Source organism: Candidatus Polarisedimenticolia bacterium, from assembly GCA_035764505.1.
In the GTDB taxonomy this organism is placed as follows: domain Bacteria; phylum Acidobacteriota; class Polarisedimenticolia; order Gp22-AA2; family AA152; genus AA152.
Genome location: DASTZC010000005.1, coordinates 1 through 45314 on the forward strand (window position 1 = coordinate 1; position 45314 = coordinate 45314).

Annotated in this window: 36 protein-coding genes; 23 read left to right on the forward strand and 13 right to left on the reverse strand. The window is 67.3% G+C overall.

What is annotated here, in order from left to right; all coding sequences use genetic code 11:
• On the reverse strand, positions 1–336 hold a 336-nt coding region (locus VFW45_00165), incomplete at its 3' end, for a hypothetical protein (protein HEU5179176.1).
• 310 nt (positions 337–646) lie between these two features.
• Between VFW45_00165 and VFW45_00170 the strand changes: the two genes are divergently transcribed.
• Together VFW45_00170 and VFW45_00175 are read left to right on the forward strand one after the other, a co-directional pair.
• The gene (locus tag VFW45_00170) at positions 647–1360 is read left to right on the forward strand and encodes a DUF1326 domain-containing protein (protein ID HEU5179177.1); all 714 of its coding nucleotides are present in this window, start codon (positions 647–649) and stop codon (positions 1358–1360) included.
• 13 nt (positions 1361–1373) lie between these two features.
• Entirely contained in the window at positions 1374–2165 is a 792-nt protein-coding gene (locus VFW45_00175) for a glycosyltransferase (GenBank protein HEU5179178.1), read from the forward strand.
• Between the two features lie 11 nt (positions 2166–2176).
• Here the strand turns inward: VFW45_00175 and VFW45_00180 are convergent, their stop codons facing one another.
• Both VFW45_00180 and VFW45_00185 read right to left on the reverse strand, forming a co-directional pair.
• A complete protein-coding gene (locus VFW45_00180; GenBank protein ID HEU5179179.1) occupies positions 2177–4465 on the reverse strand; it encodes an MMPL family transporter in 2289 nt (762 codons plus the stop codon).
• Between the two features lie 55 nt (positions 4466–4520).
• Positions 4521–5060 (reverse strand): hypothetical protein, encoded by a 540-nt coding sequence (locus VFW45_00185; GenBank protein HEU5179180.1) that lies wholly within the window; start codon positions 5058–5060, stop codon positions 4521–4523.
• Between the two features lie 128 nt (positions 5061–5188).
• Between VFW45_00185 and VFW45_00190 the strand changes: the two genes are divergently transcribed.
• From VFW45_00190 to VFW45_00205, 4 genes are all read left to right on the forward strand, one after another.
• Positions 5189–5683 carry a hypothetical protein gene (locus tag VFW45_00190; GenBank protein ID HEU5179181.1) on the forward strand — a complete coding sequence of 165 codons (495 nt, stop codon included), beginning with the start codon at positions 5189–5191 and terminating at the stop codon, positions 5681–5683.
• 31 nt (positions 5684–5714) lie between these two features.
• Positions 5715–6275 (forward strand): MBL fold metallo-hydrolase, encoded by a 561-nt coding sequence (locus VFW45_00195; protein HEU5179182.1) that lies wholly within the window; start codon positions 5715–5717, stop codon positions 6273–6275.
• Between the two features lie 132 nt (positions 6276–6407).
• Positions 6408–7109 (forward strand): rhodanese-like domain-containing protein, encoded by a 702-nt coding sequence (locus tag VFW45_00200; GenBank protein ID HEU5179183.1) that lies wholly within the window; start codon positions 6408–6410, stop codon positions 7107–7109.
• 73 nt (positions 7110–7182) lie between these two features.
• A complete protein-coding gene (locus tag VFW45_00205; protein HEU5179184.1) occupies positions 7183–7977 on the forward strand; it encodes a PP2C family protein-serine/threonine phosphatase in 795 nt (264 codons plus the stop codon).
• 90 nt (positions 7978–8067) lie between these two features.
• On the opposite strand, the gene VFW45_00210 is transcribed toward VFW45_00205, so the two are convergent.
• From VFW45_00210 to VFW45_00220, 3 genes are all read right to left on the reverse strand, one after another.
• Positions 8068–8478, reverse strand: a complete 411-nt coding sequence (locus VFW45_00210) for an FHA domain-containing protein (protein HEU5179185.1) — start codon at positions 8476–8478, stop codon at positions 8068–8070.
• A 40-nt stretch (positions 8479–8518) separates the two neighbouring features.
• Complete coding sequence (locus VFW45_00215; GenBank protein HEU5179186.1) at positions 8519–9865, reverse strand: serine/threonine-protein kinase; 1347 nt, start codon at positions 9863–9865, stop codon at positions 8519–8521.
• Positions 9866–10201: 336 nt separating this feature from the next.
• On the reverse strand, positions 10202–10681 hold the full coding sequence (locus VFW45_00220) for a PDZ domain-containing protein (GenBank protein ID HEU5179187.1): 480 nt from the start codon (positions 10679–10681) through the stop codon (positions 10202–10204).
• A 237-nt stretch (positions 10682–10918) separates the two neighbouring features.
• On the opposite strand from VFW45_00220, the gene VFW45_00225 reads away from it, so the two are divergent.
• The 3 genes from VFW45_00225 (at position 10919) to VFW45_00235 (ending at position 15082) form a co-directional block, all read left to right on the forward strand.
• Entirely contained in the window at positions 10919–12595 is a 1677-nt protein-coding gene (locus VFW45_00225) for a HAMP domain-containing sensor histidine kinase (protein HEU5179188.1), read from the forward strand.
• A gap of 16 nt (positions 12596–12611) precedes the next feature.
• Positions 12612–13295: a response regulator transcription factor gene (locus VFW45_00230; GenBank protein HEU5179189.1), complete on the forward strand. Its 684-nt coding sequence runs from the start codon at positions 12612–12614 to the stop codon at positions 13293–13295.
• 107 nt (positions 13296–13402) lie between these two features.
• Positions 13403–15082: a hypothetical protein gene (locus VFW45_00235; protein ID HEU5179190.1), complete on the forward strand. Its 1680-nt coding sequence runs from the start codon at positions 13403–13405 to the stop codon at positions 15080–15082.
• 21 nt (positions 15083–15103) lie between these two features.
• Here the strand turns inward: VFW45_00235 and VFW45_00240 are convergent, their stop codons facing one another.
• On the reverse strand, positions 15104–15985 hold the full coding sequence (locus VFW45_00240) for a LamG domain-containing protein (protein ID HEU5179191.1): 882 nt from the start codon (positions 15983–15985) through the stop codon (positions 15104–15106).
• A 96-nt stretch (positions 15986–16081) separates the two neighbouring features.
• Here VFW45_00240 and VFW45_00245 point away from each other — a divergent pair, with 96 nt between their 5' ends.
• From VFW45_00245 to VFW45_00265, 5 genes are all read left to right on the forward strand, one after another.
• Positions 16082–16756: a hypothetical protein gene (locus VFW45_00245; protein ID HEU5179192.1), complete on the forward strand. Its 675-nt coding sequence runs from the start codon at positions 16082–16084 to the stop codon at positions 16754–16756.
• A gap of 91 nt (positions 16757–16847) precedes the next feature.
• The gene (locus VFW45_00250; protein ID HEU5179193.1) at positions 16848–18863 is read left to right on the forward strand and encodes a histidine kinase; all 2016 of its coding nucleotides are present in this window, start codon (positions 16848–16850) and stop codon (positions 18861–18863) included.
• Positions 18860–19972, forward strand: a complete 1113-nt coding sequence (locus VFW45_00255; protein HEU5179194.1) for a SpoIIE family protein phosphatase — start codon at positions 18860–18862, stop codon at positions 19970–19972. Before VFW45_00250 ends, VFW45_00255 begins: the two co-directional genes overlap by 4 nt.
• Complete coding sequence (locus VFW45_00260) at positions 19969–20715, forward strand: LytTR family DNA-binding domain-containing protein (protein ID HEU5179195.1); 747 nt, start codon at positions 19969–19971, stop codon at positions 20713–20715. Before VFW45_00255 ends, VFW45_00260 begins: the two co-directional genes overlap by 4 nt.
• A 127-nt stretch (positions 20716–20842) precedes the next feature.
• Complete coding sequence (locus VFW45_00265; GenBank protein ID HEU5179196.1) at positions 20843–23284, forward strand: protein kinase; 2442 nt, start codon at positions 20843–20845, stop codon at positions 23282–23284.
• On the opposite strand, the gene VFW45_00270 is transcribed toward VFW45_00265, so the two are convergent.
• Positions 23277–25979: an AMP-binding protein gene (locus VFW45_00270; GenBank protein HEU5179197.1), complete on the reverse strand. Its 2703-nt coding sequence runs from the start codon at positions 25977–25979 to the stop codon at positions 23277–23279. The genes VFW45_00265 and VFW45_00270 overlap by 8 nt on opposite strands.
• Before the next feature lie 197 nt (positions 25980–26176).
• Between VFW45_00270 and malQ the strand changes: the two genes are divergently transcribed.
• Positions 26177–27697, forward strand: a complete 1521-nt coding sequence (gene malQ, locus VFW45_00275) for a 4-alpha-glucanotransferase (protein ID HEU5179198.1) — start codon at positions 26177–26179, stop codon at positions 27695–27697.
• On the opposite strand, the gene VFW45_00280 is transcribed toward malQ, so the two are convergent.
• From VFW45_00280 to VFW45_00290, 3 genes are all read right to left on the reverse strand, one after another.
• Complete coding sequence (locus tag VFW45_00280) at positions 27692–29089, reverse strand: MBL fold metallo-hydrolase (protein HEU5179199.1); 1398 nt, start codon at positions 29087–29089, stop codon at positions 27692–27694. The two genes, malQ and VFW45_00280, sit on opposite strands and share 6 nt — an antisense overlap.
• A 75-nt stretch (positions 29090–29164) precedes the next feature.
• Positions 29165–31630: a glycogen/starch/alpha-glucan phosphorylase gene (locus VFW45_00285; protein ID HEU5179200.1), complete on the reverse strand. Its 2466-nt coding sequence runs from the start codon at positions 31628–31630 to the stop codon at positions 29165–29167.
• 437 nt (positions 31631–32067) lie between these two features.
• Positions 32068–35130, reverse strand: coding sequence for a DUF748 domain-containing protein (locus VFW45_00290; GenBank protein ID HEU5179201.1), 3063 nt, complete (start codon positions 35128–35130; stop codon positions 32068–32070).
• Positions 35131–35270: 140 nt separating this feature from the next.
• On the opposite strand from VFW45_00290, the gene VFW45_00295 reads away from it, so the two are divergent.
• From VFW45_00295 to hemE, 5 genes are read left to right on the forward strand one after another with little or no spacing between them, the layout of a single operon-like run.
• A complete protein-coding gene (locus tag VFW45_00295; protein HEU5179202.1) occupies positions 35271–35960 on the forward strand; it encodes a metal-dependent hydrolase in 690 nt (229 codons plus the stop codon).
• Positions 35957–36535 carry a DNA-3-methyladenine glycosylase I gene (locus VFW45_00300; GenBank protein ID HEU5179203.1) on the forward strand — a complete coding sequence of 193 codons (579 nt, stop codon included), beginning with the start codon at positions 35957–35959 and terminating at the stop codon, positions 36533–36535. The genes VFW45_00295 and VFW45_00300 overlap by 4 nt, the downstream gene beginning before the upstream one ends.
• On the forward strand, positions 36532–37197 hold the full coding sequence (locus VFW45_00305; protein HEU5179204.1) for an RraA family protein: 666 nt from the start codon (positions 36532–36534) through the stop codon (positions 37195–37197). Before VFW45_00300 ends, VFW45_00305 begins: the two co-directional genes overlap by 4 nt.
• A complete protein-coding gene (locus VFW45_00310) occupies positions 37194–37781 on the forward strand; it encodes a LysE family transporter (GenBank protein ID HEU5179205.1) in 588 nt (195 codons plus the stop codon). Before VFW45_00305 ends, VFW45_00310 begins: the two co-directional genes overlap by 4 nt.
• Before the next feature lie 53 nt (positions 37782–37834).
• Positions 37835–38893, forward strand: coding sequence for a uroporphyrinogen decarboxylase (gene hemE / locus VFW45_00315; GenBank protein HEU5179206.1), 1059 nt, complete (start codon positions 37835–37837; stop codon positions 38891–38893).
• Between the two features lie 21 nt (positions 38894–38914).
• Here the strand turns inward: hemE and VFW45_00320 are convergent, their stop codons facing one another.
• Together VFW45_00320 and accD are read right to left on the reverse strand one after the other, a co-directional pair.
• On the reverse strand, positions 38915–40240 hold the full coding sequence (locus VFW45_00320) for a folylpolyglutamate synthase/dihydrofolate synthase family protein (protein HEU5179207.1): 1326 nt from the start codon (positions 40238–40240) through the stop codon (positions 38915–38917).
• A gap of 16 nt (positions 40241–40256) precedes the next feature.
• Positions 40257–41150 (reverse strand): acetyl-CoA carboxylase, carboxyltransferase subunit beta, encoded by an 894-nt coding sequence (accD, locus tag VFW45_00325; protein HEU5179208.1) that lies wholly within the window; start codon positions 41148–41150, stop codon positions 40257–40259.
• A 170-nt stretch (positions 41151–41320) separates the two neighbouring features.
• Here accD and ubiE point away from each other — a divergent pair, with 170 nt between their 5' ends.
• From ubiE to VFW45_00340, 3 genes are all read left to right on the forward strand, one after another.
• Positions 41321–42118 (forward strand): bifunctional demethylmenaquinone methyltransferase/2-methoxy-6-polyprenyl-1,4-benzoquinol methylase UbiE, encoded by a 798-nt coding sequence (gene ubiE / locus VFW45_00330; protein ID HEU5179209.1) that lies wholly within the window; start codon positions 41321–41323, stop codon positions 42116–42118.
• The gene (locus tag VFW45_00335; protein HEU5179210.1) at positions 42115–43650 is read left to right on the forward strand and encodes an aldo/keto reductase; all 1536 of its coding nucleotides are present in this window, start codon (positions 42115–42117) and stop codon (positions 43648–43650) included. The genes ubiE and VFW45_00335 overlap by 4 nt, the downstream gene beginning before the upstream one ends.
• Positions 43651–43776: 126 nt before the next feature.
• Positions 43777–45314 (forward strand): SPFH domain-containing protein (locus VFW45_00340; GenBank protein HEU5179211.1); only part of this gene is annotated, 1538 nt, incomplete at its 3' end.

Genomic DNA, 45314 nt, shown 5'->3' on the forward strand with positions numbered 1-45314 from the left:
GAAGTTGCTCACCAGTCTCTGCACGAGGGCGGGGCGGGCGAGGCACTCTTCGATCAGGAACGGGTCGTTGTCCAGGGCGGCGAACAGCTCTCGCAGGCGATCCGGCATGCGGCTCTGGTGAATCATCCGATCCGTCTCGGCGCGCAGCATCTCGCTGGTGACCGGTGTCTTCCAGATCTCCTCGAGCGCGGCGCCCTGCTGGAGATAGGTGCGGACCTTTTTCTCGAGGACCAATTGGGGGACCGCCTCCTCGAAGGAGCGCGTCGCCCCGATCTGATGCGCGTAATACACGCGCTCGATCGCCTCCTGCGCGCGCAGGCGATCCTGCAGCGTCAAGTCGCGGGCGTGGAGAGGTGACGAGAAATGGAATCCGCCGACGCTGAGAAGCGCTGCGATGACAGCAAGGAGTCGGCGACGGCCGGATGACTTCACAAGAAATATACCCAAGGAGATGGGAGCTGAGGAGAACTTACTCCCACGTCCATGATTGGTCAAGGATGCGTTCTGCTTGTCCCCCGGTTCTGCAGGGAAGCCAGGGAATCTTGACGACTTCCGCCCTAAACCGCTAAAATCCCGCGCGTTTAGGCTCTCTTTCGGTCTGATCTCATCCCCGCCACCCCATGGAACCGAGCGTCTTGGAGGAAAAATGAGGAAGCCGATTCTCGCGCTCCTGATCCTGATCGCCGCCGCCGCGGTCGCCTTGGCCGTGCCGCCCGCTCCAAGCAACACCTACGACGTGACCGCGGACACCATCGAGGGCTGCTCCTGCCCGCTGTTCTGCACCTGCTACTTCGGCCCCTCCGCCGACGAGCACATGTGCCAGTTCAACAACGTCTACAAGTTCCGCAAGGGGAGCCACTACGGCGCGACGGATATCTCCGACCAGATTGTCTGGGTGACCGGAGATCTGGGAGGCGAGTGGCACACCAACCCCGGACCCGGAATGCCCACCAACTGGGCGGTCATGACCTTCGATTCCAAGTCGTCTCCCGCCCAGAAGGAAGCGATCCAGAAGGTGTTCGGCATCGTCTTCAACGTGACCTGGAAGAAGTTCAGCACCCGGGACGACTCGATCAGCTGGGAAGACACTCCCAAGATGTCGCACGCCAAGATGGCCAGCGGCCTGGCCGAGATCACCTTGGACAAGGATTCGACGCTGCGTCCCAACAAGGGCCAGCCGGTAGTGATCAAGAACCTGCAGTACTGGTTCTCCAACTCGAACGAAGGGTTCGTCCTTGCCTACTCCAAGCACCACTTCGACGGCGAGACGAAGTTCACCCAGGACCACAAGAACGGCTTCACGATTGCCTGGAACGCCAAGGGGCCGATTCCGGCCGCGGGCAAGGCCGGGCAGCCCTGAAGCGGCGGCATTGATGGAAAACGGCAACGGCGGGCCGGTGACGATTCCCGGCCCGCCCGCGTTCCAGGCTCCCGAGCCCCGCCTCTCCGTCGTCATCCCCGCCCACAACGAAGAGAAGTACCTGCCTCGCCTGCTCGCCGGCATTGCTGCGGCGCGCGCCCGCTACCGTCGGGGCGCGGGGGCGGTCGAGGTGGTGGTCGCCGACAACGAATCGACCGACGGCACCGCCGAAGTGTCGCAGACGCGCGGATGCCGGGTGGTGCCGGTCTCCAAGCGCGTCATCGCCGCCGCCCGCAACGGCGGCGCGCGCGCCTCGAAGGGTGAGATTCTCGCTTTCGTCGACGCCGACACCATGGTCCATCCCGACACCTTCAACGCCATCGAGGCGGCACTGGAGGGAGAGAAGGTGGTGGGCGGCGCGACGGGGATGACGATGGAGCGCTGGTCCACGGGAATCGCGCTCACTTATGTCGCGCTCGTCCCGCTGGTCCGGATTCTCGGCGTCGACGGAGGGGTCGTCTTCTGCCGCCGCGACGATTTCATCGAGCTGGGGGGCTACGACGAGAGCCGGCTCTACGCCGAGGACGTCGATTTCCTGCTGAAGCTCAAGCGCTTCGGCCGCCGGCGTGGGCAGCGCTTCGAGCGCCTGCAGGGAGTGAAGGCGATCGCCTCGGCCCGCAAGTTCGATCGCCACGGAGACTGGCACTATTTCTCCGGGATGCTGCGCTTTGCCTGGGGCGGGCTGTTCGACCGCGCCTCATTGCAGCGGCTCATCCGCACCTACTGGTACGAGGACCCGCGCTGAGCCGTTTCCGGCTAGCGTCCCGCCTTCCCCGCCGGCGACTCGCGCGAAAAGATCCACAAAGCCGCCGGCAGCGCGGTAAAGCTGGCCAGCATCGACAGGACGAAGGCGCTGGAAGTGACGATCCCGAACTGGCGCATCGGCGGCAGCCGCGACAGCGCCAGCGCCAGGAAGCCTCCGGCGTTGATGAAGGTCGCGAAGACGATCGCCCGGCCGGCGATGCGCAGCGCATGCGCCAGCGCCTGCTCGGTGGTCCCCGAGCTGCGCCTCTCCTGGAAGTGATAGAAGAAGTGGATCTGGTCGTTCTCCGAGGCCCCCAGCACCGTGGAGGCGATCAGGATGGTGGCGACGTTCAGCGGGATCCCGGTCAGCCGCATCACCAGGAACATCACCAGGATGGCGAACAGCGACGGGATCATCGCCATGATCCGCGCGGCGCCGCTGCGGAAGACCAGCAAGAAGGCCAGGAAGATGATGACCGCGGTCAGGAAGAAGCTCTCCGTCAGGGTGGGGACCATGTGCTGCGCGATCTTCGCCTGCAGCATCCCTTCTCCCACCAGCCGCATCCGGCAGCCGGACAGCGCCGGGTCCGTGGCCGCGACGGAGTCCCACATCGTCCGGACGAGGCGCTTGAGCGGCTCGACGCCCTGGAACTCCTCCGCCCGGTAGATCAGCGTCAGGCGCGCATCCGACAGGCCCGCCACGTCGACGAAGGAGCGCAGCTCCGGCTCCTGCAGCATCAGCCCCTCCATCGTCGCCGCATGCCCTTCCCACGCTGCGTCATCTCCGTCCAGCCGATCCGCCCCTCCGGCGAGATAGCGCATCCAGCGCAGCATCGTCGTGGGTCCGGTCACCGATCCGATCCGTGCATCGGACTCCAGCTTCACCGAGAGCTCCTCGAGACCGCGCAGCACGCCGGCATCCAGGATCCGGCCGGCCGGGGAGGAGACCCAGATCTGCACCACCGACAGTCCGCCGATCGCCTTCTCGAACCGGCGCGTGTCCCGGCTGAGCGGCAAATCGGGGTCGATGTAATCGAGGGCGTCGGTCTGCAGGCGCATCGGGGCGATGGTGCGGCCCGCGCCGGTGAGCGCCACGGCGCCGGCCCCCATCAGGATCAGCGAGCCGGCCAGGAGCGCCCAGCGCCAGCGGTACGAGAAGCGCGGCAGAGCTTCGAGGAGACGCAGGAGCAGCTTGCCCGCCGCGGTCCGGCGGGGGAGGATCGGGGTCCGGAGGATGCGTTGCAGGGCGGGGAAGAGAGTGAAGACGGCAACCCAGGTCAGGAGAAGCCCCGCAGCAACCCACAGCCCCATTTCCCGGATGGGCCGGATCTTCGAGACGGCGAGTGCCGCGAAGCCGATCGCGGCGGCGAAGATCGAAGCGCTGGTGGCCAGGAACTTGTTGGCCAGCGTGAAAATCTGGTGAGTCTCCGGATCGTTTCCCTCGGGGTTCTCCGCATAGCGGGACTGGATGTAGACGAGGGCCGCGGTGCAGGTGATCAGGACCGTCAAGGGGACGAGGGACGAGACGATGGTCGAGGCATATCCCGCCAGACGTGCGAAGGCCATCGTAAAAGCAACGCTGGCGGCGAGCGTGATCAGGAAGGCCGCCAGGGTCCGCACGGAGCGGTACAGCGCCAGATTGATGCCGACGATGAACAAGCCGAACAAAGGAAAGTAGCGCGTCGAGGAGCTGCGGGTCTCCGCTTCCAGGTAGGCATCCACGTAAGGGCCGCCGATCTTCCGCAAGGCGCGCAGCGGGGCCGGCGCCGACTCGATCGGCGCCAGGGCCCGGTCGATGGCGGCCAGGTTCTTGCTCCTTTCGCCGGCGCTGCCGCCCCCGATCTCGACCGCGATCCCCAGGAAATCGTCGCCCACGAGTCCCTGCTTGCGCAGCAGCTCGGTGCCGGTCGCGAAGCGCCGGAAATCCTGACGCGCGCCGGCCACTGCGTCGGCGCGGCGGAACAGGGCAGGCGCCGAGAAGGTGCGGACCCCCGGCAGCCCTGCAAGGCGCGCTTCAATCTCCTCCACCTTTTGGACCACCCCCGGGGCGAAAGGATCGGCCGCCTCGGCCAGCAGCACGACATGCTCGCCTTCCGGGAAGAGCTTGCGAAAGGCTTCCTGGGCGAGATAGTCGGGATCGTCCCGGACGATCAGGCGATCGATCGAATTGTCGGTGGGAACCCGCATCGCCAGCACGACGGCAACGGGGAAGAGAAGCGCGTAGAGGGAGAGGATCCACCAGCGATGGCGGATGATGCGGCGAAAGGTTTCCTGCAGGAAGGGGGCGTCGCGCCGGTTCATGGGGCCGCCGGGGTGTGCCGCCGCGGGCCGCCGGCGAGCTTCGCGGCCGGGCGGTTCAGGGAATGACGCGCGTGTAGACGACCGAGTCGGTCTCCTTCCACGCTCCCTTGATCTTCTTCTCGCGGATCACCTTGTACGAGTTCCCGTCCAGCCGGATCCAGGTGGATCGCGTCGGAGGCTGCCTGGCGTCGAGCCTGGGAGGATCCGGGAAGCGGATCATCTCTCCATCCACCAGTCCGTCGGAGACGCCGAAGGTTCCGGCGCTCGACCAGTAATAGAACGAGATCTTCTTTTTCTTCGGGTCCCAGGCCCAGACCGAATCGCCTTCATACGGAGATCTTCCCGGGTCATCGTCCGGATTGCCGAGCTGGATCGTCCCCCGAAGGAATCTTCCATACTGCGTGCCGTAGCATTGCGTGTCCTTCACTTTCCCTTCTCGGGTGCTGCCCGTCCAGCACGATCCGGCCAGATCGGCGAGCCAGGCCAATCCGGGCAGCTCCACGCGCTCCTCGGGCTCCTCTTTCTCCTGGGCCTGCGTGACGGGCAGGAGGCACATCCCGATCCACGCGACGGTAAAGATAAGCCTCCGCTGCATCGCTCCCTCCGGCCGGGCCGACTCTACGCCGCCCCCTTTGCCGGTGCAACCGGCGCCGATGCTATACTCCGGCAGTCTCGATGCAGGCGCCCGCGCTGGAGAAAATAGCGCGCTCACGGAGGCATTTCATGTTACGCAGAAAGCTTTTCGGATCCGCAGTCCTGATCCTGTCGCTCGTCGCGTTTCCTGCCCTCGCTGAATCGGACGACGCCAAAAAAGGTGACGAGGCGAAGCCGGCGTCGGCGAAGTCGGAGACAGGACTGATCGAATGCGACATGGAATTCAATCTTTCCGGGTGGTCGGCTTTCTATGCCACTTCCAAGGGCGAGGGGACCATCAAGTGCGACAATGGCGCGACCGCCAAGGTCGCGGTCAAATCGAAGGGAGGCGGCATCACCTTCGGAAAGTCGGAAGTGCTCAACGGCACCGGCCACTTCAGCGGGGCCAAGAACATCCAGGAGCTGTACGGCTCCTACGCCCAGTCCGAGGCCGGCGCGGGGGCGGGAAAATCCGCCAATGCACAGGCGATGACCAAGGGCGAAGTCTCCCTGGCTCTGAAGGGAACAGGCCGCGGAGTCAACGTGGGCTTCTCCTTCGGGAAATTCACCATCACCCCGATGTGACGGGCGGGCGGAATCCCGGAGGCTTTACTGCATGTGGTTCCAGCAGGTGGTCCGCGAGGCGACGGGGTGCGCCGCTTACCTGGTGGGGTCCACGCGCACGGGAGAGTGCCTGGTCTTCGATCCCCTGTGGGATGTCTCTCCCTATCTTGAAGCCGCGGCGCGCAAATCCTCCCGGATTACGCGAGTCGTGGATTCCCACAGCCATGCCGACCATGTCTCGGGAGCAAGGCGTCTGGCGGAATCCACCGGCGCCTCGCTCCTGCTGCCGCGCGCCGCGCGGGTTTCCTATCCCGCCGATTGGCTGGATCCCGGCCAGAAGATCCGCTTCGGAGAAGTCGAGGCCGAGGTGATTTCCATGCCCGGGCACCGCCCCGAGCAGATCAATCTCCTGCTGCGCGATCTCGACCGAGGTCCTCATCCCTGGTGCCTGCTCACCGCCGACTTCCTGATGGTGGGGGATCTCGCGCGTCCCGATCTGGCGCAGGACGGCCGTGAGGGAGCGGCGATCCTGTTCCGGGAAGCCCTTCCGAAGCTGCTCGCCCTTCCCGATTTCGTCGAGGTCTATCCGGGCCATCTGGCCGGTTCCACCTGAGGGCGGGCCACCAGTGGCAAGTTTGCCACCACCGTCGGCTACGAGAAGCTGAGCAATCCCTCGCTTCAGTGCCGGGATCTCGAATCGTTCACGGCCCACATGCTCGCCGATCAGCCGGCGCGCCCGGCAAACATGCTCAACATCGTTGCCATCAACCAGGGGGCGAAGCCCCTGACAATGCAGGCGCCGCGGCCCGTCCCGCTGGATGCTCGCGCCGCCGGCGCAGCGCTCGATCGAGGCGCCGTGGCGCTGGACATCCGCGCTCCGGCGGATTTCGGAGCGTCACATCTGCCGGAGGCCCTGCATGTCCCCGCTTCGAGCTCCGAGTTCGAGCAGCGGGCCGGATGGATGCTCCCGCCGGAAGGGGAGATCTTCCTGGTTGCGGAGGATGAGAGGGCCGCGCAGGAAGCGGCCTTCAAGCTGGCGTTTGTCGGACTGGATGGCCGCGTGTCGGGCTTCGTGACGATGCACGACTGGCGGGCAGGAGGCTTGGCGGTATCGACCCTCCCGCAGCTGAGCGTGGAGGAGCTGTGGGAGAGAAGGAAATCCGAAGGGATAGGGGTCCTCGATGTCCGGGAGCCTTCGGAATGGCGCGAGGGCCATCTCGAGGAGGCGAGCCTGATGAGCTACAGGCAGCTTCCCGCGCGCCTCGCGGAGCTGGGATGGTCGCCGGACGAGCCCGTGGCGGTGATCTGCGCGACCGGGATGCGCTCCAGCACCGCCTCCAGCGTTCTCCTGCGCGCCGGCTTCCGCAAGGTCTTCAATGTGACGGGCGGCATGCGCGCCTGGAAGCAGGCGGGATTCCCCCTGACGTCCACCCCCGGCGGCCGGTGACAACTTTTTACGGAAGCGTCGTCGAAATTTACATCCGGGCGGCCTAGACTGCCGGCGATCCTGGAGAGATCGCATGGCTTCCAACCTCTGGACCGATCTGGAAGCGTTGCAGCGTCTGGCCCGCACCGAGCGGGCGGCGCGCGTCCCCGGCGGCCGGCTTCCTCGGCCCGATTCCCCGATTCGCGATCCGTTTCCTGCCTTCCCCAGCCGTCCCGGCATGGAGCTGCACGCCCTGGACCTGACGGAGAGGCTCGCCTCGGGTGATTACGGTGATTTCTTCTTCCTCTCCGATACCACGCTGGCCCTGGTCCTGGCCGATGTCTCGGGCAAGGGCGTTCCCGCGGCGGTCCTCCGGGGTGTCACCCGATCGGTCATCCGCTTCCTTGCTCCTTCGACCCACTCTCCGGGAGAGACGCTGGCGCGAGCCAACCGCATCCTTTGCGGCGCGCGGCTCGGCTCGATGTTCGTGACGCTCTACCTGGGCTGGTACGAGGTGTCGAGCGGGAAGCTGTCCTATGCGAACGCGGGGCATCCGGTGCCGTACCGGCTGAGTCCGGATGGGAAGGTTGCGACGATGGGGGAGGTGACCGGTCCGATTCTCGGCATCCTGGAGGAGCGCGAGTACGCGACCCGTGAGTGCCGGCTGGAAATCGGCGATCGTCTCGTGCTTCTGACCGACGGCATCACCGAAGCCCGCAACCCGCAAGGCGATTTCTTCGGCGGCCCGCACCTCGCCGGCGCTCTCGCGTCCCATGGCGCGCTCGGCCTGGCCGATTTCTGCGCCGCCCTGGCCACCCGGGTCCGGGCGTTCCAGGGAGGCCGGCCGCAGGACGACGCCACGATCCTGGCGCTGCGCCGGACCGCCTAGTGTCGCGTACCCAAATTGCGTGAACCCTGAACGCCTGGTATTCCTTTGCGATGTATCCCCGTGCAGTCCGCTGCGGTGACTTCTATTCAGCTAGGAAGCAACCCGCACCGACTTTTCCACCACCGAGAAGCGCAGCACCGTGTCGCCCACGCGAATCTCGTCCCAATGGTTGAGCTTCACCTTGTCGGAGATCCGCTTGCCGTTCAGGCGGGTGCCGTTGGTGCTGGCCAGATCGCGCAGGACGAAGGCGCCGGGGCCGTACAGTCCCAGCTCGGCGTGCTTGCGGGAGACCTTCTCGTCCTCCAGCGCCACGTCGGCCCCTTCCCGTCCGATCAGGTAGACGCCTCCCGGAGAAAAGGTCCAGCTCCGTCCCGCTCCCGGACCACTCTCGACGCGCAGGAAGATTCCGGTGTCGGGAGAGACAAGGCCTTCCTTCAGCCGGCGGCGTCCCATCCCCGGGTCGAACTGCGTGGTTTCCGCGTGATCTTTCTTCTCCTTCATGAGTCCTCCTGTTTCCCGGCGGATGGACGGCTGCCGGGCTTCAATCCAGCTTCAATGAAACGGGCGATCCGAACGAACGCCCCGCGACCATCCGCAGGGTGCGGACTTCTCCCGCCTTCAGGTCCACCACGATCGAATCGCGGAAATCGGGGCCGGCATCCTCCGAGAAGACGCGCGCCGCCACCTCGTGCTTGCCGGGCGGAATCCGGATCCAGTCCTCGAACGATTCCTGGTTGCGCCCCAGCAGCTTGCCGACCACGGCATTGCCGCTGCGCGGCGCCGACAGCTGGCGCGAATAGACCTCCTCGCCGTCCAGCGTCAGGCTCATGCGCCCTGCCTGCACCGTGCTCTTCGCCTCCAGCTTCAAGTGCGCCGGCCTGAGGAACCAGAAGATCGCCCCGCCGGCCAGGCTCACCGCGAGCAGCGCCGCGGCGGCCACCCTGAGCCCGAGCAGCCTTTTCGGCGACCGCCCGCCCTTCTTGCGTCCGCGGCGACGTGCCGGGATCTGGAGCGCAGCCCGCTCCGCCGGAGGATCGGGCGCGACCGGTACGACGGCCCGGACGGGCTCGGAGGCTGGAGGCGTGCTGCGCGCCACTTCGATCAGCGCCTCCCGGAAGGCTCCGCCGTCCGCGAAGCGACGGGACGGGTCCTTGGCCAGGGCGTGGCGGAAGAACTCGTCCAGCGCCGGTGGGAGATCGTTGACGCGCTGGCTGATCGGCACCGGCTCGTCATGGGCGATGGCATAGGCGAGCGCCGCCAGATCCTCCCCGGCGAAAGGGCGCCGCCCGCAAAACGCCTCGTAGAGCACCACGGCGAGAGAGAAAAGATCGCTGCGGCCGTCCAGCTCGACGCCGCGGATCTGCTCCGGGGACATGTAGGCGGGCGAGCCCAGCGCCGTGCTGGATCGCGTCAGGTCCGAAGTCGACAGCCGGGCCACTCCGAAATCGGCGATCTTGGGAGCCCCGTCGGGGGCCTTCAGGAGGATGTTGGCGGGCTTGATGTCGCGGTGGATGATTCCCGCCTGGTGCGCCAGCCGCAGAGCGTCCGACAGGACCACGCCCATGCGGAAGGCCCAGCGGGGGGCGATGCGCCCTCCCTTCTCCAGGAGCTGCCGGAGGGAGCGGCCCGGGACATATTCCATGGCGATGAAAGGCAGCCCCAGGCGCTTGTCCTCGTCGGCGTCGTACACGACGACGATGCCGGGGTGGGACAGCGACGCCGCCGCCTGCGCCTCGCGCAGGAAGCGCGTCTGGAACTCCTTCAGCCGCTCGCGGTCGAGACCTTCGGGAAGAGAATAGGTCTTCACGGCGACCTGGCGCTGCAGCCTGGGATCGCCGGCCAGGTAGACGATGCCCATCGCTCCCCGGCCGATCTCGGCCTCGATCACATAGCGTCCAATCTTCGCCATAACGGGGTAAATATAGGTTTGGTCCTTCCGCGGGCAACAGACGCCCTGATCGGCCTGTCGTACTCATGGGAAGCGGGTCGGACGGCAAGCGGGCCGATTGCCTGATCCCGGGCCGGTCGGTTCCAGCAGGACCGGAAACGAACCTGTCAGCGAGCCTGACATGCGGCCGGGGTGGAATGACCAGTTCGAGGACATCGGCGACCGGCGGGAATCAGAGGGGGGCTGGGAAAGGAACGCCGGCGGGCATCCGGGGCATCGTGGGGGGGTAAGGAGGGGTTCCTTGTTGGATGCCCGCCGGCGGTGAAAGGGGTTCGACTACTTCTTGTCGGCCACCTGGGTGTTCGCGTGCATGAGCATGTGCTTGCCGATCCAAACCGCCATGACGTCGGCTGGCATCGGCGCCAGGGTCAGATCGACCTTCTTGTCGTAGCCGTTGTGGCTGATCGTGTAGGTGACCGACTGGCCCGGCTTCCATTCCTTCTTGGCGGCGTTCAGGGCTTCTTCGTTGTCCTTGATCATCTTGACGCCGTTCAGCGCCACGAAGACGTCGCCGGGCTGGATTCCGGCCGCCTCCGCCGGGCTCCCCGGCACCACTTTGGTCACGGTGGGGATACCGGTCGCCTCGTTGTAGTCGAGCTCGACACCCACCCAGCCCGAGCTCTTCAGCTTCTCGGCCATGTGGTCGAGGCATTCCTGCGTCGGATAATTGCATTTCTCGCCGTTGTGGCCGGCCCACGCCGGCAGCGCCAGGGCAAGCGCCAGCGCCGCGATTCCGATCCGGTTGACGTTCTTCATGGGACCGCTTCCTCCGGTTTGGGGGGAGCCCCCGGGCGACCTTGGGCCTGTGGCAGCGGGGGACATCCGGTTTCGAGTCGACGCCGGGCAGTGTAGCGCCGCGGCCTGTAAATGTCGCACCCGGCGAAGTAAAAACATGTGTCAGTTGTCAACAAACTGTAAAAGCAGCACGGGCTCGCGATTCGGGACGGGGGAAACGCCGTATACTCGAAGCCGCTCTCCAGAAAGGAACGGACCATGCTCCGAGAGTATTTCCGGCGACACACCCTCTGGATCTGCTTCGCCGCGGTGCTCGTCCCGCTGCTGTTCATGCTGGGGATGCAGTTCGTCTGGCTGGGGCACCTCAAGGAGGCTTCCGCCCTGGCGCACAAGGCCGCCTTGCACACCCTCCTGGAGACAGTGGGAACGGAAGTCCAATACTTCTACCGTGCCGCCGCCGAGCGGGCGCTGAACCTGTCGCCATCCATCTTCGACTCGACCGGGCAGCGATTGGAAGAGGCGGCCTGGTACTGGAAGAAGAAGCCGGTGCCGGCGGCGCGCCGCCTCTTCCTGGCCGATTTCACCCGCTCCGAGTTCGGCAACTTCCTGTTCTACGATCCGGACGACCATTCCCTCAAGCGGCCTCTCGCCTCCGACGAGTCGATGGCGATCGTCATGGCGGCCAGCCCGTGGCAGATGGTGCGGCTGGGCTCGGTGGGCAAGGGATTCTCGCTCATCGTCGACGAGCGCAGCCCCGATTACCGCATCATCCTGAACCCGATTGTGGATGAGCATCGCGGCATCGTGGGGGTCGCCGGGATGGTGCTGGACGAGAAATACTTCCGCAAAGAATTGTTGACCCCCATCATCCGCAAGACGATGACGACCTTCTTCCCGACCTCGGGAGCGGACGACAAGACGATCCTGGTGCGCGATCGCGGTGGTCAAATCGTGGTCGCCTACGGCGCGGGGGACGGTAAGGGAGAGACAGTCACCGCGCGCTTCCCCTTCGTCTTCGCCGATTGGACCATGGACTTCACCTCGGCGCGCAACATGCCGGAGGAGCTGGCCAGCGCCAGCTTCGCCTTCAATCTTTCGTTGTCAATCCTCCTGGCCCTGACGTTGCTGGGCGCCCTGGCGTTCGCCTTCCGCTCCGCCGGCAAGGCGATGAAGCTGTCGGAGATGAAATCCGATTTCGTATCGAATGTGTCGCACGAGCTGCGCACGCCGCTGGCCTCGATCCGGGTGTTCGCCGAGCTGCTGCGCCTGGGCCGGGTCAAGAGTCCCGAGAAGGTGCAGGTCTACGGCGAGTACATCGAGGCGGAGAGCCGCCGGCTGACGGGGCTGATCAACAACATCCTCGATTTCGCCCGCATCGAATCGGGACGCAAGACCTATAGCTTCTGTCGGGTCGACGTCGGCGAGGTAGTGGCTTCGGTGCTGCGCAGCTTCGAGATCCGCCTCGCCCCCGAGGGATACCGGATCCGCTTCGAGGGGCCCGAGAAGCCCATCACGCCGGTCGACCTGGATCCCGACGCCATCAGCCAGGCGGTGCACAACCTCCTGGACAACGCGGTGAAATACTCGGGCGACGCGAAGGAAATTGCGGTCCGGCTCGACCAGGACGGGGAATGGCTCCTCATCTCGGTCCAGGATCATGGGATCGGTATCGCGCGCGAGGAGCAGAAGAAGATCTTCGAGCGCTTCCACCGGGTGAGCACCGGGCTGGTGCACGACGTAAAAGGGAGCGGCCTGGGACTGTCGATCGTGCATCACATCGTGCAGGCGCACGGCGGCGACGTCTGCGTGGAGAGCGAGCCGGGGCGCGGCAGCCGCTTCACCCTCATCCTGCCGATGACGCAGCCGGGGCGCGGCGGCGCGGCGGCGCGAGCCCCGGAGGGAGCGGCGATTCCGGGGCTGCAGCGGGAAGCGTGAGCCGCGTGGAGGAAGCATGATGCCGAAAGTCCTGATCGTCGAAGACGACGAGGCCATGTCGACGGCCTTGCGCGACGGCTTTTCCTACGAAGGGTACGAGGTGGTCCTGGCGCGCGACGGCGCCGCCGGGCTGCAGCTCTCGGGGGAAGCTTCGCCCGACGTCATCATCCTGGACGTGATGCTGCCGAAAATGAGCGGACTGGACGTCTGCAAGCAGATCCGCAAGGAAGGCAATCAGGTCCCCATCCTGATGCTGACCGCCCGCGGCCAGGAGATCGACAAGGTCCTGGGCCTCAAGCTCGGGGCGGACGACTATGTCACCAAACCCTTCGGCTTTCTGGAGCTGATGGCCCGGGTCGAGGCGATTCTGCGGCGCGGCCCGGGCCAGCGGACCGGATTGGAGGCGTATCGCTTCGGCGACGTCGACGTCGACTTCAAGAAGGGGGAGGCGCGCAAGAAAGGAAAGCTCCTGGACCTGTCGCCGCGCGAGCTGCGGCTGCTGGAGTATTTCATCCAGCACCGGGGCGAGGTGGTCGACCGCGATGCGCTGCTGGATGCCGTCTGGGGCTACGACACCGCGCCGCTGACACGCACCGTCGACATGCACGTGGCGAAGCTCCGGAAGAAGATCGAGGACCCGCGTGGCGAGCCGAAGTACCTGATCACGGTCCACCGGATGGGATACAAATTCACCGGCTGAGCCGCGCCCGCACCTTCTAGACCCGCCTTTCACAGACATTGACTCGGCCGCGGGGCGCAAGTAGCATCCCGGCGCGCCGCCTTCCTTCCCCCGGCGCGGGGAGCTCTTTGGTCCGTCGAGCCTCCAGCCAGCTCAGGCGCCTCTCGCGCGTCGCGGCGCGTTACACACCCGCCGATTCCGCCGCCAAGCTCGACCTTCTTGGATCGCTGTCGGCGGCCGCGCTCGCCACTCCTGCGGAGGTGGCGAAGCTGCACGAGATCCTCTGCCGTCTGCGCGCCTATCCCGACAATCCCGCGATCCTCAGGCAGGTGGTCCGCATGCTTGCCGGCTTCGCCCGCCGGAAAGATCTGCGCCGGCACCGGGCCGAGCTTGCCGACAGCGGCATTGCTGGGACCGACACCCGATTTCGCTTCTTCGCCGCCACCGCCGAGTGGCTGGAGAGCCGCTGGCCGGAGGCGCTACACCTCGACTGGGGCCGTCTCAAGAACCGGGAGCGGATCGAATCGTTCCTGCCCCTGCTGGTGCACTTCGCCGAGACGCCGGGTCTGGATGAGTGGGACCTGGGACTGGAGGAATGGCTGCGCCGCCTCAAGGGAAGAGCGCCTACGCGCGCCGCCTTTCTCGTCCGGCGCCTCGCCGCGCTGCGCGCCGATGCTTTCGTGCGCGAGAAGGTCTACGACGATATCGATCTGCCGCTGCGCCTCGCCGCATCGCCCGGCACGCCGTCGCGCTCGCACGCTTATCTGCCGGGCAGCCCCGTGGTCTTCGTGCGGCGGGAGATTCCGCGCGCCCGTCCGAGGCTTCCCGAGGACCTGCTCACAGCACCGCGCGCCGTGCGCAGCGTGGGGCCCGCGCGCGCCAATCGCATCATCGAGCTGGCGCGGGCGGCGATGGTGGCGCGCCAGCGGGACCTCGATCTTTTCTGTTACGCCAGTCCGCGGGATGTCCGGATGGTGGTGTGGGACGAGGGGCTGCGGTTCGCCTGCCTCGGGGCGATGCCCTCGCGCCGCCTGCTGCTGGAAGCGGTCTACGCCTTCCTGACGCTGAAGAACGGCGTCCCAGTCGGCTACGTCCTGGTGAGCGCCCTGTTCGGATCGTCGGAGATTGCCTACAACGTCTTCGAGACCTATCGCGGCATGGAAGCGGGACCGATCTACGGGAAGGTGCTCGCCACGGCCCGGCATCTCTTCGGTTCCGACGCCTTCACCATCTTCCCGTACCAGCTGGGACACGAGAACGAGGAAGCGATCCGCTCGGGGGCCTGGTGGTTCTACCAGAAAATCGGCTTCCGGCCGCGCCGCGGGGAGGCGGTGCGGCTCATGCGGCGGGAGCTGGCGCGCATGCGCCGCCGTCCGGCCCATCGCTCCTCGCCCGCCACGCTGCGCGCTCTGGCGGAGCACAACCTCTATTACTTCCTGGGCGAGCCGCGGCGGGAGGTGATCGGCGCCGATTTCCTTCCCAACCTGGGGCTGAAGGTCTCGGACTACCTGGCCGCGCGCTTCGGGTCCGATCGCGAAGAGGCGGAGACGATCTGCACGAGGGAGGCGATGCGGCTCGCGGGACTGAGCGACCTGCGCGGGTGGGCCGCGGGCGAGCGGCTGGCCTGGACGCGCTGGGCTCCTCTCGTTTGCCTGCTCCCGCAGGTCGCACGCTGGGGGTCCGCCGACCGGCGCGCGCTGGTGGAGGTGATCCGGGCAAAGGGGGGCCGGCGAGAAAGCGATTTCGTCCGGCGCTTCGACGCCCACGCCCGCCTGCGCGCCGCACTGATCCGGCTCGCTCGCGGCTGAGAAGTCAGACCGCAAGCGAAATCAGGGAATCGTCTCGCAGTCGACCCGGGGCGCATTCCCCGACGCCGCGTCGGGCATGAGGCGGCCGCCAATTGTCGAGACCAGATCGGTGATCTCAATGGCTCCGGCCGGATCCGGTCCGGCTTCCATCCTCCACCAGGCGACCAGATCCCCGGAGGCCTGATAGGCCGAACCGTCCCGCCGCAGGTCGGCCCTGCCGCGCGCGGCCGCCAGCACGCCGATCGCGGCGGGCGGAAGGTCGGTCTTCCAAACCGAGATCTCGTCGAGCCATCCGCGAAAGCTCCGGCCCGATTGATGGTTCCAGTTCCCGATCCGGGCGCTGGTGGGCCGAGGTGAAGGAAGGGCAAAACCGCCGTCCTCGTAGCTGGCGGAGCGATCCCTTTTTCCGTCCAGGTAGATCTCAAGCCTGGTTGCCCGGGCCACCGCCGTCACGTAATGCCAGGCGCCCGGCCGGAACGCTCCGGCCCGGCTGATGAAATCACCGCCGCGCCGTCCGTCGTGCACGTAGAAGTGGACGCGGCGCTCTCCCGGATCGGCGGCGAGGGCCCAGCCGTTGTGCCCCAGCACATCGTCGCTCTTGTCGATAATCCTCTCGTAGGGCTCGCCGCCCGGCTCCTGGCGGAACCAGGCTGCGACCGTGAAGGGGGATCCGGCCAGAAGCAGAGGATGTTTCTCTCCGATACGCCCCACATCCACGAAATCGTCGCGACCGTCCAGGTGCAGCGAGCAGCGGTTCTCGACCGCGGCGACCCGGTAATCTTCCGCAGCGCACCCGGCCAGCAGCGGAAGGGCAGCGAAAAGCGCGGCAGCCAGCGAGGCCCGCGCGGTCGGAAACGCCAGGGTCGGCCGCCGCAGGTGGGTAGAGCGAGAAGAGCGCTTCATGAGACTCCCTGGCCGAAAAAAGCGGCGGCATGATGGCACAATGGGAGGCTGCGGGGAATGGGCGCGACGTAATGACGCCCCGTTGAGGGACCTCGGATGCAGGGAAAGAGCCTGAAGTGGGTGGTGCTGTTCGCCCTGGCCATGGCTTATGTTGAGGCGGCGGCGGTGGTCTACCTCCGCCGGGTCTTCGGCGTGGAGGATCTCCTGCGCGACATGGCGCCATTCGATTCTTTTATCGGAACCGTGGAGCTTGGACGGGAGCTGGCGACGCTGGTCATGCTGCTGGCGCTGGGCTGGGCGGTCGGGCGCTCCACCCAGGCCCGCCTCGGCTTCGCCGCCTTCGCCTTTGGAGCATGGGACATCTTCTACTACTTCTGGCTGAAGGTGATGCTGGGCTGGCCGGCCTCGCTGCTCGAGCCTGACATTCTGTTCCTGATTCCGCTGCCCTGGTGGGGGCCGGTCCTGACCCCCGTCCTGATCGCGCTGCTCGCCTGCGTGGGCGGCGCCTGGGCCGTCATGTTGGACGATCGCGGCGCCGTGATGCGCCCCCGCTTCGTGGATTGGGCCTTGTTCAGCGGCGGTGCTTTGGCCGCTCTGGTCGCCTTCATGGCCGATGCGCTGCGCGCGCTGCCCGCCACCGCCGAAGAACTGGGACGGCTCAAGCCGACCGCCTTTCTCTGGTGGATCTACCTGCCGGGGCTCGCGGCGATGGCCTATGCCGTCCTTGCACCGCTGGCGCGCGCCGCCTCCTGGGGCACGACCCGCCGCTGACGCGGCTCTTCCGCCCGCTCGGGGCGCCTTGAGCGCCGCCGGATGGATCCCGCTTGGAGGCTCGGGCCGGGATCGCCTATTCTCCTTTCCAATGAACCTCATCCGCCTCACCGAGCTTCTGATCTACACCTACGGCGCCTTCTGCTACGGCGCCATCCTCCTCCTCTGGGGCCGGGAGATGGGGCAGGTGAACTACGCGGGACGTGCGGCCCGCCCCGCGGCCCCGCGCGACGGCTCCAGCCTCGTCGTGGGATCGATCACCCTCGTCAGCCTCCTCTGGTTCGTGACCAATCTCCTGATGGTCCTGGCCGAGCTGCAGCCCGGGATAAGGCTCTATCCGCTGCGCAGTATCCTGCTGACCCTGGCCTTCCTGTTCCCGCCGCTCATCGCCCACACCACCTTCGTGGAGATTTGCGCCGACGCTCCGGGGCGGGTCGGTCCGCCCTGGAGGCACCTGCTTCGGGTTTTCTACTTCGTCAGCCTGATGTGCATCGTCGTGTCGATGCTGGGATTCTGGGGGGTGGTCGAGCTGCCGCGCGACACGCTGGGGTGGGCTTCGGGGGTGGCGCTGGGAGTTCTGTTCAGCCTGGCCGGCCTGTACAGTGTCACCGCCATCTCGCGCCACTCGCCCCGGCCGCGCAGCTCCTCCGAGCGGAACATCCGGCGCGTCTGGCTGGTGCTCTTCTCCCTGCTCTTCCTGATGGGGCTTCCCATCATCTTCACCAATGCTGGCTGGATTCCGATGACCGTGCTGCTGCGCCTGGTCATCCAGTCGGCGCCGCTGCTGTTCCTGTTCGCCGGGACCTACTTCGATAACCGCTTCGAGTTCTTCGACCTGTTCGTCAAGCGCGGCATGGCCTTCCTGGTCACCCTGGTCTTCCTGACCGCCTATTTCGCGGTCGTGCCGCCGCGCCTGGCGCGGCTGTCGCTGGCGTGGGCTTCTCCCTGGGTCCACGCGCTGACGCTCCTGCCGGTGGTCCTGACGCTGCCCGCGATCTACCACGGCATCAGCCGCTGGCTGGACAACGTCTGGCTGGGTCGGCAGTTCTCGGGCGCGGAAGCTGTCAAGCATTTCCTGGCCGGCATCCAGAGCGCCACGGAGGAAGAGAGCCTGGTTCGCGAAGCGGAGTCCCGCCTGCAGGAGATCTTCCACGCTCCGGCGCGCGTGCTCCTGGGTGATGCGACGGCGCAGCGATCCGATGAAGCCGGAGCCTGCGCCAAGGAGGCGGATCTGGAGATCTCGATCGGGCGGGGCGCCGACCGCGCGGGAGTCATCCGGCTGGGCCGGCGCGCCACGCAGATCCCTTTCTTCAGCCAGGACGTCGAGCTGCTCGAATCGCTCGCCGAGGTCTTCGTGTCGATGCTGGAGAACGTGCGGCTGCAGCACCGGCGCCTGGAGCAGGAGCAGCGCGAGCAGGCATTGTCCCTGCACGCCAGCCGCTCCGAGCTGAAGGCGCTGCGTGCCCAGATCAACCCGCACTTCCTTTTCAACGCGCTCAACGCCATCGCGGGCCTCATCCCCAAGGACCCGCGCCGCGCCGATCGCGCCGTCGAGCAGCTGGCGGAAGTTTTCCGCTACACCCTGCGGCGCTCGGAGAGCGACTGGTCCCGTCTGGAGGAGGAGATCGACGCGGTGCGCGCCTATCTCGATCTGGAGCAGGCGCGCTTCGGGGCCCGGCTGCAGTGCCGCATCCAGGTCGATCCCGCGGTGCGCGACGCCCGCATCCCGACCCTGGTGGTGCAGACCCTGGTGGAGAATGCCGTCAAGCACGGCGTGGCGGCAATCCGGGGGGCCGGGATCATCGAGGTCGAGGCGCTGCGGAAATCCGACGCGCTCGAGATTCGCGTTCTGGACAACGGTCCAGGCTTTACAGAGGAAAGCGCCGGCGCGGGCGGCGAGCCGAAAGGCTCCTCCTCCGGGTTCGGACTGCGCAACGTACGCGAGCGGCTGACGGGATACTTCGGGGAGAAGGCCTCGCTGCACATCGGCCGGGACGCCGCGCGGGGCCTGACGGTCGTATCGCTGCTCCTTCCTTGGGGGAGCGGGCCAACCGCGCCGGCCGATCCGGTGCACGCCGCGGCGCTGGTGAAGGAGCCGGCGCCATGATCGACGCTTTCCTGGTGGACGACGAGGAGCCCGCGCGCGAGCGCCTGCGCCGGCTATTGTCGGAGCTGGACGGGATCCGCGTGGTGGGCGAGGCGGCGGACGGCGAGGAGGCGCTGCGGGAGATCCCGCGCCACCGGCCCGATCTCGTCTTCCTCGACATCCAGATGCCGGGACGCAGCGGCATGGAAGTGGCTTCCGCCCTCCCGCCGCCGCGCCCGCGGGTGATCTTCTGCACCGCCTTCGACCAGTACGCCATCCAGGCCTTCGAGCACCATGCCGTCGACTACCTTCTCAAGCCCCTGAACCGGGAGCGCCTGGCGGCGGCGGTGGGACGCGTGCGCGACTCATTGGAGACGACGGGACGCATGGCGCGCGAGCTGGCCTCCGCCTCGGAGGCGCAGGCGCGCCTCTATCCCGACCTGGTCCGCCTCGAGACTCTGGAAGTGAGCGGCTCTTGCCGCTCCTCGCGCGAGGTGGGGGGCGATTACTACGACTTCCTTCCGCTGGGAAGGGGAAGGCTCGGGATCGCCGTCGGGGACGTCTCGGGCAAGGGGATCTTCGCGGGACTCCTGATGGCTGGCCTGCAGGGACGCCTGCAGACGATGGCTGTCCGCTACGGGGACGACCTTCCCGCCCTGTTCTCGGAGCTGAACCGGGCGATGCATGCCTCCACCGATGCGAACCGTTACGCCACCCTGTTCTATGGAGTCTACGAGGAGCCTTCGCGACGCCTGACCTACGTGAATGCCGGTCATCCGGCGCCGCTGCTGCTACGGCGCGCCGCCGGCGGAGCTCCGGGCTGGGATCCGCCCGAGGCGCTGGCGCCCACCGGCACCGTGGTGGGCCTGCTCCCGGAGGCGCGCTACGAAGCGCGCAGCTTACATTTGTGTCCCGGAGATCTGCTGCTGGCCTTCAGCGACGGGCTGGTCGAAGCAGGCGGGGAAGAGGGCCCCGAGTTCGGCCCCGCGGCGCTGGCGGATAGCGTGAGAGGCCTGCAGGAAGCGGGTGCCGCGGCGATTCGGGAGCGCATCCTGGAGGAGGAGCGGCGCTTCCGATCGGACCGGAAAGGCGAAGACGATCTGACGCTGGTGGTGGCGAGGGTGCGGTGAGCGAGGCGAAGCTGCGGGTCCTGATTGTCGATGACGAGGAGCCTGCGCGCGATCGCCTGCGACGGATGCTCGGGACGTTTCCGGCCGTCGAGGTGGTCGGGGAAGCGGAGGATGGCGAGCAGGCGCTGGAGAAGCTCCAGGAGCTGGCGCCGGATTTGGTTTTCCTGGACGTGCAGATGCCCGGCGCCGGCGGATTGGAGGTGGCGGCCTCGCTCCCTTCGCCTCCTCCGGCTGTCGTCTTCTGCACCGCCTTCGACCAGTACGCCGTCGACGCCTTCGAGCTGCACGCGGCCGATTACCTTCTCAAGCCGGTCAGCCAGGCGCGGCTGGGAAGCGCCTTGCAGCGGGTCCTGGAAGGGCGCCGGAGCGCCGCGCCCTCCTCCCCGACACCGGCCCGCAAGGCGGCGGCCTTTCCCCTGCGCTTCCTGGCGAAAAGCGGAGGGCGCTACCAGGTCGTGCCGCGCGCCGAGGTCCTCTGCTTCGTCTCCGAAGGCGGCCTGACGAAGCTGCAGGGTCGCGACCGGCACTACTGGATGCAGCCCAGCCTCCAGGATCTGGAGCATTCTCTCGATCCGGCCCACTTCATCCGCGTCTCGCGCTCCGCCATCGTCAACCTCAATGCCGTGGGAGAGGTCTTCCCGATGCCGGGAGGCGGAGGCGAGCTGCGCCTGACAGGAGGCGCGCGCCTGGAAGTGAGCCGGCGCCGCTTCAAGGCGCTGCTCGACCGGCTCTCCACCGTCTAAGTGCCGCCGGCCGGCCCCGGAGCGCGTACCACCCCATGTTATCCTTCGATCTCCGACGCGGCGTGGGCCCGCCGATCCACCAATCCGTTGCCGTCCCGTCCACCGCGCAGCCTTGGAGACGCCGCCGATGCCCCTGGAACCGGGGAAAATGCTCGCCCACTATCGCATCCTCTCCGAGATCGGCCGGGGAGGCATGGGGGTGGTCTACGAAGCCGCGGACACCACCCTGGATCGGCGCATCGCCCTGAAGGTCCTTCCCGAGGAAGCCACCGCCAACCCCGACCGGCTCCTGCGCTTCCGCCGCGAGGCCCGCGTCGTGGCGGCGCTCAACCACCCGGGGATCGTGACCATCCATTCGGTGGAGGAAGCGGAAGGCATCCACTTTTTGACCATGGAGCTGGTGCGCGGCAAGACGCTGCACGAGCGCATCCCGGCGGGCGGTCTGCCGGCCGATCGGATCTTCGGAATCGCCATCCCCCTGGCCGAGGCGCTCTCCGCGGCCCACGAGCGCGGCGTGATCCATCGCGATCTGAAGCCGTCCAATGTCCTGGTCACCGAGGAGGGAAGGATCAAGGTCCTCGATTTCGGGCTGGCGAAGCTGGCGACCGCGGAGGAAAGCTCCGGCGATGAGAGCATCCTCCCCACCCGATCCCTGCTGACCGGAGAGGGAAGGCGCCTGGGGACCTTTCCCTACATGTCGCCCGAGCAGGTAATGGGGCGCGCGCTGGATCACCGCTCCGACATCTTCTCCTTCGGCATCGTTCTGTACGAGATGGCGACCGGCACGCGACCTTTCTCAGGCTCCAGCACCGCCGAGCTGGCCTCCTCGATCCTGCGCGACACCCCCGAGCCGGTCATCGGACTGCGCCCGGATTTGCCCGGACATTTCGCCTGGATCCTGCGGCGCTGCCTGGAAAAGGATCCGCGGCGCCGCTACCAGTCGGCCCTCGACATCCGCAACGAGATGGAAGACCTCGAGAAGGGAATCGTCTCCGAGGTGCCGATTTCCCGGCCGCCGGTCTCGCGATCCGCATGGGATTCGGCATCTGTCTCCGGCGCCCCCGCGGCTTCGGCGCCGACGCCCGCTCCCGCAGCGTCTCCCGCATCTGGGCCCGTTCCGGGCGCGGCGTCGAAGAAACAGTCGGCTCCCGTCGGCTATCTGGTCTTCGCCGGCTTCATCGTCCTGCTGCTCTTCGCATTGCTGTGGATGAACAACCGCGACCGCGCGCGGCGGCGCGCGGCAGTTTCTCCGCCGGCCGGCTCTGCCGCTGCGGTCACTCCCGGGGTCGCCTCTCTGGCGATCCTCCCCTTCGTCAACATCAGCGCCGACCCGGAGAACGAGTATTTCTCCGACGGCATGACCGAGCAGCTGATCAATGCCCTGGTCAAGGTCGAAGGGCTCAAGGTTCCCGCCCGCACCACCGTCTTCGCGCTCAAGGCGAAGAACCTGGACGTCCAGGAGATCGGCAAGCGCCTGGGGGTCGACTCGGTTCTTGAAGGCAGCGTCCGGAAATCGGCATCGCGGCTGCGCATCAACGTGCGGCTCGCACGGACCTCCGACGGCAGCGCCCTCTGGTCGGAGCAGTACGATCGCGAGCTGAAGGATGTCTTCGCGGTGCAGGACGAGATCTCCCGGAAGATCGTCGAGACGCTGCGCGTCCGGCTCTCGCCGCTCGAGGCACAGGCGCTGGCGCGCGCTCCCACCGGCGACTCCGAGGCCTACGATCTCTACCTCAAGGGGCGCCGGCTCTTCTTCCTGAGTGGCCGGAGAAATCTGGGAAACGCGCGGGAGACCTTCTCCCGGGCCATCGATCTCGATCCCGGCTTCGCGCTGGCCTATGCGGGAATCGCCGACGCTTCGTCGTGGCTCTACCTCTACTCGGAAGCCACCGGAAACAACCTCGAGGAGGCGAAGAAGGCTTCGCTGAAAGCGCTCGAGCTGGCGCCTGATCTCGCGGAGGCGCATGCCTCGCGCGGGCTGGCGCTCTCGCTGAGCACGGAGCACGAAGCGGCGGGCAGGGAGTTCGAGACCGCCATCCGGCTGGATCCAAGGCTGTTCGAGGCCTACTACTTCTACGCGCGCGACTGCTGGGCCCGGGGGAAGTGGGACCAGGCGACGCACCTCTTCGGCAAGGCCATGGAGGTGAGGCCGGAGGACTACCAGGCTCCGGCGCTGATGTCGAACGCCCTGCGGCAGCTGGGCCGCAGCGAAGAAGCCACGGCGATGGAGAAGAAAGGTCTCGAAATCATCCGCGCGCGCCTCGAGACCGATCCCGACGACACCCGGGCGCTGTACCTCGGCGCCAATGTCCTGGTAAAGACCGGGGCGGTCGATGAGGGGCTGGAATGGATCCGGCGGGCGATTGCGGTCGACCCGAGCGATCCGGCCACGCTGTACAACGCCGCCTGCGTTTTCAGCAAGGCAGGGAAGAAGCAGGAGGCGATCGGGAGCCTCGAAAAGGCGGTGGCAGTCGGCTTCGCCCACAAGGCCTGGATCGAGAACGATTCCGATCTCGACTCGATACGGGGCGACCCGCGTTACCAGACGCTCCTGAAACACCTCAGGTAGCCGGTTTTTTCAGCTCCCTCACCGCTGTCTCCAGCCGCCGCGTCGTCTCGGCCGGATCGGCTCGAGCGTCGATGACGACAGGGCGGCCGATCACGATCCGGGTCTTCCCGAAGCGCGGCCAGTAAACTCGCTCGGGAAGGACGTGGGACGTTCCTTCCAGGTGGACGGGAACGACCGGCATCCTGAGCTCGCGGGCGAAGATCCCGATGCCTCCACGAAACTTCGCCTCGCTCCCCTCCGGCACGTGCCTTCCTTCCGGAAAGATGAGCAGCGACCAGCCGGCGTCCGCCAGCTCTCCGGCATAAGAGAGGCTGGAGCGGAAGCGCACGGTTTCCGGCAGCGGCCAGGCGTTGAAGAAGAACTCCACGAGCCCGACCTGAAAGGCTTCCTTGATCCGAACCGACACCCTGCCGGGCATTTCCCTGAAATGGACCCGATGGTAGCGGGTGGTCATGGCGGGAGCGATCCGCCCGCGCAGGGGGCGCGGGAGGGCGACTTTCAACACCCCGGTGTCCATGAAGCTGTGATGGTCGGCGACGAACAGGTAAGGACCCGGAGTCGCATCGAGGTTGTGGAGGCCTTCGATCGTCGGGCGGGTGTACAGGAGAACGAAGGGACGCATCAGGCACTCCTCGACTCCTCGCCGCAGCCAGCGAATCGGAGACAGCCGCGCCCAGCGCCCCAGGGGAAGCTCGCCGCGGCGCATGGCGGCCGGGACCAGACGCTCTTCCGCTTCCGTCCCGGCACTTCCCCTCAGGAGATCGACTGCCGGATTTCTACCCGCGGTGGTCTTGGGAGCTTCCGGGCCGGTGACCACCGCGGCTTCGGCCGCCCTAAGGGGTCCGGAGGCGGGGCGCTGGACGCCTCCCGTGAGCGCCTCGGCCGCGACGCGCTCCAGATCCCTTACGCGCGCCCGCGCCAGGCTTTCCTCGGGAAGCGGGACGCCGTACTCCTCCTCGAAGGCCACCCCCAGCTCGACCAGATCGAGGCTGGCAAAGCCGAGATCCTCGGTCAGGCGCGAGGCGCTGCTCACGCGGGCCGGCTCGATTCGCGCGACCCGCGCCACCAGCCGGCGCACCGCCTCTTCCATCCGTCGCGGTGCGGCCGCATCAGGGGAGGATTCGCGGGCCGCGAGGAGCCTCTCACGAAGGAGCATCTTCCTCACCTTGCCGGTGGCGGTGCGCGGCAGGTCGCCGTCCGTCCAGATGGTGTAATCCTTGATCCGCTGACGTGGCTCGAGAGCGGCGTTGGCGCGGCGCACGATCTCTTCGGGACCGGGCGTCACCGCCTCCAGGAGCAAGACGGCATGGACGCGATCGCCGCCCGGTCCCGGTAATCCGAGCACGGAGGCTTCGCGCACCCCTTCCACCTTCGCGAGCGCCGACTCGACGTCTCCCGGATGGACGTTCTCTCCCTCGGCGGTGACGATGACGTCCTTCACGCGGCCGCGGATCGTGAGACGGCCCCGCTCGTCGATCTCACCCACATCGCCGGTGTGGAACCACCCCTCGCCCCCGTCGCCGCCGGTCCCGAAGTAGCCGCGCGTGACGTTGGGGCCGCGCACCAGGATCTCGCCCCCTTCTCCGAGCTTCACCTCCTGGATCCCTAAAGGCCGGCCCACGCTGCCGGCGCGCCGATCGAAGGGATTCGAGATCGACACGATCGGGGCGGTCTCGGTGAGACCGTAGCCTTGCACGACCAGATATCCGGAGCGCTCCCAGAAGCGCTGCACCTCCGGCGGCAGCGGCGCGCCGCCGGACACGAACAGTCTGAACCGCCACCCGAGCATGCGGCGCACCGGGCCGAAGAAGAGGGGCTGTAGATAGAAGGGCCAGGACTCGAAGCGCTCCTGTCGTCGCTGGAATTCCTCGAGCCCGCCGCTCTCGCGCAGGAGGAGGCGGGCTTCGGCTCCCAGAAGATCCATCAGCCGGGGGACGGTGAACAGCCCCCAGGCTCGCAGCCGGCGGGCGGCCTCCATCACGTCGCGCGGCCTGGGGGGGACGAAGGCGACCGTCAGCCCCATGAAGAGCGGGAGGAAAGCGCTCATCGCCTGGCCGAACATGTGCGACAGGGGCAGCGTCGAGAGGAAGCGCAGCTCGCCGAAGGCCTGCACCAGATTCTCGCGCTTCAGGAAGGCGCGCTCGATCGGGAAGAAGTCGGCCGCCAGGTTGCCGTGCGTGAGGACGACCCCTTTCGGCTCGCCCGTCGTCCCGGAGGTGAAGACGATCTCCGCGGTGCGCGCGGCGTCCCAGGAGACCGGGGCGGGAGCGGCACCATCCTCCCAGGCCCCCAATTCCACCCTGCGGCAGCCGGCGAGAGACGGAAGGTGGCGCGGCGTCACCGCGATCCGGGCGCCGGAGCGCGCCGCGACCTCGGCGACGAACCCTTCGCCGGAAACTTCGTCCAGCGGCACCGCCACGGCGCCGAGGAAAAAGATGGCGAGCAGTGCTTCGATCCAGTCCGGCCCCGCGGGACCCTGGATCAGAACGGGGGTCCCTTCGCCAGCCCCCGCCGCCGCCAGCGTGGCCGCGCAGGTTTCGATCCTCCGGCGCAGCTCCGCATAGCTGCGCCGGCGCCAGCGCACCCCTTCGCGCCAGAAGAAAGCGTTGCGCCCGCCGAAGCTCTCCAGGCGGCGCAGGCGCTCCGTCAGATCGTGAACGGATGGAGGGGAAGGCTCTGTCTCGAGAAGGTTCATCGAGGTCCCGAGTGGGCCGTGAAGCGGCGCCATCCTAGCACACCCGCTTCGGCCGGCTGCGTCATGGACGGGTGCGGCCCACCGGGAAGCTGAATTGAACCACGGCGCGGATTGAAGGGAGCCTCGTCGGGGCGTGCTATGCTTGGCGGCATCATGAGAAAGAAGACCGGGCGGCACTCCGCGCTGCGGAGATCGAGATGAAGCTCGAGCGTGCCTCCGGAATCCTTCTGCACCCTTCGTCGCTGCCCGGGGGGATGGGCATCGGAGATCTCGGCGGCGAGGCGCGCCGCTTTGTCGATTTCCTGCAAGCCTCCGGCTGCGGCTGGTGGCAGTTGCTTCCGCTGGGGCCCACCGGCTTCGACAATTCCCCTTATCAGTCTTTCTCGGCCTTCGCCGGCAATCCCTATCTCATCAGCCCGGAGATCCTGCGGGAGCGGGGCTGGTTGCCCGAGATGGCCCCCGCGCCCGGCGCGCGCGAGGGAAGCGTGGATTTCAGTACGCTGATCCCGTGGAAATCGGCGCTCCTGGACGCCGCCTTCGAGCGCTTCCGCTCCGTGGCCGCACCCGCGGACCGCCGGGAGCTGGAGGAGTTTCGCGCGCGCGAGCAATCCTGGCTGGACGATCTTTCCCTCTTCATGGCGCTCAAGGAGGCACAGCAGGGAGCCCGCTGGGACGAGTGGCCGAACGAGGTGAGGCACCGGGAGCCCGCCGCCCTGGAGCGGTCGCGGTCGCGGCTGGGAGGCTCGGTGGAGAAGCACGCCTTCCGCCAGTTCGTCTTCTTCCAGCAGTGGGAGGCGCTGAAGGGCTACGCCGCCGAGCATGGCGTCGGCATCTTCGGGGACGTGCCGATCTTCGTGGCCTCCGACAGCGCCGACGTCTGGGCCCACCCCGATTTGTTCCTGCTGGACGAATCGGGCACGCCGTCGGCCATCTCGGGGGTCCCGCCCGACTATTTCTCGAAAACCGGCCAGCTCTGGGGAAACCCGCTGTACCGCTGGGAGGCCCATGCCGCCCAGGACTTCGCCTGGTGGAAGGCGCGGCTGCGCTCCACTCTGAGACTGGCGGACCTGGCTCGGCTGGATCATTTCCGCGGCTTTGCCGCGGCCTGGGAAATCCCGGCCGGAAGTCCCACGGCACAAAACGGCTCCTGGGTGCCCGGACCGGGGGCGGCACTGTTCGAGAGGATTCAGGAGGAGCTGGGCGATCTGCCCTTCGTGGCGGAGGACCTCGGGGTCATCACGGCCGATGTGGAGGCATTGCGGGACCGCTTCTCTCTGCCGGGGATGCGCGTCCTGCAGTTCGCCTTCACGGATCCCGAGAACCCGTTCCTGCCGCACGCCTATCCGTGCCATTGCGTCGTCTACACCGGGACGCACGACAACGACACGACCCGCGGCTGGTTCGGCACCGCCGGGAAGGACGAGAAGAGCTTTTGCCGGCGTTACCTGGGAAGGGATGGAAGCGACATCGCGTGGGATTTGATTCGGGCCGCCTGGGCCTCGTGCGCCGTGCTGGCCCTGGCGCCGATGCAGGACATCCTGGACCTGGACAGCGGATCGCGCATGAACCTGCCGGGGAGACCCTCCGGATCCTGGTCCTGGCGCATGCAGCCGGGAAGCCTCAGCCCGGCGCTCGCCGAGCGGCTGGGGGAAATGAACTACGTTTACCAGCGCTCGCGCGCCGCTGCTACGCCGTCGCGCGTCGCCCCCGCTTCATAGGTCCACGGCCTGGCCGCGGGTCGGCACCAGCACCTCGGCATCCGGCTTGACACCGCGCAGCCCCTCCGCCAGCCCCAGCGATTCGTTCTCCTCGCCATGGATCACGAAGATCCGGCGGATCGCTCCCGAGAGCTTCTTCGTCACATGATCCAGCAGTTCGCTGCGATCGGCGTGGCCCGAGAGGTAATCGGCGTGGGCGATGCGGGCCTTCACCTGCACCGGCTCGCCGAAGATCATGACCGGGTTCTTCCCCGCCAGCAGCGCCTCGCCCAGAGTGTCGTGAGCGCAGTAGCCGATGAACAGCACCAGGTTCTTCGGGTCCCCGAGACCGTGCACCAGGTGGTGGCGGATGCGGCCCGCCTCCGCCATCCCCGAGGCGCTGATGATGATGGCGGGTCCCTTGAGGCTGTTCAGACGCTTCGAGGAGCCGGAATCGCGCACGTAGGTGAGGTTCTCCATCTCGAAGGGATTCGCCACCTCGCGCAGGAAGCGGTAGACCTCCTCGTTGAAGCACTCCGGATGCAGCCGGTGGATCTCGGTGGCATTGACGCTCAGGGGCGAGTCGACGAAGGCAGGCACCGGCGGCACCTTCTTGGCGATCATCGCCTTGTGCAGCCCGTAGACGAACTGCTGGGTGCGGCCGATGCTGAAGGCGGGAACGATGACCTTGCCGCCGTTCTTCAGCGTCTCGACCACCATGGTCAGGAGCTTCTCGGCCGCGTCCGATTTGTCCTCGTGCTCGCGTGTCCCGTAGGTGCTCTCGATCTGCAGCACGTCCACGGCGTCGATCGGCTCCGGGTCCCGCAGGATCGGGTCGTTGCCGCGCCCCAGATCGCCGGTGAAGAGGAAGCGCAGCTTACGGCCCCCCTCCTCCAGGTCCAGGATGACCTGCGCCGAGCCCAGGATGTGGCCGGCATCCTTGAAGGTGACCGTGACGCCGTCCATCACGCGCATCGGCCGGTCGTACCCGACCGCCAGGAACTGGCGCAGCGCCTTGTCGGCGTCGGCCACCGTGTAAAGCGGCTTCACGGGCGGCTGCCCCTTCTTCGCCAGCTGGCGCGACACGTACTCGGCATCCGATTCCTGGATGTTGGCGGAGTCGACCAGCATGATGCTGGCCAGATCGCGCGTCGCGAAGGTGCAGACGATGTCGCCGGAAAACCCGCGCTTCACCAGGTTGGGCAGGTTCCCGGAGTGGTCGATGTGGGCGTGGCTCAGGACGACGGCGTTGACCGTGGCGGGATCGAACGGAAATCCGGTGTTACGCGCCACCGATTCGGCGCGCTTCCCCTGGTACAGGCCGCACTCCAGGACGAGCTTCTTCCCGCCGATCTCCAGCAGGTAGAGCGAGCCCGTCGTGGTGCGCGCGGCGCCGTGAAAATGCAGCTTCATGCGGCAGCCATCTAAGCAGGCTTCCGAGGCCGGGTCAAGGAAGACGCCCTGGCACAGATTTGGAAGAGACGCGTATCAGGCGTTCACGGTCGAGACGAACACTCCCCAGATTCTCTCGCAGTACTGGCGCACCGCGCGGTCCGAGGAGAAATAGCCGCAGCGGGCCACGTTCAGAATGGAGCGCCGCGTCCAGGCGTCGCTGTCGAGGAAGGCGGCGCCCACGGCTTTCTGGGCCTCCAGGTAGCTGCGGTAATCGGCCAGCAGCAGGAACTCGTCGCGTCCCAGCAGCGAGTCGACGAGCGGCCGGTACAGGTCGCGGTCGCCGCGCGAGAAGATTCCCGAGGTCAGGCTCTCGACCGCCTCGCGCAGCTGCGGGTCGGATTCGAGGAATTGCGCCGGAGAGTAACCGCCGCGGCGCAGCGCCGCCGCCTCGCCCACCGTCAATCCGAAGCTGAAGAAGTTCTCCTCGCCCACCGCGGAGCGGATCTCCACGTTCGCGCCGTCCAGCGTCCCCAGCGTCAGGGCTCCGTTCAACGCGAATTTCATGTTCCCGGTTCCCGATGCCTCGGTCCCGGCGGTCGAGATCTGCTCCGAGATGTCGGCTGCAGGGTAGATGCGCTGCCCGGTCTTCACGTTGAAGTCGGGCACGAAGACCACTTTGAGGCGGCCGGCCATCGCCTTGTCACCATTCACCGTCTCGGCCACGCCATGGATCAGGCGCAGGATGAGCTTCGCCATGAAGTACCCCGGGGCCGCCTTGCCTCCGAAAAGGAAGGTGCGTGGCGGGCCGCCGGCGCCCGGGTCGCGCTTCAGCAGGAGATAGAGCGAGATGACGTGCAGCAGGTTGAGGTGCTGGCGCTTGTACTCGTGGATGCGCTTCACCTGGACGTCCAGCAGCGCCTCCGGGTCGATCCGGACCCCGGTCCTCTCCTTGAGGAAGGTCACCAGGCGGCGCTTGTTCTGCAGCTTGATGTCGCGCCATTCCTCGCGGAAGCCGGCATCATCCGCCAGCCGCTCCAGGCGCGGCAGCTCCTCCTCCAGGAGGACCGGCCAGCCGCGATCGAGGTGCCGGTCCAGCAGCGCCGCGAGGAGCGGGTTGCTGAGCAGCATGAAGCGACGTGGCGACACGCCGTTGGTGACGTTGTGGAACCTCTCGGGCGCGAGATCGAAGAAGTCCTTGAGGACCTCCCCCTGGAGCAGAGAGGTGTGCATCGGAGCCACGCCGTTGATGGAGTGGCTCCCGGCGGCCGCCAGGTGCGCCATGCGGACGCGGCGCTCGCCGTCGTCCTCGACCAGCGACAAGCGCGCCGTGCGCTCCTCGTCTCCCGGGAAGGACCGACGCACCTCGTGCAGGAAGCGGTGGTTGATCTCCAGGATGATCTCGAGGTGGCGCGGCAGCATCCGCGACAGCAGCGAGGCCGGCCACTTCTCCAGGGCTTCCGGCAGCAGGGTGTGATTGGTGTAGGAGAAGGTCTGCCGCGTGATCTCCCAGGCGCGGCGCCACTCCAACGCATGCTCGTCCACCAGCAGCCGCATCAGCTCGGCGATGGCGATGGCGGGGTGGGTGTCGTTGAGCTGCACCGCGAATTTCTGCGGGAACGAGGCAGCGTCTTTGCCCGAGCCCAGGTGGATTCGCAGCATGTCGCGCAGCGAGCAGGCCACGAAGAAGTATTGCTGCTCCAGACGCAGCTGCTTGCCCGGCAGCGAGGTGTCATTCGGATAGAGGACCTTGGTGATGTTCTCCGACAGCACCTTGGAGTGGACCGCCCCGACGTAATCCCCCAGGTTGAAGGCGCGGAAGTCGAACGACTCGCTCGCCTCCGCCCTCCAGAGCCGCATCAGGTTGGCCGCGGAGTCGCGCAGCCCCGCCACCGGCGAGTCGTGCGCCACCCCCACCACGACGCGCCCCGGCACCCAGCGCACCCGGAAGCCGCCGCGCTCGTCCTTATAAGGCTCCGTGTGCCCGCCCAGGCCGACGGAATAGGTGATCTCGGGGCGCGGGATCTCCCAGGGGTTGCCGGAGCGCAGCCAGTTGTCGGGAGTCTCCACCTGCCAGCCGTCCACGATCTGCTGCGAGAAGATGCCGAACTCGTAGCGGATGCCATAGCCGATCGCCGGCAGGTCGAGGGTCGCCAGGGAATCGAGGAAGCAGGCGGCGAGCCGGCCCAGACCGCCGTTGCCCAGCCCCGGCTCCGCCTCGCGCTCGAGGAGAAACTCGAGATCCTGGCCGAGCGCGCTCACGGCGGAGCGCGCCTCTTCCTGCAGACCCATGACGGCGAGGTTGTAGCCGAGCTGCGGTCCCGGCAGGTACTCGGCCGACAGATACCCGATGACACGCGTCCCTTCCTGGCGGATCCGCTGGCGCGTCCGGACGTAGCGCTGCAGCAGCCGAGTGCGCACGACGTAGGCGAGCGTCAGGTACCAGTCGTTGCGCGTCGCGTCGGGCGGGAGCTTGCCGAGAAGCGAAAGGAGGGTGTCGACCAGCTCCCGCTCGAGGGCATCGGGATCGACTCTGGCCGGCCTCGCCGGATCGGGATTCATGCGTGAGAAGGGGATTTCGACACGGTGCCGCCCGCTTCAGGGCTAATGGACGTTATCGGCTGCGCCGGCCGGGAGCCGGCGACACGGGGATTCTTCCATCCTTTTCGAGGAGCGCATGTTAGCACGAAGGGGGATCTGACCGGGAGCCGGATAGAGTGATTTCCCCGGGTCTACCGCCACGTCCTGAGGGAAGTGCGAGGTCACCCGCGAGCTACCTCTCGGATGGCTCGCCGCCTGACGCCACCGGTTTCGCCGCCGTTTCGTCGCGCGCCTAGTGTCGCGTATCAGAAATCGAGTTAACACCGAGGCCGTCGAACCGCCCGGATCGCAAGGCGCGTCGAAGCGCCGCGTACCCAAAGCGGTACGCAAGCGAGACGCAACGCAGCGAGGCGGGATGGATCGACGGCCGAATGTAACGCGATTTCTGGTGCGCGACACTAATTCAGCGCCAGGGTGACGCGACAGCCGTCGCCGGCGTCTGCGGGCTTCTCCTCGGTGAGGAACAACCGCTCCGCTTCGACCTTCTGAGTGGCGAGAACGTAATCGCGCACGGCGGCGGCGCGGCGGGCGGCGAGCTGGCGCAGGTCGTCGGTGCTGACCTCCAATCGGGCCAGTAGCCAGTCCTCCATCTCTTCCGGCGCTTCCGGCTTCTCTCCCTCGGCTTTGTCCGGTGCCGCGACCGCGGAACCGGGCACGAGCGCCGCGATTCCCTTCGACCAGGCGGTCTTGAAAACCGGCTTCACGAGCGCCGCCTTTTCGGAGTCGCTGACGGTCACCGACTCCAGCGGCGTGGCGGCGCGCTCCTTCTTGCTCATCTCTTCCCACTTCTCGCGCCGCAGCAGGTCTTCGAGCTTCTTTCGTTTCAATCCTTCGCGGTCGGCGGTTTCCTCCGTCGAGCCATGGATCGCCAGCGACAGCGCCGGCCGCTCGTACAGCGAGGTCACGAGCAGGTTCAGCTTCTCCTCGACCGCCGGCGTCAGCGCGTCGGATCCGGGATCGAACTGCAGGAAGCTGAGGTCCTCCTCCGAGCCGCCGAAGGCTCGCGCCAGCAGCCGGAAGGGGGAAGTGACCAGCTTCGTGAAGACGACGCCGATGGCGTGCATGATGACGCGACCGAGGCGGAACTTGGGATCGTCCAGGTTCCCCTCGACCGGGACGTCCAGCTCGATGACGCCGTTACGGTCCTTCAGCAGGGCGATCCCGAGCTTCACGGGGAGCCCGGTTGCGTCAGGGCTGGGGACCTTCTCGCCGAGCGTCAGCTGGTCGATGGTAATCAGGTTGCTGGCCTGCAGGTTTCGGCTGTTCACCAGGTACTTCATCGCCAGGTCCAGCTTCCCCTTCCTGAACTCGTAGCCGAGATACTTGCCGCAGTAAGGCGCCATCGGCATCAGGTCGGCGCCCTTCGCCTCCAGCGTCAGGTCGGTGTACTGGTTCTCGATCAGCGGATTGATCTTTCCCGACAGCTTCACCGCCGCGACATTCTCCAATCGCGCCTCGACGTCGACGTCGGCCCGGGCCAGCTCCTTCGAGGACAATCCCGCGATGGTGCCGCTCACTCGCGTCAGCGCCAGACTCACTGCCGGCTGCACCGAGCGATCCTCGTAGGAGAGGCGGCCATTGCGCAGGCGGATCCGCTTGATGGTGATCTCGCCGGTGTCAGACGCAGGAGAGGGTGCAGGCTTGGCGGCCGCAGGAGCCGGCGCCGCGGACGGAGCCTCACTGTCGGTGCCCGCCGGATCGGCCGGCTCGGCGACGGCATCCTCGGGAATGGGTGTCTGGTCCATCCGCAGCACGGTGAAGACGTTGATCTTTCCGTCGTTCTCGATGGCCAGCCTGCCGCTGGGGTCCTGCGCTGTCATCTCGCCGATCTTCATGTGGGGGGGATCCAGGGAGTAGTCGAGCGGCGTAATCTCCAGACGCTTCACCTTCAGGAACTCCCCGCGCTTCGCGGAGTCCTCCGTGGCGAAATCCTCCAGGACCACGCTGCCGACGTAGGCGAAGGTCGGATGGGCCGGATCGAGGAGGCTGGCCTGCACCTCGCCGTCCACCGTCAGCTTGCCGGAGCGGACGCGCAGGTCGGCCGTCGGCTCGAGGTAAGGGTCGAGGGGCGTGATGTCGATGCCGTCCATCTTCGCCTTGAGCTTGCACTGCAGCTTGAGAATCGCCAGGTCGCCGGCGAGAGAGACGGTGCCTCCCTGCTCCCAGCGCAGGGAAAGTGTGCCGTTCGAGGTGGTCTCGAGACGGTTGTCCACGTTGTGCATGTCCATGTTCACCCGGTCGAAGTGGACCTGCACCGGGCGTTTGGGCACCTGGTCCTCCGCCAGCACCTTGTAGTCACGGAATCGGACCTCCTCGATCCGGTATTGTGGCTCCGCGGAGTCCGCCGTGCCGGCGGGGGCGGGCGGAGGCGCGGGTTTCGCGGCGGCTCGTTCGGCGGCGGGGAGGACCTCGGTCTCACCCTCCAGCAGCGGCGCCAGCATGCGTCGCAGATTGTTGGTCCTGTCCGGGTATTGCCGAATGATCAGCGACCCGCCGCTCGTGTCGAGCAAGGCGACGCGCGCTCTTCCCGTAAGACCGTCGACCACGCCCCCGCTCATCTCCACGGTCGGGACGTCCACGGCCAGCTCCTCCAGCCCGCGCTCGGAAATCTTCAGATCCTTGATCTTGAGATCGGCGCCTTCGAGTCGCGCGACCCGGCGGGCGGGACCCCACTCCAGCTCGTAGGCGGAGGCGAAATCGGCGGTTCCCCCCTTGATGTCGAAGGCGACGCTGTCGCTGTAGTAGGGATGGTACTTGCCGAGCAGGAAGTTGCCGATCGTGAACTCCCCCTTGGACCGGATCGGATCGAGATAGAAATACCCTTTCCAGGAGAAGCTCTCGCCCGACTCGGTCTTCCCATAGAAGGCGTAGGGGTTCTTGTTGTCACGACTCGTGCCGAACTCGCGCAGGTCGATGCGCAGCGGGCCGAGCTGCGTGCGGAATTCCGCCGGGCGGGAGCGATCCAGGAAGTCCATCCGGGCATCCTCGATCCGCAGGCGCCCCACCCGGAACAACGGCGGCTCCGAAGGAGGCTGAGACGTTGCGGGCTGTTGCGACAGCGAATCGATGATGTCGGAGACGTTGAGCGATCCGTCCTTGCGCATCACCAGATGGCCCGTGAAGTTGGTCAGCTGGATCTGCCGGAAGCTCCAGGCATCCGAGACCAGCGAGACGAGCTGGAAGTTGACGTAGAGGCGATCCCAGCCGATGAAAATCGACCCGTCGGGGTCCTTCACCAGGAAGCCGTCGGCCGTCGCCGACAGGGCGAAGGGGTTGATCCGCAGCCGCTGCAGCGAAACGTCCCGGTGCAGCAGCGTGGAGAGGGTCCGCGTCAGGTAGGGGCGGGCGAAATAGGGGGCCGCCAGAAAGCCGGCAACCGCGTACACCGCCAGCGCGAGCGAGCTGTAGAGAAGCCAGCGTGTCAGGGAAGACGAGGCGTGCCTGTGGGAGAACCAGGGCATCAAACACTCTTACCGCGCGGTTTTTGAGGGAGCGGCCTCGAAAATCTTAGCACAGGCGCCGCGGAGGTGCCGCAGGGCCGGGATCCACTACAATGGCGCCTCACCCGCGAGGTTCGGCCGCGGCCGGGGGAGGGAAGACGATGTTCATCGGCCATTTTGCCGTCGGCTTCGCGGCCAAGCGCGCCGCGCCGGGCACCTCGCTCGGGCTGCTCATGGCCGCCGCCTGCTTCCCGGACATCCTCTGGCCGATTTTCCTTCTGCTCGGCTGGGAGCGCGTGGCAATCGACCCGGGGAACACGGCCGTCACGCCGCTCGATTTCGAGAGCTATCCGTTGTCCCACAGCCTGGTGATGGTCGTCTTGTGGGCGGGCCTGGCAGGGCTGATCTACGCCACGGCGACAGGCTACCGCCGCGGCGGATGGTGCATCGGTGCCGGCGTCTTGAGCCACTGGGTGCTCGATTTCGTGAGCCACCGTCCCGACATGCCGGTGCTCCCCTGGGGCGGGCCGAAGGTGGGGCTCGGCCTGTGGAGCTCGGTGATCGCGACGGTGATGGTCGAATCGATGATGTTCATGGCGGGGGTCTGGATCTACCAGGAAAACACCGATCCGGCGGATCGGATGGGCCGGTGGGGCTACGCGGCCTTCGTGGCGACGCTGGCGGTAGCCTACGCCGCGAACCTGATCGGACCGCCGCCCCCAAGCGTGCGGGTCCTGGCGATCACCGCGCTGGCCATGAGCCTGCTGTTCGTCTGGCCCGCCTGGTTCGATCGGCACCGCCGGGTCGTCGCCCCCCTCGAGGTGCGCGGGGCGCAGCGAGGATTCCGATGAAGCGATCCGAGCCGCCGCGCCGCTGCCACTGGGCCCGGACCGATCTGAGCATCGCCTACCACGACCGCGAATGGGGCGTGCCGCTGCACGACGATCGGGCCTTGTTCGAGTTCCTGGTCCTGGAAGGGGCCCAGGCGGGACTGAGCTGGGAAACCATCCTGAAGAAGCGGGAGAACTACCGGAAAGCCATGGACCGCTTCGAGGCGGAGAAGGTGGCGCGCTACTCGGCGGCGAAGATTCGGGCGCTGCTGGGCGATCCCGGCATCATCCGCAATCGGCTGAAGATCGAATCCGCCGTGAGCAACGCCCGGGCCGCTCTTGCGGTGCGCGAGGAGTTCGGGAGCCTGGATGCCTTCCTGTGGCGCTTCGTGGACCATCGCCCGCGGATCCATCGGTTTCGCTCCCCCTCGCAGGTCCCCGCCACCTCGCCGGAATCCGACGCCATGAGCCGCGAGCTGCGCAGGCGCGGCTTCCGCTTCGTCGGCTCGACCATCTGCTACGCCATGATGCAGGCGACCGGGATGGTGAACGATCACCTGGTCGGCTGCTTCCGCCACCGGGAGGTGCTGCGATGAACCAGGCCGAGATCCTGCGCTGGATTTGGGAGCTGTCGGTGTGCAATCTCTCCGACGCTCTGGACCGGCTGGGCATTGCCGGGGCGCCACGCGGATTGGTGCCGCTGTGGCACGGCTGCGGCAAGGTGGCGGGGCGGGCCATGACCATGAAGCTGGTCGATTCCGGCGACGAGTCGCCGGTCGAGGGGACGCTGCGTGCCATCACCACGGCCGGGAAAGGCGATCTTTTGGTGATCGATCACGGCGGGCGGTTGGATGTGAACTCCTTCGGCGGGATTGCCGCCTTCACCGCCCAGCGGCGCGGGTTGCGCGGGGTCGTCCTGGACGGCGTGACGCGCGATGTGGACGAGATGCGGGTGCTCGATTTCCCCGCCTACGGCCGCGGCGTCGTGCAGCAGTCGATCCGCGGACGCTGCGCCTTCGGAGGCTTCGGGGATCCGATATCGCTGGCGGGCGTGCCCGTGAGGCGCGGCGATTTCGTGGCGGCGGACGAGAACGGCGTCGTCGTCCTGCCGCACGAGCAGGCTGCCGAGCTGGTGGGCCTGGCGCGCGCCTGCGCCGAGGCCGAGGAAGCCTTGAGGCGCTCCATCGCCGAGGGCCTCGATCCGGTGGAAGCCCACCGGCGCGCGAGCTACGAAGATCCCGGACGGCGTCGATCATGAAAGAAATCTTCGCAGGGGCGGTCCTGGGGTTTACGCTGGCGGCGCCGCCCGGCCCGGTGATGGCGGTCATGGCCACGGCCGCCTCGCGCGGCCGCAGCCGCGAATCGCTGCTGACGGCGCTGGGCGCGATTACCGCCGACGCCATTTGGCTGTCGCTGGTGACGCTGGGCTTCATCACTTTCCTCGGGGATCGGCCGCGGATCGTGGGGATCCTGGGGCTGGGCGGCGCCGGATTGCTCTTCTGGATGGCCTGGGGGGCGCTGCGCGCGGCGCGCGCGGGGGTGCAGGAGACGGCGTTGCGCGGCTCGTACCGCCTTGGGCTTCTGACCGTCCTCACCAGTCCCTTTTCTTTTGCCTGGTGGATGGCGAACGGGGCGTTGCTGCTGGCGACCCTGAAGTGGGGGGGCGTGGCGGGGATGTTCGTAGCGCTGGTGATCTACAGCATCGCCATCACTCAGGCGTTCCGCTGGATGGGGAGCAGGTTCCGTCACACCGCCGCGGCCATCGCCTACGTCAGCGTGGTGATGCTCGCCGGCTTCGGCATCTACGTCGCCCTGCGCAGCCTGGAGCTGCTGCGGGCCTGATCCGTCCGGGATGCCGGCACGGCAGTCCGGACCGATTCACGAGGAATCTCCGCATGCCGACCGAAAAAGATCCCTCCTCGGCGCGCTTCCTGCGCGCCTGCCGCCGGGAGGCGACCGACTGCACGCCGATCTGGATCATGCGGCAGGCGGGGCGCTACCTTCCCGAGTACCGCAAGCTGCGCGAGCGCCATGCCATGCTCGACCTGGCGAAGCAGCCGGATCTGGCGGCGCAGGTGACTCTGATGCCGGTGCGCCGCTTCGCGCTCGATGCGGCGATCCTCTTCTCCGATATCATGGTGCCGGCTTGGGGGCTGGGGGTCCCGTTCCGCATCGAGGAGAACGTCGGCCCCGTGATCGACGATCCCCTCCGGACGGAAAAGCAGATCCGCGCCCTGCGTGTCTTCGACGCGGTGCGCGACGCCGGCTTCGTCCTCGAGTCGATCCGGCTGATACGGGGCGAGCTGGGCGGCAAGGTGCCGCTCATCGGCTTTGCAGGCGCGCCCTTCACCCTGGCTAGCTATCTTATCGAGGGTCGCTCCCCACGCCGCTTCCGCTGGACCAAGGCGATGATGCTGGACGCGCCGGAGCTGTGGGAGCCCCTGATGAGACACCTGGCCGACACCGTGGTCGCCTATCTCGAAGCCCAGGCGGAGGCGGGAGCGCAGGCGCTGCAAATCTTCGACAGCTGGGCGGGGAACCTGTCGCCGGGCCAGTACGAGCGCTTCGCGGCGCCCTACTCGAGGCGCGTGTTCGAGGCCCTGCGCCCTCTGGGAGTTCCACTCATCCATTTCGGCACCGAGACGTCGATGCTCTTGAGCGCCATGGCGCTGGCGGGCGGGGACGTGGTGGGAGCCGACTGGCGGATCCCTCTGGACGAGGCCTGGACGAAGATCGGGTCCGACCGGGCCATCCAGGGAAACCTGGATCCGGCGGTGCTCTTCGCCAATGCGAACGTGATACGCGCCGAAGCGCAGGACGTCCTGAATCGCGCCGGCGGCCGGCCGGGTCACATCTTCAACCTTGGCCACGGCATCCTTCCCGAGACCCCCGTGGACGCCGTCGCCACGCTCGTCGACTTCGTCCACGAAGCTTCACGTCCGGCGAAATCCTGAGAAGCCTCGAAAGGATAGGGCCTAGAGAGCCTGGCGGCTGCGCGGCTCGCCGCCGGCGAGGATCGCCTTGACGTCGCCGACGAGATAAAGGGACCCGGTGATGCAGATGACATCGTCCGGTCCGGCTTCGGCGTAGGCGGTGGACAGCGCCGCGCCCAGGCTGGGGGCGGCGAGCACCGAGCCGTGATAGCGCCGCGCCAATCCTTCGAGAATGCGTGGATCGGCAGCCCGCGGCGTCTCGGCGCGCGCCAGGATGACCCGGGAGGCGCAGCGGAAAAGCGGCTCCATGATCCCGGGCAGGTCCTTGTCCTGCATCGCCCCGAAGATCATGATGATCTTCCTGCCCGAAGAGGTGTACTGCTCCACCAGGTGGCCGTGCAGCGCCTGGGCGGCCGCGGGGTTGTGCGCGCCGTCCAGCAGGACCGTCGGACGCTCGGCGACCACCTCGCAGCGCGCCGGCCAGGTCGCTGACGCCAGTCCGCGGCCGATGCTCTCATCCGAGATCCGCTCCCGGAAGCCGGGCAGCGCGGTCGCCGCCGCGGCCGCCAGGACGGCGTTGGTCCACTGGTGCCTCCCCGGCAGCGGCAGCGCGATCGATTCGATGCGCCGAGACGGCTGCGCCCCCGCCACGAGCGTCAGCGTCCCTCCCGCCCCCTCCAGGCTGCGCCAGATGCGCTCCGATTCGACCAGCGCAGCGCCGCGCACCGCCGTCACCCGGCGCAGCACTTCCATCACCTCGGGATGCTGCGGCGCCGTGATCGCTCGGCTCTCCGTCTTGAGGATCCCCGACTTCTCGGCGGCGATGTCCTGCAGCGTGTCCCCCAGGATGTCGCGGTGATCGAGATCGATCGGCGTGAACAGGCACGTGATGGCGTCCACGACGCTGGTGGCGTCGAGACGTCCCCCCATCCCGACCTCAAGGACGGCCAGCTCGATGCGCTGCTCCTGGAAGTGGCGGAATGCCATCGCCGTAGTGGTCTCGAAGAAGGAGGGGTGCGATTCCTCCTTACGGAACAGCTCGCTTCCATCGATGCAGGCGCGCAGCTCGGTGGCGAGGCGGGCGACCTCCGCCGGGCCAATCTCGGTACCGTCCACGACGATACGCTCCTCGAAGCGCACCAGGTGGGGCGAGGTGTAGACTCCTGCGCGGATCCCGGCCTGCTTCAGGATCGCCGCCAGGAAGGCCGCGGTGGATCCCTTGCCGTTGGTCCCGGCAATCAGCACCGAGGGGTAGGCCTCCTGCGGGTTCCCCATCGCCTCCAGCAGGGAGCGCACGGTGATCGTCCCCATGCGGGCGCCGAGGCGCTGCAGAGAGAAGAGGTAATCGAGCGATTCGGAATGGTTCATGGAGGCGGGAACCCGCTCAGCCGGCGGGAACGGCCGCCGGGGGCGGCGCCGGCGCAGGGACGGCGGGATTGGCCATGAACCGCAGGCACTGGATCAGCGTCTCGCGCATCCGGGAGCGCTCCACCACGAAATCGAGCATGCCGTGCTCCAGCAGGAACTCGCTGCGCTGGAAGCCTTCCGGGAGCTTTTCGCGGATCGTCTGCTCGATCACCCGCGGCCCCGCGAAGCCGATGAGCGCCTTGGGCTCGGCGACGATCAGATCGCCGAGCATGGCGTAGGATGCGGTGACGCCGCCGGTGGTCGGGTCGGTGAGGATGGAGATGAACGGAACGCGCGCCTCGTCGAGGCGGGCAAGTGCCGCGCTGATTTTGGCCATCTGCATGAGTGAAAGGCACCCCTCCTGCATGCGGGCGCCGCCGGAGCAGGAGATCACGATCAGCGGAATGCGCTCTTCCAGGGCGCGCTCGGCCGCGCGCGTCACCTTCTCGCCCACCACCGATCCCATGCTGCCGCCCATGAAGCGGTATTCCATGGCCGAGACCATGACCTGGTAGCCGCCCAGCGTGCCGCGCACGTTGATGACCGCGTCGGTCATGCCGGTGCGCTCACGGTACTCCTGCAGCCGGTCGCGGTAAGGCTTGGTGTCGACGAACTTGAGCGGGTCCACCGAGTAGATGTCGGTGTCCACCTCCTGGTATCGCCCTTCGTCAAGCAGCGCCGTCAGCCGCTCGAGGGCCGAGATGCGGAAGTGGTAGTTGCACTTGGGGCAGACATTGGCGTTCCGCAGGACTTCCTTCTTGTAGATGATCTCCTTGCAGCCGTCGCACTTGACCCACAGCCCCTCGGGAACGCGCTGCTGCTTGTTCTCGACGATCGTCTTGGGCTTCTTGATTTTCTTGAACCAGGCCATGGTCCATCCGAGGATGAAAGCGTCCGCGCTTCGTGCAGGGATCCTAGCAGAGCGATTTTGACAGCGTCAACGAACGAGCGGCCGGCGATATTCCCGGGCTCGTCAGGTTGCCGCCGCCTCCGGCTTCATGCTCTGATGAGCTCTGCATTGGCTTCCACAGGGGAGAAGGCATGAGCCGGGCGGAAGACGCAGCGCCTGAGAACCGCTACTACGCTCCGGGGTCGGAGCGCGCGGAGAAGGTGCGCCTGCTCTTTTCAACCATCGCCCGGCGCTACGACCGGGTCAATGACTGGATGAGCTGGGGGATGCACCGCCGCTGGAAGCGCCGGCTGGTCGGATCGATCGCGCCGCGTGCCGGGGGCAGGGTGCTCGATCTCTGCTGCGGGACGGGGGATGTCGCGCGCGCCCTCGCGGCCCAGCCGGGCAGGATGCAGGTGGTGGGACTGGATTTCACCCCCGAGATGCTCGAGGTCGCGCGGCAGGCCACGCCGCCCGGTCTCGCCGTCCGTTATGAGCAGGGAGATGCGCTGTCACTTCCCTTCCCCGATGCGTCGTTCGATGCCGTGACCTGCGCCTATGGTCTGCGGAATCTCGCCGATCTGGACCGCGGCCTGCGCGAAGCTTTTCGCGTCCTGCGCCCCTCGGGCAGACTGGCCAGCCTGGAGTTTGGACGCCCGCGGCATCCTGTCCTCTCATGGATCTATTTCGCCTATCTCCGGATGATGCTGCCGCTGTTCGGCCTGATTTACTTTCGCGATCCGCAGACATACGGCTACATCTTCATGTCGGTGTCGAAGTTTCCGGACCAGCGGGAGCTGGCGCAGCGGATGCGCGCGGCGGGTTTCACCCGCGTGGAGGTCCACGACGTCATGGCCGGGGCGATGGGAATCTGCATCGCCGAGAAGGCCGGCACGGAAGACGTCGCGCCTGCTGAAATCGTTCCGCTGCCGGCGCCGAGGCCTGTATGAGCGCCGCCCCACCTTCCGCCACTCCCACCGCGACGCGCCGCCTGGCCGAGCGCTTCCTCGGAACCGGATTGCGCCCCGCCGCCTACCGAATCCTGGGAAGGACCGGCTTGTCGGTCTCCGCCCTCGGGTTCGGATCGTATCGGGTCGACACGCACCATCCCGAGCATCGTGAGGCCCTCGACGCCGCCCTCGATCGGGGCTGCAACCTCCTGGACACCTCGACGAATTACACCGACGGCGAGAGCGAGTCGTGCCTGGGTGCCGTACTGGCCGGAGGAGTCTCGGCGGGCCGGCTGGAGCGCGAAGAAATCGTCGTGGTCTCGAAGATTGGCTATGTCCAGGGAGGAAATCTGACCCTCGCCCGGCAGCGCGAGGCGGCGGGCGACCCTTTCCCCGAGATGGTGAAGGTCTCGCCGGGCTGCTGGCATTGCGTCCATCCGCGTTTTCTCGAGGACCAGCTGGGGCGCTCGCTGGCGCGGCTTGGCCTGCAGAAGCTGGATGTCTGCCTCCTCCACAATCCCGAATACTTCCTGGAGCAGGCGCACCGCAAGGGAGAGCCGGTCGAATCGGCGCGCGAGGAGTTCTACCGGCGGATGCGGCAGGCCTTCTCCCATCTCGAGCGGGAAGTCGAGGCGGGACGGACCGCATGGTACGGCGTGTCCTCGAACTCGTTCGGCGCCGATCCCGCCGATCCCGAGGCCACCTCGCTGGGGAAAATGCTCGAGGCGGCGCGCCGGGCGGCGGTCGATGCGGGCCTTCCTCCCGAAGAGCATCACTTCGCCGTCGCCCAGCTCCCCATGAACCTGTACGAGCACGGACCCTTGACGATGCTGAAAGAAGGGACGGGGAATCTCTCGACGCTCCGACTGGCGAGCCAGGAAGACATCGGCATCCTGGTGAATCGTCCTTTGAACGCGTTCCACCAGGGGGAGCTGATTCGTCTCGCCGACTTCCCCGACCAGGCCCCGGCGCTCACTTTCAAGGAGGCGCTGGCGAAAGTCTCCGCACGGGAGCGGGAGTTCGACGCCGAGATCGGCGCTCGGCTGCAGTCCGAAGGAGGAGGACCGGTCCCCAGGCTGTTCGACTGGGGCCAGCAGCTGGAAGGGCTGGAAGGGCGTGCTACCAGCGTCGAGCACTGGGACGCGATCCAGGAGCAGCAGATCCTGCCGCGCCTCTATCACGCCGTCGAGGCGCTGCGCGCGCAGCTCCCCGAGGAGGCCGCCGCTTTCTTCGAGCCCTGGCTGCAAGGTTACCTGCCCGCGCTGAGCGACCTGCTTGCCCTTTTCCGATCCCAGGCCGCCGAGCGCAGCCGCCGGCGCAGCACCGCGATCGCAGCGCGGCTCGATCCCCACCTTCCTCCACCGCTGCGCGGTCAGACCCTGTCGCGCAAGGCACTGCACTGCGTCGCATCGGTTTCCGGAGTGACCTGCGTCCTCAACGGCATGCGCCGTGGAGAGTATGTCGCCGACGCGATGGAAATCCTGAAATGGGATCCACTCGCCGGTGCAGAGGCTCTGTTCCGCCTTCCTTGAGCTGCTACGCGGCACGCCGCCGCGTCCCCGCCCTGCTTGCGCGCACCCGCCGGCAAGCGGATAATAGCGCCCACACCGGCTACGCGATACCGGCCTAACTCTCCTCGCGAGAAAGGATTACAAACAATGTTCGTCGGGCTGCTCGAGTGGCTCGTCAGGCACGCGCTCGTCCTGACCGCGGGCTTCGTGGGAGGCATCTTTCTCCTCGTCGCACTCTCCCGCTGGATTCGCTACATTCCCAACACGCGGGTCGGCGTGGTCGAGAAGCTGATCAGCGGCAAGGGCTCCGTCGCCTCGGGGCTGATTGCGCTGCACGGCGAGGCGGGATTCCAGCCCAACGTCCTGCGCGGCGGCTGGCATCTGCTGACCCCGTTCCAGTACCGCATCCACCGCCTCCCGCTGGTGACCATCCCCCAGGGGAAGATCGGCTACGTCTTCGCGCGCGACGGCAGGGACCTGGCGCCCACGCAGGTCCTCGCTTCGAACGACCAGGCGCGCGACTTCCAGGACGTGGTCGCCTTCATGGAAGCCGGAGGGCAAAAAGGGCCGCAGCGGCGCATTCTCCGGGAAGGCACCTACGCCATCAACCTGGCGGAATTCGTCGTCATCACGGAGGACCAGCTCTACTACCTGCCGCTGGATCGCGCCGAGGACGCCGTGTTCCACAAGATGGCGGCGGTCATCCGCGAGCGTGGGGGCTTCCAGCCGGTGACCATCATGGGGGCCGACGACCTGGTCGGGATCGTGACGGTGCACGACGGGCCCTCGCTCTCCAGCGGCGAGATCATCGCGCCCACGGTGGGGGAAGATCCCGGCCGCGCCGAGACCTACCACAACAACTTCCAGGACGCCGACAAGTTCCTGTTGGCGGGCGGCACCCGCGGGCGACAGCTCCAGGTGCTGGTGGAGGGGACCTACTACATCAACCGCCTCTTCGCCACCGTGGAGATGATCCCGAAGACGGTGGTCGAGGTGGGCAACGTCGGCGTCGTGGTCTCCTACACCGGCGCCACGGGCCCCGACCTCTCGGGCAGCGACTACCGTCACGGGGAGCTGGTTTCCCGCGGCCAGCGCGGCGTCTGGAACGATCCCCTGCTTCCCGGCAAGTACGCCTTCAACACCTACGCCGGGAAAGCGCTGATGGTGCCCACCACGAACTTCATCCTCAAGTGGACCAAGGGCGAGACCGGCTCGCACCGCTTCGACGAGAACCTGGCCGAGGTGAGCCTGATCACCAAGGACGCCTTCGAGCCCAGCCTGCCGCTGTCGGTGGTGGTGCACATCGACTACCGCAAGGCGCCGCTGGTCATCCAGCGCTTCGGCGACGTGAAGAAGCTGGTCGAGCAGACGCTCGACCCGATGGTGAGCGCCTACTTCAAGAACATCGGGCAGACCCGCACGCTGATCCAGCTGATCCAGGAGCGCTCCTCGATCCAGCAGCTCTCCAGCGAGCAGATGAAGGAGAAATTCGCGCACTACAACCTGGAGCTGCAGGAGGTCCTGATCGGCACGCCGACCAGCGGCCAGCCCGGCGGCGTCATCGAGCAGATCCTGACGCAGCTGCGCAGCCGGCAGATCGCCGTCGAGCAGATGGAGACCTACTCCCGCCAGCAGACCGCGGCGGGCAAGGAGCGCGAGCTGCGCGAGGCCGAGGCGCGGGCGCG

Excerpts from the sequence above, each read along its gene's own strand:
- VFW45_00285 (HEU5179200.1), bottom strand. The coding sequence starts at position 31,630 with ATGAATCCCGATCCGGCGAGGCCGGCCAGAGTCGATCCCGATGCCCTC.
- VFW45_00200 (HEU5179183.1), top strand. The coding sequence starts at position 6,408 with ATGCTCAACATCGTTGCCATCAACCAGGGGGCGAAGCCCCTGACAATG.
- VFW45_00205 (HEU5179184.1), top strand. The coding sequence starts at position 7,183 with ATGGCTTCCAACCTCTGGACCGATCTGGAAGCGTTGCAGCGTCTGGCC.
- VFW45_00305 (HEU5179204.1), top strand. The coding sequence starts at position 36,532 with ATGAACCAGGCCGAGATCCTGCGCTGGATTTGGGAGCTGTCGGTGTGC.
- VFW45_00270 (HEU5179197.1), bottom strand. The coding sequence starts at position 25,979 with ATGAACCTTCTCGAGACAGAGCCTTCCCCTCCATCCGTTCACGATCTG.
- VFW45_00220 (HEU5179187.1), bottom strand. The coding sequence starts at position 10,681 with ATGAAGAACGTCAACCGGATCGGAATCGCGGCGCTGGCGCTTGCCCTG.
- VFW45_00250 (HEU5179193.1), top strand. The coding sequence starts at position 16,848 with ATGAACCTCATCCGCCTCACCGAGCTTCTGATCTACACCTACGGCGCC.
- VFW45_00230 (HEU5179189.1), top strand. The coding sequence starts at position 12,612 with ATGATGCCGAAAGTCCTGATCGTCGAAGACGACGAGGCCATGTCGACG.
- VFW45_00180 (HEU5179179.1), bottom strand. The coding sequence starts at position 4,465 with ATGAACCGGCGCGACGCCCCCTTCCTGCAGGAAACCTTTCGCCGCATC.
- hemE (HEU5179206.1), top strand. The coding sequence starts at position 37,835 with ATGCCGACCGAAAAAGATCCCTCCTCGGCGCGCTTCCTGCGCGCCTGC.
- VFW45_00290 (HEU5179201.1), bottom strand. The coding sequence starts at position 35,130 with ATGCCCTGGTTCTCCCACAGGCACGCCTCGTCTTCCCTGACACGCTGG.
- VFW45_00335 (HEU5179210.1), top strand. The coding sequence starts at position 42,115 with ATGAGCGCCGCCCCACCTTCCGCCACTCCCACCGCGACGCGCCGCCTG.
- ubiE (HEU5179209.1), top strand. The coding sequence starts at position 41,321 with ATGAGCCGGGCGGAAGACGCAGCGCCTGAGAACCGCTACTACGCTCCG.
- VFW45_00320 (HEU5179207.1), bottom strand. The coding sequence starts at position 40,240 with ATGAACCATTCCGAATCGCTCGATTACCTCTTCTCTCTGCAGCGCCTC.
- VFW45_00310 (HEU5179205.1), top strand. The coding sequence starts at position 37,194 with ATGAAAGAAATCTTCGCAGGGGCGGTCCTGGGGTTTACGCTGGCGGCG.
- VFW45_00255 (HEU5179194.1), top strand. The coding sequence starts at position 18,860 with ATGATCGACGCTTTCCTGGTGGACGACGAGGAGCCCGCGCGCGAGCGC.
- VFW45_00245 (HEU5179192.1), top strand. The coding sequence starts at position 16,082 with ATGCAGGGAAAGAGCCTGAAGTGGGTGGTGCTGTTCGCCCTGGCCATG.
- VFW45_00190 (HEU5179181.1), top strand. The coding sequence starts at position 5,189 with ATGTTACGCAGAAAGCTTTTCGGATCCGCAGTCCTGATCCTGTCGCTC.
- VFW45_00280 (HEU5179199.1), bottom strand. The coding sequence starts at position 29,089 with ATGAAGCTGCATTTTCACGGCGCCGCGCGCACCACGACGGGCTCGCTC.
- malQ (HEU5179198.1), top strand. The coding sequence starts at position 26,177 with ATGAAGCTCGAGCGTGCCTCCGGAATCCTTCTGCACCCTTCGTCGCTG.
- accD (HEU5179208.1), bottom strand. The coding sequence starts at position 41,150 with ATGGCCTGGTTCAAGAAAATCAAGAAGCCCAAGACGATCGTCGAGAAC.
- VFW45_00210 (HEU5179185.1), bottom strand. The coding sequence starts at position 8,478 with ATGAAGGAGAAGAAAGATCACGCGGAAACCACGCAGTTCGACCCGGGG.
- VFW45_00300 (HEU5179203.1), top strand. The coding sequence starts at position 35,957 with ATGAAGCGATCCGAGCCGCCGCGCCGCTGCCACTGGGCCCGGACCGAT.
- VFW45_00225 (HEU5179188.1), top strand. The coding sequence starts at position 10,919 with ATGCTCCGAGAGTATTTCCGGCGACACACCCTCTGGATCTGCTTCGCC.
- VFW45_00175 (HEU5179178.1), top strand. The coding sequence starts at position 1,374 with ATGGAAAACGGCAACGGCGGGCCGGTGACGATTCCCGGCCCGCCCGCG.
- VFW45_00295 (HEU5179202.1), top strand. The coding sequence starts at position 35,271 with ATGTTCATCGGCCATTTTGCCGTCGGCTTCGCGGCCAAGCGCGCCGCG.
- VFW45_00240 (HEU5179191.1), bottom strand. The coding sequence starts at position 15,985 with ATGAAGCGCTCTTCTCGCTCTACCCACCTGCGGCGGCCGACCCTGGCG.
- VFW45_00265 (HEU5179196.1), top strand. The coding sequence starts at position 20,843 with ATGCCCCTGGAACCGGGGAAAATGCTCGCCCACTATCGCATCCTCTCC.
- VFW45_00195 (HEU5179182.1), top strand. The coding sequence starts at position 5,715 with ATGTGGTTCCAGCAGGTGGTCCGCGAGGCGACGGGGTGCGCCGCTTAC.
- VFW45_00185 (HEU5179180.1), bottom strand. The coding sequence starts at position 5,060 with ATGCAGCGGAGGCTTATCTTTACCGTCGCGTGGATCGGGATGTGCCTC.
- VFW45_00170 (HEU5179177.1), top strand. The coding sequence starts at position 647 with ATGAGGAAGCCGATTCTCGCGCTCCTGATCCTGATCGCCGCCGCCGCG.